The sequence below is a fragment of the Cryobacterium sinapicolor genome (assembly GCF_004403465.1).
Taxonomy (GTDB): Bacteria; Actinomycetota; Actinomycetes; order Actinomycetales; family Microbacteriaceae; genus Cryobacterium; species Cryobacterium sinapicolor.
In genome coordinates this window covers 56,931-104,550 of sequence record NZ_SOGQ01000026.1, presented here as the reverse complement: position 1 = coordinate 104,550, position 47,620 = coordinate 56,931, and the positions used below count along the sequence as shown (strand labels likewise).

At 69.2% G+C, this 47,620-nt stretch carries 42 protein-coding genes and 1 tRNA gene (1 of these 43 running past the window's edge); 13 read left to right on the top strand and 30 right to left on the bottom strand.

The window, feature by feature from the left end; genetic code table 11:
• Positions 1-165 precede the first annotated feature (165 nt).
• Positions 166-1,740: a signal recognition particle protein gene (ffh, locus tag E3T28_RS05985; RefSeq protein WP_134428849.1), complete on the bottom strand. Its 1,575-nt coding sequence runs from the start codon at positions 1,738-1,740 to the stop codon at positions 166-168.
• Between the two features lie 76 nt (positions 1,741-1,816).
• Here ffh and E3T28_RS05980 point away from each other — a divergent pair, with 76 nt between their 5' ends.
• A complete protein-coding gene (locus E3T28_RS05980; RefSeq protein ID WP_134428847.1) occupies positions 1,817-2,128 on the top strand; it encodes a putative quinol monooxygenase in 312 nt (103 codons plus the stop codon).
• Between the two features lie 55 nt (positions 2,129-2,183).
• Here the strand turns inward: E3T28_RS05980 and E3T28_RS05975 are convergent, their stop codons facing one another.
• Together E3T28_RS05975 and ftsY are read right to left on the bottom strand one after the other, a co-directional pair.
• Positions 2,184-2,687: a DUF2004 domain-containing protein gene (locus tag E3T28_RS05975; protein ID WP_134428845.1), complete on the bottom strand. Its 504-nt coding sequence runs from the start codon at positions 2,685-2,687 to the stop codon at positions 2,184-2,186.
• Positions 2,688-2,694: 7 nt separating this feature from the next.
• A complete protein-coding gene (ftsY, locus tag E3T28_RS05970) occupies positions 2,695-3,570 on the bottom strand; it encodes a signal recognition particle-docking protein FtsY (RefSeq protein WP_134428843.1) in 876 nt (291 codons plus the stop codon).
• 395 nt (positions 3,571-3,965) lie between these two features.
• Between ftsY and E3T28_RS05965 the strand changes: the two genes are divergently transcribed.
• On the top strand, positions 3,966-4,346 hold the full coding sequence (locus E3T28_RS05965) for a four-helix bundle copper-binding protein (protein WP_134428841.1): 381 nt from the start codon (positions 3,966-3,968) through the stop codon (positions 4,344-4,346).
• Between the two features lie 34 nt (positions 4,347-4,380).
• On the opposite strand, the gene smc is transcribed toward E3T28_RS05965, so the two are convergent.
• The gene (gene smc, locus E3T28_RS05960) at positions 4,381-7,965 is read right to left on the bottom strand and encodes a chromosome segregation protein SMC (protein WP_134428839.1); all 3,585 of its coding nucleotides are present in this window, start codon (positions 7,963-7,965) and stop codon (positions 4,381-4,383) included.
• A gap of 384 nt (positions 7,966-8,349) precedes the next feature.
• Between smc and E3T28_RS05955 the strand changes: the two genes are divergently transcribed.
• Positions 8,350-9,432 carry a GNAT family N-acetyltransferase gene (locus E3T28_RS05955; RefSeq protein ID WP_134428837.1) on the top strand — a complete coding sequence of 361 codons (1,083 nt, stop codon included), beginning with the start codon at positions 8,350-8,352 and terminating at the stop codon, positions 9,430-9,432.
• A gap of 540 nt (positions 9,433-9,972) precedes the next feature.
• Here E3T28_RS05955 and E3T28_RS16785 read toward each other — a convergent pair.
• The 10 genes from E3T28_RS16785 to E3T28_RS05905 all read right to left on the bottom strand — a co-directional run bounded on the left by E3T28_RS16785 (position 9,973) and on the right by E3T28_RS05905 (position 20,549).
• Positions 9,973-10,128 (bottom strand): hypothetical protein, encoded by a 156-nt coding sequence (locus tag E3T28_RS16785; RefSeq protein ID WP_166786937.1) that lies wholly within the window; start codon positions 10,126-10,128, stop codon positions 9,973-9,975.
• Positions 10,129-10,174: 46 nt separating this feature from the next.
• On the bottom strand, positions 10,175-11,134 hold the full coding sequence (locus E3T28_RS05945) for an Fpg/Nei family DNA glycosylase (protein WP_134428836.1): 960 nt from the start codon (positions 11,132-11,134) through the stop codon (positions 10,175-10,177).
• 81 nt (positions 11,135-11,215) lie between these two features.
• A complete protein-coding gene (gene rnc / locus E3T28_RS05940; RefSeq protein WP_134428834.1) occupies positions 11,216-11,902 on the bottom strand; it encodes a ribonuclease III in 687 nt (228 codons plus the stop codon).
• Between the two features lie 105 nt (positions 11,903-12,007).
• Positions 12,008-12,211: a 50S ribosomal protein L32 gene (gene rpmF, locus E3T28_RS05935; protein WP_066596228.1), complete on the bottom strand. Its 204-nt coding sequence runs from the start codon at positions 12,209-12,211 to the stop codon at positions 12,008-12,010.
• Between the two features lie 2 nt (positions 12,212-12,213).
• On the bottom strand, positions 12,214-12,786 hold the full coding sequence (locus E3T28_RS05930; RefSeq protein ID WP_134428832.1) for a YceD family protein: 573 nt from the start codon (positions 12,784-12,786) through the stop codon (positions 12,214-12,216).
• A gap of 11 nt (positions 12,787-12,797) precedes the next feature.
• Positions 12,798-15,254 carry a transglutaminase TgpA family protein gene (locus E3T28_RS05925; RefSeq protein ID WP_134428830.1) on the bottom strand — a complete coding sequence of 819 codons (2,457 nt, stop codon included), beginning with the start codon at positions 15,252-15,254 and terminating at the stop codon, positions 12,798-12,800.
• Positions 15,241-16,746 carry a DUF58 domain-containing protein gene (locus E3T28_RS05920; protein ID WP_134428828.1) on the bottom strand — a complete coding sequence of 502 codons (1,506 nt, stop codon included), beginning with the start codon at positions 16,744-16,746 and terminating at the stop codon, positions 15,241-15,243. The genes E3T28_RS05925 and E3T28_RS05920 overlap by 14 nt, the downstream gene beginning before the upstream one ends.
• 4 nt (positions 16,747-16,750) lie before the next feature.
• Complete coding sequence (locus E3T28_RS05915; RefSeq protein WP_241979189.1) at positions 16,751-17,722, bottom strand: AAA family ATPase; 972 nt, start codon at positions 17,720-17,722, stop codon at positions 16,751-16,753.
• Between the two features lie 86 nt (positions 17,723-17,808).
• Positions 17,809-18,297: a pantetheine-phosphate adenylyltransferase gene (gene coaD / locus E3T28_RS05910; RefSeq protein WP_134428826.1), complete on the bottom strand. Its 489-nt coding sequence runs from the start codon at positions 18,295-18,297 to the stop codon at positions 17,809-17,811.
• Between the two features lie 56 nt (positions 18,298-18,353).
• Positions 18,354-20,549 (bottom strand): ATP-dependent DNA helicase RecG, encoded by a 2,196-nt coding sequence (locus tag E3T28_RS05905; RefSeq protein WP_134428823.1) that lies wholly within the window; start codon positions 20,547-20,549, stop codon positions 18,354-18,356.
• 109 nt (positions 20,550-20,658) lie between these two features.
• Here E3T28_RS05905 and rsmD point away from each other — a divergent pair, with 109 nt between their 5' ends.
• A complete protein-coding gene (gene rsmD / locus E3T28_RS05900) occupies positions 20,659-21,237 on the top strand; it encodes a 16S rRNA (guanine(966)-N(2))-methyltransferase RsmD (protein WP_134428822.1) in 579 nt (192 codons plus the stop codon).
• Positions 21,238-21,244: 7 nt separating this feature from the next.
• Here rsmD and thiL read toward each other — a convergent pair whose 3' ends face one another.
• Positions 21,245-22,252: a thiamine-phosphate kinase gene (gene thiL / locus E3T28_RS05895; protein ID WP_241979186.1), complete on the bottom strand. Its 1,008-nt coding sequence runs from the start codon at positions 22,250-22,252 to the stop codon at positions 21,245-21,247.
• 24 nt (positions 22,253-22,276) lie between these two features.
• Between thiL and E3T28_RS05890 the strand changes: the two genes are divergently transcribed.
• The 3 genes from E3T28_RS05890 (at position 22,277) to E3T28_RS05880 (ending at position 24,420) form a co-directional block, all read left to right on the top strand.
• Positions 22,277-22,792: a DUF3515 family protein gene (locus tag E3T28_RS05890; RefSeq protein WP_134428820.1), complete on the top strand. Its 516-nt coding sequence runs from the start codon at positions 22,277-22,279 to the stop codon at positions 22,790-22,792.
• A 297-nt stretch (positions 22,793-23,089) separates the two neighbouring features.
• On the top strand, positions 23,090-24,148 hold the full coding sequence (locus tag E3T28_RS05885) for a YeeE/YedE family protein (RefSeq protein WP_134428818.1): 1,059 nt from the start codon (positions 23,090-23,092) through the stop codon (positions 24,146-24,148).
• Between the two features lie 44 nt (positions 24,149-24,192).
• Positions 24,193-24,420, top strand: coding sequence for a sulfurtransferase TusA family protein (locus E3T28_RS05880; RefSeq protein WP_134428816.1), 228 nt, complete (start codon positions 24,193-24,195; stop codon positions 24,418-24,420).
• A gap of 139 nt (positions 24,421-24,559) precedes the next feature.
• Here the strand turns inward: E3T28_RS05880 and E3T28_RS05875 are convergent, their stop codons facing one another.
• From E3T28_RS05875 to E3T28_RS05830, 10 genes are all read right to left on the bottom strand, one after another.
• Positions 24,560-25,678, bottom strand: a complete 1,119-nt coding sequence (locus E3T28_RS05875) for a D-alanine--D-alanine ligase family protein (protein ID WP_134428814.1) — start codon at positions 25,676-25,678, stop codon at positions 24,560-24,562.
• Positions 25,581-26,708, bottom strand: coding sequence for an NAD(P)H-dependent glycerol-3-phosphate dehydrogenase (locus tag E3T28_RS05870; RefSeq protein WP_134428812.1), 1,128 nt, complete (start codon positions 26,706-26,708; stop codon positions 25,581-25,583). The genes E3T28_RS05875 and E3T28_RS05870 overlap by 98 nt, the downstream gene beginning before the upstream one ends.
• Positions 26,698-27,519, bottom strand: coding sequence for a lysophospholipid acyltransferase family protein (locus tag E3T28_RS05865; RefSeq protein WP_241979185.1), 822 nt, complete (start codon positions 27,517-27,519; stop codon positions 26,698-26,700). Before E3T28_RS05865 ends, E3T28_RS05870 begins: the two co-directional genes overlap by 11 nt.
• Before the next feature lie 7 nt (positions 27,520-27,526).
• Positions 27,527-28,855: a UDP-N-acetylglucosamine 1-carboxyvinyltransferase gene (gene murA / locus E3T28_RS05860; RefSeq protein WP_134428870.1), complete on the bottom strand. Its 1,329-nt coding sequence runs from the start codon at positions 28,853-28,855 to the stop codon at positions 27,527-27,529.
• A 92-nt stretch (positions 28,856-28,947) separates the two neighbouring features.
• On the bottom strand, positions 28,948-29,556 hold the full coding sequence (gene leuD / locus E3T28_RS05855) for a 3-isopropylmalate dehydratase small subunit (RefSeq protein WP_134428810.1): 609 nt from the start codon (positions 29,554-29,556) through the stop codon (positions 28,948-28,950).
• Between the two features lie 3 nt (positions 29,557-29,559).
• Positions 29,560-31,005 (bottom strand): 3-isopropylmalate dehydratase large subunit, encoded by a 1,446-nt coding sequence (gene leuC, locus E3T28_RS05850; protein WP_134428808.1) that lies wholly within the window; start codon positions 31,003-31,005, stop codon positions 29,560-29,562.
• A 417-nt stretch (positions 31,006-31,422) separates the two neighbouring features.
• The gene (locus E3T28_RS05845) at positions 31,423-32,352 is read right to left on the bottom strand and encodes a PP2C family protein-serine/threonine phosphatase (RefSeq protein ID WP_241979184.1); all 930 of its coding nucleotides are present in this window, start codon (positions 32,350-32,352) and stop codon (positions 31,423-31,425) included.
• Positions 32,349-33,374 (bottom strand): TerC family protein, encoded by a 1,026-nt coding sequence (locus E3T28_RS05840; RefSeq protein ID WP_134428806.1) that lies wholly within the window; start codon positions 33,372-33,374, stop codon positions 32,349-32,351. Before E3T28_RS05840 ends, E3T28_RS05845 begins: the two co-directional genes overlap by 4 nt.
• Before the next feature lie 241 nt (positions 33,375-33,615).
• Positions 33,616-33,688 (bottom strand) — tRNA-Glu (locus E3T28_RS05835).
• Between the two features lie 56 nt (positions 33,689-33,744).
• Positions 33,745-34,644 carry a diacylglycerol/lipid kinase family protein gene (locus E3T28_RS05830; RefSeq protein ID WP_134428804.1) on the bottom strand — a complete coding sequence of 300 codons (900 nt, stop codon included), beginning with the start codon at positions 34,642-34,644 and terminating at the stop codon, positions 33,745-33,747.
• Positions 34,645-34,699: 55 nt separating this feature from the next.
• On the opposite strand from E3T28_RS05830, the gene E3T28_RS05825 reads away from it, so the two are divergent.
• From E3T28_RS05825 to E3T28_RS05805, 5 genes are all read left to right on the top strand, one after another.
• A complete protein-coding gene (locus E3T28_RS05825) occupies positions 34,700-35,338 on the top strand; it encodes an MBL fold metallo-hydrolase (protein WP_134428803.1) in 639 nt (212 codons plus the stop codon).
• A 260-nt stretch (positions 35,339-35,598) separates the two neighbouring features.
• Positions 35,599-37,269, top strand: a complete 1,671-nt coding sequence (locus E3T28_RS05820; protein WP_166786936.1) for a YhgE/Pip domain-containing protein — start codon at positions 35,599-35,601, stop codon at positions 37,267-37,269.
• A gap of 193 nt (positions 37,270-37,462) precedes the next feature.
• Positions 37,463-38,185, top strand: a complete 723-nt coding sequence (locus tag E3T28_RS05815; RefSeq protein WP_134428799.1) for an ABC transporter ATP-binding protein — start codon at positions 37,463-37,465, stop codon at positions 38,183-38,185.
• Positions 38,182-39,483 carry an ABC transporter permease gene (locus E3T28_RS05810; protein WP_134428797.1) on the top strand — a complete coding sequence of 434 codons (1,302 nt, stop codon included), beginning with the start codon at positions 38,182-38,184 and terminating at the stop codon, positions 39,481-39,483. Before E3T28_RS05815 ends, E3T28_RS05810 begins: the two co-directional genes overlap by 4 nt.
• The gene (locus E3T28_RS05805) at positions 39,476-40,162 is read left to right on the top strand and encodes a TetR/AcrR family transcriptional regulator (protein ID WP_134428795.1); all 687 of its coding nucleotides are present in this window, start codon (positions 39,476-39,478) and stop codon (positions 40,160-40,162) included. Before E3T28_RS05810 ends, E3T28_RS05805 begins: the two co-directional genes overlap by 8 nt.
• Here E3T28_RS05805 and ald read toward each other — a convergent pair.
• Positions 40,159-41,277 (bottom strand): alanine dehydrogenase, encoded by a 1,119-nt coding sequence (ald, locus tag E3T28_RS05800; RefSeq protein ID WP_134428793.1) that lies wholly within the window; start codon positions 41,275-41,277, stop codon positions 40,159-40,161. The genes E3T28_RS05805 and ald overlap by 4 nt on opposite strands.
• A gap of 357 nt (positions 41,278-41,634) precedes the next feature.
• On the opposite strand from ald, the gene E3T28_RS05795 reads away from it, so the two are divergent.
• The gene (locus E3T28_RS05795) at positions 41,635-42,861 is read left to right on the top strand and encodes a PucR family transcriptional regulator (protein WP_134428791.1); all 1,227 of its coding nucleotides are present in this window, start codon (positions 41,635-41,637) and stop codon (positions 42,859-42,861) included.
• A gap of 17 nt (positions 42,862-42,878) precedes the next feature.
• Here E3T28_RS05795 and E3T28_RS05790 read toward each other — a convergent pair whose 3' ends face one another.
• From E3T28_RS05790 to E3T28_RS05775, 4 genes are all read right to left on the bottom strand, one after another.
• Positions 42,879-44,363, bottom strand: coding sequence for an amino acid permease (locus E3T28_RS05790; RefSeq protein ID WP_134428789.1), 1,485 nt, complete (start codon positions 44,361-44,363; stop codon positions 42,879-42,881).
• A gap of 284 nt (positions 44,364-44,647) precedes the next feature.
• Positions 44,648-45,571 (bottom strand): ABC transporter permease, encoded by a 924-nt coding sequence (locus E3T28_RS05785; protein ID WP_134428787.1) that lies wholly within the window; start codon positions 45,569-45,571, stop codon positions 44,648-44,650.
• On the bottom strand, positions 45,558-46,541 hold the full coding sequence (locus E3T28_RS05780; protein ID WP_134428785.1) for an ABC transporter ATP-binding protein: 984 nt from the start codon (positions 46,539-46,541) through the stop codon (positions 45,558-45,560). The genes E3T28_RS05785 and E3T28_RS05780 overlap by 14 nt, the downstream gene beginning before the upstream one ends.
• 10 nt (positions 46,542-46,551) lie before the next feature.
• Positions 46,552-47,620, bottom strand: partial view of a LolA family protein gene (locus tag E3T28_RS05775; protein ID WP_134428783.1) — the 3' portion only. The gene runs 107 nt beyond the window's last position; the window shows 1,069 of its 1,176 coding nt (coding positions 108-1,176); its start codon lies beyond the right edge, outside the window; it ends in the stop codon at positions 46,552-46,554.

The window sequence follows — 47,620 nt, the reverse complement described above, 5'->3', positions numbered from 1 at the left end:
GGAAAGGCCCCGCAGGCCCCGCAGGCCGGAAAGGCCCCGCAGGCCGCGCAGGCCGCGCAGGCCGCGCAGGCCGCGCAGGCCGGCCGGCCTGCCGCGCAGCATGACCGGCCAAGCAGCATGGCCGGCCGAGCCGGCCGGCCGAGCAGCATGGCCGGCCGCGCAGTGTTAGCGGCCGAGCATCTTCTGCAGGGCGGCCATCTCGTCTTCGGTGGGACCGCCGGCCTTCTTGGCGCCGCCGAGGCCGAAGCCCGTGCCGCCGCCCGCAGCGGGGCCCGCACCGGCAGGCTTCTCACCGGACGCGAGCGCCAGGTTTTCCGCCGCGCGCTTGGCCGGGTTGCCCGACTTCGAGCCCTTCTTCTTGGGCTGCGGCTTGCCGCGGCCGCCCCCGCCCATTCCGCCGGGGACCGGGCCCATGCCGGGGATGTTGGGCATGCCGCCCTTGGCGACCGTTTTCATCATCTTGGCGGCCTGCTCGAACCGGGACACGAGCTGGTTCACCTCGGTCACAGTCGATCCGGCGCCGCGGGCGATGCGCAGCCGACGGGATCCGTTCAACAGTTTCGGGGTGGTGCGCTCAGCCTTGGTCATCGACTGGATGATGGCCTCGGTGCGCACGATCTCGCGCTCGTCGAAGTTCTCGAGCTGCTGCTTCATGGCGCCGGCGCCCGGGAGCATGCTCATCATCTTCTTGATCGAGCCCATGTTACGCAGCTGCTGCATCTGCCCGAGGAAGTCGTCGAGCGTGAAGCTGTCGGTGGAGAACTTCTCCGCCATCTTGCGCGCTTCGTCTTCGTCGAAGGCACCCTGCGCCTGCTCGATCAGGGTGAGGATGTCACCGAGGTCGAGGATGCGGCTGGCCATGCGGTCGGGGTGGAACGGCTCGAAGTCGTCGAGGCTCTCACCGGTGGACGCGAACATGATGGGACGGCCGGTGATCGAGGCCACGGACAGGGCCGCACCGCCTCGCGCGTCACCGTCGAGCTTGGAGAGCACCACGCCGGTGAAGTCGACGCCGTCCTGGAACGCCTTAGCGGTGGCCACGGCGTCCTGGCCGATCATGGCGTCGATCACGAACAGCACTTCGTCGGGGTCGATGGCCTTACGGATGTCCGCGGCCTGCTTCATCATCTCCGCGTCGACGCCGAGGCGTCCGGCGGTGTCGACGATGACCACGTCGTGCATCTTCTGTTGGGCGTACGTGACGCCGTCACGGGCGACCTTGACCGGGTTGCCGACGCCGTTGCCGGGTTCGGGCGCGTAGACGGGCACACCCGCCTGGGCGCCGACGACCTCGAGCTGGGTGACCGCGTTCGGGCGCTGCAAGTCGGCCGCGACCAGGATCGGCGTGTGGCCGTCTTTCGCGAGCCACTTCGCGAGCTTGCCGGCGAGGGTGGTCTTTCCGGCCCCCTGGAGGCCGGCGAGCATGATGATGGTCGGCGGCTTCTTGGCGAATTCGAGTCGGCGCTGCTGGCCGCCGAGGATCTCGACGAGCTCCTCGTTGACGATCTTGACGACCTGCTGCGCCGGGTTCAGCGCTTTGCTGACCTCGTCGCCGAGTGCGCGCTCGCGCACCTTGCCGGTGAAGTCCTTGACCACCTCGAGGGCGACGTCGGCGTCGAGCAGCGCGCGCCGAATCTCGCGAACGGTGCCGTCGACATCCGCCGCGCTGAGCTTGCCCTTGGTGCGGAGATTCTTGAACGTCTCGGCCAGGCGATCTGAGAGGTTTCCAAAAGTAGCCATGATGCGTTCAGTTTAACCGGTTGCGGAGCCTACGGTTGTTCGGGTGCGCAAACCGCATCCGAAGTCAGGAGTCACCATGTCCGTTGTCGTCGTCGCCGTTCTCACCCCGAAGCCCGGTCGCAGCCAGGAGCTCCTCGACGCGTTCGCCGTGGTCTCCCCCACGGTGCACGCGGAACCCGGCTGTGAACTGTATGCCGCCCACACCGACGGAGACCTCGTGGTCATGGTCGAACGCTGGGCCAGCGCCGCCGACCTCGCGGTGCACGCGACCGGCGCGGGCATCGCCGAGCTCGGTGCGCTCACCGATGACGCTCTGGCCGTCCCCACCGACGTCAAGGTGCTGCAGAACGTACCGTTCGGCGACCCGGCCAAGGGCACCATCCAGTAGCGAGCGCCGCCGCCCGCCCGGCCCGGCCCGGCGCCTGCTACTGCTACTGCTACTGCTACTGCTCGACGGCAATCAGCACGGGGTCGCCGTGCACGTCGATCGTGACCACGAGCAGGGCATCGGTGTCATCGGGGCTGATCGAGTACTCGAGCACCGCGAAGTGCTCCTCGCTGCGGAAGTGGTGCGGGTGGAATCCGATCCGCTGCAGCTGGATGGAGCGCAGGAAATCGATCTGCTTGTCGCCGGAGTCCCAGATCAAGGCGTCGTCGAGAACCTCGGGATCCATCTCGTCGAGTTCGGTCGTGATGTAGGCGCCGGTCACCGAGCCCTCTTTGCTGAGGTCGGCCACGAGTGATTCTCGGGCCTGGGAGTCGAGTTCCTCGATGTCGTTGACCATGGCCGCGGCGATGTCGAGCGCTTCCGCCGAGACGGACTCCTCGTCGGGTGAGCTCAGGTCGATCTGCACGTCCTGGTCGCCCAGTTCGGCCGAATCCGACCAATAGACCTCGCCAGCGTCGTCGCTGCCGAGGATTCCGAAGAAATCGTGTTCGATGGTCATGGCTGTCCTATCCGACGAGTTTTTGTGCGAAAACGTGCGGCGTGAAGCCGGTGAGGTCGTTGATGCCCTCGCCCTGGCCCACGAGCTTGATGGGGATGCCGGTCTTCTCCTGCACGGCCAGCACGAAGCCGCCCTTCGCGGATCCGTCCAGCTTGGTGAGCACAAGCCCGGTCACGCCGGCGTGCTGGATGAAGGCTTCGGCCTGGGCGAGACCGTTCTGGCCGGTCGTCGCGTCGAGAACGAGGAGTACCTCGGCGATCGGGGTCTGCTTCTCGATCACCTTGCGGATCTTGGTGAGCTCGTCCATCAGACCGCCCTTGGTCTGCAGCCGCCCGGCGGTATCGATGATGACGATCTCGGTGCCGTCCTTCATGGCCCGCTCGACGGTCTGGAAAGCGACGGATGCCGGGTCCTGGCCGTGGGCCTGCGGCCGCACGATGTCGGCGCCGGCACGTTCGGCCCAGGTAGCCAGCTGTTCCACAGCGGCCGCGCGGAACGTGTCGGCCGCCCCGATCAGCACACTGCGGTTGTAGGTGCGTAGGAACTTCGCGAATTTGCCGATCGTGGTGGTCTTGCCGACACCGTTGACGCCGACGACGAGCACGACGGCGGGCCGGGCGCTGAGATTGAGGGTGGAATCGAGCTTGGAGAGCCGCTCCTCGAGGCCTTCGCGCAGCATCCGTTGCAGGTCGGCCGGGTCGGTCGTGTTGTACCTGGCGACCTTGGCCCGCAGGTCGGCCACGACCGCCTCGGTGATGCTGGGACCGAAGTCGGCCTGGATGAGCGCGTCTTCGAGGTCTTCCCACGTCTCGGCGTCGATGAGCTTCTTCGCGAACATGCCGCGCAGTGCGCCGGAGAGAGACCAGGGGGTGCGTTCTGCCATGACTACAGCCTATGGCTCGCGAGGTGACTGCGCCGCTGCGCCGGTGGCGTGCCACGCGCGGAGCGGCGCAGCCGGCGCGCACGCCGCGCGATACCGTGGCTCATACCGTCACACGAGCAGTCCGACCCGGCAGGATGGTGGGGTGACGGCTCAGACCTCGCGCACACTTGTCGGATGCCGTGCGCGCCGAAAGCGGGCGCCCGGTCGTGGTGCGGCCATCGGCATCGTCGCGCAGGTGGTTGTTCTGGTCCGCAGCCTGCTCGGTTCGGGTGGGCCGAACCGGTCGCGCCCGACGCCTTGAGCGCCGGGGGTCTGCGTTCCGATTCGGGTATCGGTAGCCGAGCCGGAACACGCCACCCCCCGACAGTCACCAGGTCCAGGACTACTGTGTCGGCATGGCAGCCAGCACAGGACCCGACAGTGCTCGCACCGGGATCAACCGGTGCGTCGCCGCGTGCGACGCCCTGGTGGCGGTGAGCGAGGACTGCGCGGACGCCTGCCTCCGCATCGATGGCAACGGTGACGTCACCCGCTGTTTCCTCGCCGACCTGGACTGCATCGAGGTGTGCTCGTCGACGATCCGGCTCTTGTCCTGGCACGTCCGCAAGGACGGCCCGACGACCATAGCCCTGCTGGAGACCTGCCGCGAAGCCGCCCGGGCGTCCCTCGCGGCCTGCGAGTACATGGCCGAGCTGCATCCGGGCTGGCACACCTGCAGCATGGCCTGCCGCCGAGTCGAGGAGGCGTGCGCGCGGCTCCTGGCCGTGCTGCGCTAGTCAGCCGCGATCACCGGCGATCAGCGTCGACTTTTCAGGACGCCTGCTCGTCGTCCTTGGCGATGCGTTGGCCGACCACGGCCGAGACCCCGTCGAGGCGCATCGAAACGCCGTACAGGGCATCCGCGATCTCCATCGTGCGTTTCTGGTGGGTGATGACGATGAGCTGGCTGGTGGTGCGCAGGTCCTCGAAGATGGTCAGCAGCCGGCCGAGGTTGGCGTCGTCGAGGGCGGCCTCCACCTCGTCCATGATGTAGAACGGGCTCGGGCGGGCCTTGAAGATGGCGATCAGCAGGGCCACGGCGGCGAGCGAGCGCTCCCCGCCGGACAGCAGCGAGAGCCGCTCGATCTTCTTGCCGGCCGGCTTGACGGAAACCTCGATGCCGGTCATGAGCAGGTTGTCGGGATCGGTGAGACGGATGCTGCCGCTCCCGCCCGGGAACAGCACCGGGAACACCTCGGCGAATGCCGCCTGGGTGTCGTCGAAGGCGCTGCCGAAGATGACGCCCATCTTCTCGTCGATCTCCTCGATGATGGTGAGCAGGTCGCGGCGCGTGTTGGTGAGGTCGGTGAGCTGCTCGGTCAGGAACCGGTGCCGCTGCTCGAGCGCCGCGAACTCCTCGAGGGCCAGGGGGTTCACCCGGCCGAGCTGGGCGTAGCGGCGTTCGGCGACGGCGAGGCGGCGCTTCTGATCGTCCCGGTCGAAGCGGTCGGGTTCGGCGTGCGAGTCGGGGCCCGGAACCGACCTCGGGATCGGCTGGTCGGGACCGTACTCGGCCACGAGCACGTCCTCGGTCAGGCCGAGGTCGCTGACGGCGCGTTCGAGCAGCCCGGACAAGTGCAGCTTCTTCTCGTAGATGGCCAGTTCCAGGCCGTGAACGGTCTCGGTGACGGCCTGCAACCGCGCGCGCAGGGCACCGTCTTCACGGCGCAGCGCGGCGAGTTCTTCGTTCTGGCTGCTGCGCTCCGCCTCGGCAGCGGCCAGGCGAATCCGGGCCTCGCTGACGGAGGCGTCGACCGAGGTGAGCACCAGAGGGAGCGCCTCGGCCACCCGGCTGGCGGCATCCACCTGACGTCGACGGATGACCGCACGCCGGGCTGCCGCCTCGGCCGCCGCCCGTTCGGCGCTCTGCTGTTGCGCGAGAGCGTCGGCCCGGACCTGACCGGCTCGCACGCGTTCGCGGGCGGTTTCGGCCTGCAGCCGGGCCTCGACCTCGGCTTCACGCGCGGCCTCGAGAGCGGCGTAGAGCGCGTCCCGGGATCCGGTGTCTAGCACCGGGCGCGGCCGGGCTCGCTGCTCGTCGCGCGCGGCGCGGGACGTCTCGCTCGCAGTCTCCGCGTCGGCGACCGTCTCGGCCGCGAGCAGCAGTGCGGCGGAGAGCCGGTTCAGTTCGGCGGTGGCCGCCTCGAGCCGCACGGTGGCCCGACTGGCCTTCTCGGCCTGCACGGAGGTGCGGGACTCGAATTCCCGCACCCGGGCGGCAGCTTCCCGGGACGCGTCCTGCTGGGCGGACAAGAGCGTGCGGGCCTCGGCGAGGTCGGCGACGACCTGCTCGAGCCGGGAGTGCACCGCGGCGAGGGAGTGGGCGGCCGCGTCACGGTCCGCGACGAGTTCGAGCCGGCTGCGGCGGGCACCGGAGCCGCCGCGCAACACGGTGTCGCTGAGCACGTCGCCGGCCCGGGTGATGACGGTGAGCGGCACGGCAGCGGGGTCCGCGGGCCCGAATCGGTCCACGGCTGCGCGGGCGGCGTCGAGGTCGTCGGCGATCACCGTGCGCCGGAGCAGGCCGAGCACCCCGGGGGGCGCGTCGATCACCGCGTCCGCCCAGAGCAGCCCGGGCGAGGCTGCAAGGTCGGGCAGCGCGTCGGCGGGTGTGATCTCGACCCTGCCGTCTTCGACGGTCGCGCCCGCCACGATCAGCTCGACCCGCCCGAGATCGTCGGTACGGGCGCGCACGATGGCGTCGACGGCCGCATTCCGGGTGTCGGCGAGCACGGCGTCGGCGAGGGAGCCGAGGGCGGCCGCGATGGCGGTCTCGTAGCCGGGACGCACGCGCACATGCTCGGCCACGAGACCCCGGATGCCCGCGGGCGCCGAGGCGAGCAGGGCCGCCGAGCCGTCCTTCTGGTCCAGGGCGAGGGACAGGGCCCCCGCGCGAGCAGCGAGGGCGTCCCTTTCCCGTTCCCCAAGGTGCAGTTCGTCGCGCAGGCGTTCGACCTCGCCCTGCGACTCGGCGACGGCGGCTCGGGCCTCGGCGGCGGCCTGGTCGGGGGGACTCTCGCCGGCGTCCACGACGGCCGCCTCGAGGGCCGCGGCGGCCGCGGCGAGCCCCGCGAGGTGTTCCGCAGCCGTGTCGACCCGGCTACGCGCGGCGTCGAGGGCGTTCTGCTGCCGGAGCACCTCGCCCCGCACGGAGGCCAGCCTGCCCGCGGCGGTCTCGGCCTGACCGGTCAGCTGCGAAAGGTGCAGGTCGTGCTGGGCGACCAGAACGGCCTGGGCGGCAATCTGTTCGTCGAGGATGTCGAGGCGGCCGCGGGCCTCCTCGGTGGCCGCGCGTGCGGCAGCCCAGGCGGAGTCGGCCATGTCGATGCGGCTCCGCAGGGTGTCGATCTCGGCCGCGGCATCCGTCAGCATGGCCGTGGTCACGCCGGGGCCCGCGTCGACGGACTCGGCCTGCGATCCGAGCAGTGCCAGCCGCTGGTTGGCGAGGGTGTAGAGGCCGCGCAGCCGTTCCTGCACGGATTCGAGGCCGAAGCTGGTGCGTCGGGCCAGGTCGACGGCATCGCCGACCTGCTCCTGTTCGAGCCCGTGCAGGCGCCGCCGCCGGGTCTCGAGCTGCTCGGTCAACACCAGGCGTTCGGCGTGCCGCTCGCTCTCGGTGCGACCGAGCGCGTCGAGGGCGGTGCGCAGCGTGACCACGTCGTCGGCGAGCAGCCGGGCCCGGGCGTCGCGGGCGACGGCGGCGATGGTCTGCGCCTCCCGGGCGATGTCCGCCTGGCGCCCGAGAGGTTTGAGCTGCCGGCGGATCTCCCCCGCCAGATCGCTGAGGCGGGTGAGGTTGGCCTGCATGCCGTCGAGCTTGCGGAGGGTTTTCTCCTTGCGTCGGCGGTGCTTGAGAATGCCGGCGGCCTCCTCGATGAACCCGCGCCGCTCCTCGGGGCTGGCGCGCAGCACGGCGTCGAGCTGCCCCTGCCCCACGATCACGTGCATCTCCCGGCCGAGTCCGGAGTCGCTGAGCAGTTCCTGCACGTCGAGCAGTCGGCAGGTGCGCCCGTTGATCGCATACTCACTCGCACCGTTGCGGAAGAGGGTGCGGGAGATGGTGACCTCGGTGTAGTCGATCGGCAGCGCGCCATCCGTGTTGTCGATGGTCAGCGTCACAGCCGCCCGGCCGAGCGGGCCCTTGGTGGACGTGCCGGCGAAGATCACGTCTTCCATCTTGCCGCCGCGGAGGGTTTTCGCGCCCTGCTCACCCATCACCCAGGCGAGGGCGTCGACGACGTTGGACTTGCCCGAACCGTTGGGGCCGACCACGCAGGTGACGCCGGGTTCGAAGGCGAACGTGGTGGGGTGGGCGAAGGACTTGAAGCCCCTCAGGGTGAGGCTTTTCAGATACACGGTTTCGCCCCCCTTCGTTGCTTGCCGTTGCCTGCCGTCGCTTGCCGTTGCTTGCCGTTGCTTGCGGTTGCTTGCGGTTGCTTGCCTTTGCCCATCCGAGCCGCGGCCGCCCGACGCGCCGCCTCCGACAACGGTACCGGACACCACCGACACCGCCCGGTAGGCGCGGGCCCTGACAAATTCGACGGAGATTCTGCCGAATCCGCCCTGAAACAGAGCCATTGTTTCCGATTTTGGCAAAAACTCCGTCGAATTCGTTCAGGCGGGACTCGGCGGGGGATCCGCACGGACTCGGCACGGGCTCAGCACGGACTCAGCACGGACTCGGCACGGCGACGGCGGGGGCTGGTCCCAGGCGGCGGGGCGGAGCTACTCTGGCCGATCATGGCTATTCTCCGCTTCGACATCGACGAGCTCGTCATCCCCGCCGCCCCGGGGGCAGCCGGCTGGCCCGACTTCGCGGCCGCGAACAAGGTGCGCACCGAGGTCGAGTCCGAGGCATACGGCACCTCCGATCTGGCGCTGACCGCCGAGGAGACCCTGCCCGGCTGGCTCAACCAGGGCTGGGAGCGCCGACGCCTGTTCGTGGCCCGCGATGCCGGCCGCATCGTCGGGTGCGGCGACTACGAAACACTGCCGGAGGATTCCGCCGACCACGCCTGGCTGGCCGTACAGGTGCTCCCGGCCTACCGCCGGCGCGGCATCGGCTCCGCCCTCGTCGATCGGTTCGAGGCGATCGCGCGCGCCGAGTGCCGCCGCGTGCAGATCGTCTACACCCCGTCACCGGATGCACCGGGTGAGCGCCTGCCCTCCCCCACCGGCTTCGGCTCGGTTCCGCTCGGCAACCCCGAGGTGCGGTTTCTGCGGGGCCGCGGCTACCACCTGGAACAGGTCGTGCGCGCCAGCCGGCTGGCCCTGCCCGTCGACCCCGTTGAGCGCCGCCGGCTCCGCGAGGCGGCCGCCGCCCACGCCGGTCCCGACTATTCCGTGCTGCAGTGGGTCGACCGCACACCGCCGGAATGGCTGCCCGATCTGGCCCTGCTCTACACGCGCATGAGCACGGATGCCCCGAGCGCCGGCCTCGCCGAGCCCGAGCAGCTCTGGACGCCCGAGCGCATCCTCCAGGAGGAGCGTAAGGCCGCGGCCGGCCCGCGTACCTCCCTGACCTCGGCGGTGCTGCATGGCCCGAGCGGCCACCTCGTGGGGTTCACCGAGCTTGAGGTGCCGGCGGACTCCCGCCGCGCGGTCAGCCAGGACGACACCCTCGTGCTGAGGGAGCATCGCGGCCGCCGCCTCGGCATGCTGCTGAAGATGGCGAACCTGGAGCTGCTCGCGGCGGAGCGCCCGGGGCATCCGTCGGTGACGACCTTCAACGCCGAGGAGAACCGGCACATGCTCACCGTCAACGAGGCCATCGGCTTCGCGCCGATGGGCTACGAGGGAGCCTGGCGCCGCGACGCCCACTGACCCGCGCCCGCCTGCCCTGTGAACCGGGCCACCGTCATCTCGTCACTCACTGCGGAGATTTAGGCCGTACGCCGTTCACCCCAGCCTGGGACGACCTATTTCCAGATTTGCGTGCACACGGATGCCGCACGCCGGCTGGGCTCGCGTGGGTCACCCGTCCCGGTGGTCGAGCCCGACGAGACCGTCGAGACCACAGACCGAACTTCCAGTTTCAGTTCCTCTTGCTCGGCAGTGGGATCAGCGTCTGTTCCGGGTCGACCTGGACCGGTGGCCGCATCCAATACTGCGTCCCGGTGCGGATGATCGTCCACATTCTGATTGTGGAGCATCAGGTGGTGCGGATGGCAGAGCAGTATCCCGTCCCGGCCTGACCTGACCTGACCTGACCTGACCTGACAGCCAAATGATCCTTTGGTGGTAGGGGCACCGGTCCCGCCACAGGCCGGCGAGCCCCTAACGAATTCGACGGAGATTCTGCCTAAAACGAGCCAAAACGGATGCTGTTAGCCCGGTTCCAAGCAAAATCTCCGTCGAATTCGTTCAGCCCGACGGCCGAAGCAACAACAGCAGCAGCGGCAGCAGCGGCAGCAAGCACGGCAGCAGCGGCAGCAAGCACGGCAGCAGCGGCAGCAAGCACGGCAGCAGCGGCAGCAAGCACGGCAGCAGCGGCAGCAAGCACGGCAGCAGCGGCAGCAAGCACGGCAGCAGCGGCGGCGCCGGCGGGCGGCAGTCGTGGCGGGAGTCAGCGGAGCCGCTGGCAGCGCGGGCAGAGGTGTGAGCTGCGGTTCATGAACTGGCGGCGCACGAGCAGCGTGCCGCAGCGCGGGCAGGGCGATCCCTGCCGGCCGTAGGCGGACAGGCTGTGCGAGAAATACCCGGACTGCCCGTTGACGTTCACGTATTGCGCGTCGAAGCTGGTGCCGCCCTCGGCCAGCGCCCGGTTCAGGATGCTGCGCACCGCAGCCAGCAGCGCCCGCGCCTTCGCGGGGGACAGGGAGTCGGCCGGCTGCTCGTAGTGCAGGCGGGCAGCGAAGAGGGCCTCGTCGGCGTAGATGTTGCCGATCCCGCTGATCAGGGTCTGATCGAGCAGCGCCCGCTTGATGCCGGTCTTCTTGCGGGCCAGCGCCGCCAGGAACAGCGGAGCCGAGAAGCCCGGATCGAGCGGGTCCCGGGCGATGTGCGCCACCTGCGACGGGATCAATGCCGACCAGGCGCAATCAGCGCTGGACATCCCGACAGCACCGGATCCACCGGACCCACCGACCGCGCCACCGAAACGGCCGGAGTACCCAGCCGCCAGGCCGTCGGGGGTGGGCTGCATCGAGTCGACGGCCATGCTGCCGAAGATGCGCTGGTCGACGAAGTTGACCCACAGCTCCCCGTGTTCCGGATGCTCGAGCGCCAGACGGATGCGCAGCTGCCGGTCCGGCTCGGAGCCGGGGCTGCGCAGCAGCACCTGCCCGCTCATCCCGAGGTGCGCGACCAGGGCCTGTCCGGAGTCCAGCGGCAGCCAAAGGAATTTGCCCCGGCGCACGGCTGCGTGGATGCCTCGGCCCGTCAGCAGTTCGGCGAACGGCCCGCGAGCGCGATCATGGCGGCGCAGCGAACGTTCCTCGAAGACCTCGACGCCGGCGATCACGGCTCCGGTCACGGCCGGTGCGAGTCCGGCGCGAACGACCTCCACCTCGGGCAGTTCGGGCATTCGAGCCTTTCAGGGGCCGGGCCTCGGCGACTCACGCGACAGAGCAGCCCTCGCCAGAATCGGAGGCCGCGCTGCGGCGACTCAGGGAGAGGTGAGCCGCGTCCAGGCGTCGAGTGCGGCGGCCATTTCGGCGTGCTTCTTGCTGGTGCCCTCGCCGACCGCGATGACGAGTCCCACCGTGACGGTGGCGATGAAGACCTTGGAGTGGTCGGGGCCGCTCTCGGCGATGGAGTACACCGGAACCCCGGTGCCGAGTCGCGCCGCGGCTTCCTGCAGGCTCGTCTTGGGGTCCATGGAGACTCCGAAGTGCCCAGGATCGCGGAGAAGCGGCTCGATCAGGCGCAGCACGAGCGCGGTCGCGGTCTCACCGCCGGAGTCGAGGTAGACCGCACCGATGAGCGCCTCGACGGTGTCGGCGAGGATCGACGACTTGTCCCGACCGCCGGTGAGGATTTCGCCGCGGCCGAGGCGCACGTACGCGCCCAGCCCGATGCCGCGCGCGATGCCCGAGAGGGCGACACTCGACACCAGACTGGCCCGGCGCTTAGCGAGGTCACCCTCGTCGAGTTGCGGGTACTCCCGGAAGAGCATGACCGTCACCGCCTGCCCGAGAATCGAGTCGCCGAGGAATTCGAGGCGCTCGTTCGTGGGCATGCCCCCGTGCTCGTACGCGTAGGAGCGGTGGGTGAGAGCAAGTTCCAGCAGGGCCGGGTCGACCTGCACGCCGAGGGTCGCCAGCAGGGAGGAGACCTCGGGCGCCCCGCTCACGAGCGTCCCCGGAGCGCACTGATGCCGCGACGGTGCGGGGCGGGACCCTGAATCGGGACTCCCGGCATCCGTCGGCGCGGCATCAGACGTTCGAGCATGACGGGATTAGACGTCGGCGACCTTGCGGCCCTTGTATTCCATGAACAGCGCCGTGCCGGCGGCGTCGGTGACGACCTTGGCGCGGTGCGGCAGGCTGTAGACGACTTTGCCGTTTTCCATGGTCTTGACCAGGGTGGGGGCCTCGGCCTTCCAGCAGGAACGACGTGAACGGGTGTTGGAGCGTGATTGCTTGCGCTTCGGGACTGCCATGACTACTTCTCTTCTCTATCCGTTTCAGCCTGGATGTCTTCATCCGTGCCGCTGCTTTCGGAAGCTTGGAATTTCATGAGCGCGGCCCACCGGGGATCGCGCTTTTCTTCGGGTACGAACTCAGGGGCCTCGGCAAGCCGTTCACCGGTCTCGGGGTCGAGACCTGGGCAATCCGGCCGGCAAACCGGCTGGAACGGCAGTGACAACACCACCGCATCCCTGATCAGAGGTTCAAGATCCACATGGTCATCCTGAACTTCACTTTCATAAGCTTCGTCTAGAGAGTACGCGAAAAGCTCGTGAAACTCGACTTGGACCGGCAATTCGACGTCGATGAGGCATCGACCGCACTCTCCGGCGGCGATTCCGGACACCTGGGCCGACACCAGGATGCCCTCGTGCAGGGTTTCCAGGCGCAGGTTCGCGATCACGGTGGAGCCGGCCTTCACGGCGACGAGGCTCTCGCCGAGGTCTTCCGGCACGACGATTTCGAGGTGGCGCTCGTGCATGGTGCCCGGGCGGTTGATCAGGTCGCGCACATCAACCTTGTACGGGGTCTTCTTGAACTTACTCACGAGGGAAGATTCTACGCGTTCGCGGCTGGGCGTCCGATTCGTCGCTCGCCGGACCGCCACAGAGACGCCGGCAGCAGCGTCGCCCGCATCCGCACGCGCCGGCCCGACCCCGAATGGATGCCGCGGAGCACCAGGTCGAGGTCGGCCAGGAGGAGCGCCGCCTGAGAGTTCTGCGCGTCGCCGCCCGGGCGACCGTAGCGGCTGCGCTCCGCCCTGACGAGGAGCCGGTCGAGGGCCTCGGCCACGGTTCCCCCGCCCGCACCGGAACCCTCCTCGCCGCTCACCGTGCCACGCTCGGATCCGATCAACGCCCGCAGCCGGGCGGCGAGCTCCCGCGGTGTCTCGGTCTCCCGCACGAAGAGGCCGTGGTCTATGGCCGTGTCCGTGACCTCCCGCCACGCCCCCACGGCACCGGTCCGGCCCGACCGGATGTCCCGCCGCCGCAGCGTCCGCCGCGTCACCCGGAATACGGCCGGCAGGAGGAGCAGCGCGAGAGTCCCGACGAGGAGTAGGCCGAGGCGGAGGAAGCCGGCTTGGGTGTCGGCGGGCGAGGCCGCGTCGGCCTGGGCATCGGCGGTGTTCTGGTCGAGGAGATTCTCGGGGCGCAGCGAATTCGTGGGGGCGGTCTGGCCGGACTCGCCGAGCGGCACGGCGGCGGCATCGTCCCGCGTATACGCGGGAACGGCGCCGCGGCCGGGCGTGGGCTCGAAGGGCACCCAGCCGACGCCCGCGAAGTAGAGTTCCGTCCACGCATGCAGGTCGTGGGTGTCCACGCTGTAGCGGCCGATCCCGGCAATGGAACTCGACGCGGACAGCGTCCCGGGCTGATAACCGATCGCGATCCGGGACGGGATGCCGATCGAGCGGGCCATCGCCGCCATCGCCGAGGAGAAGTGCACGCAGTACCCGCTCTTGACCTCGAGGAAGGTGCTGACGACATCGATGGCACCGCCGTCGTAGCCGTCACCGACGGGAGCCTCGATGTCATAGGAGAACGCACTGCCGCGCAGGTATTTTTGCAGGGCGAGCGCGGCGTCGTAGGCGGTCGCGGTGCCGGCGGTGACCTCGCGAGCGGTGTCACCGATCAAGGCCGGAGTCTCGGCCGGCAATCGCAGGCTGCGCCGAACCTCCGCCGGATACTCGACCTCGGCCTGCCGAAGCTGCTCGGCGGTCGGCTCGAGTGTGAGTGCGGTGACGGTGTATTCCTGGCCGCGGGTCGTGTCGCCGGCGCTCGTGATGGACCCGGTCGACTCGTTCCAGGACCAGGTGCCGAGCAGTCCGGTCACCGAACGGGCCGGCGCAGGGGCGGGCAACCACCGGGCCGCCAGGTCGTCGATGCCGATGTTCGTGATCGTCTCCCGCGTCTCGATGTCGGCGGAGAGCGCCGGCGGAAGACCGATGTCGTCGACGGCGCTCGCGCGGCTGCCGGGCTCCTCGCCGGCGGTCCAGTTGCGGCCGGAGAATTCGGCCAGCGTGAGAAGCCGAAGATAGGGCGGCCGGGTCGCCGTGGTGCGGTAGTGCAACACCGGTTCGGCGTCAGGGCGGCGCAGGTCCTGGCCGAGGTTGATCATGGGGCTGACGCCGTTGGAGAACAGCAGGCTGCTGCCGGGGCCCCCACCGGTGAGACCACCCCCGGGCAGAACGGGCGTAGCGACGCTGACGACGATCGCGGCCACGATCGCGACGCTGCCCACGACGACCGCTCCCCCGAGGGCGCCGGGCACGCGGCGCCGGGCGGGAGCGACGGTGCCGGGCGGCGCCGCGCCCGGCAGGCCGGACAGGATGTCGGCCCGGCGCATCCGGATCTCGACATGGAGCAGCAGGAGGTAGGCGGCGGCCGTGAGCACGAGGGCCTGCAGGTTCGCCTCGCCGCCGAGAGCGAGCCCCGGCACGAGCAGCGGAACCAGCACGGGCAGTCCGGCGAGCGCGGGCACCCGCAGAATGATCGCGAGCGTGTCGAGCAGGATCGCGATCACGCCGGCGCCGATGCAGAGCAGGAACAGGATGCCGGCGGTCGCCTCGGCCGGCGTCGACTGCTGCTCGATGGAGACCGCCCCGGAGAGCGCCAGGTCACGGAAGCGGTCGATCGTCTCCCCATTCGGGATCACCCAGAGCCAGCCGCTTCCCGCGCCGAAGAGGAGCGTCAGGAAGGCCACGAGCACCCCGAAGCCGGCAAGGGGCCCGAGGAACACGGGCAGCCCGGCGCGGCGGAGGCCGGCGCACCCGAGCAGCACCCCGGCGGCCGCGAGGGTCATCAGCCACCACCAGCCCGTGCCCTCGAGCAGCGGCCCGAGGCCGCCGATGGCCACGACCAGCAACAGCAGGAGTGCGAACGTGAGGGGCCACTCGGCCCGCTGGAGTCGGGCCGCCCGGGTGGACGGGCCGCGCCGGGCCGGGCGAGAGGCCCGGTCCGGGGAGGCCACGTCAGGGGTGGGCACGTCAGGGGTGGCCGGCTCAGACGGCGTCATGCTCGGGCCTCCTCTCACCGATGAAGTCCTCCCAGGCGCGGGGGATGTCCCGGGCCTGGCGCACGGGGATGCAGCGCCAACCGGCCTCGCCCAGCCGGCGCACGGCATCCGTATCGACCGTGTCAGTCAGAAACGCCACGGCCGGCCGAGTCTGGGACACGAGTTCGGCGAGCTCGGTCAGGTCCCGGTCGTCGACCGCGACGAGCACCGCGAAGGTCGGCAGCAGCCCGCCGGGCGCCAGGAGCGTGCGGCGTTGAGCGGCGGTGCCGGGCTCGGGCGAACCCGGCACGACGGATGCCGCGGGTCCGGCCACGCGGGCGCCGACGGCCGTGTACGCCTGGTCTACTGTGTTCTCCGCCGACTCCCCCGGCTCGGGCAGGTCGGTCGGCACGAGCCCGGCCAACCCCTCGAGCAGCACCGCGACGCCGCCCGGCGGCAGGAAGACGGCGGGCGGTTCGCCGCGCAGTCCGCCACCTCCGGGTCTCGCCGGGGTGGTGTTCGGTCGGCTCGGGCCGAGAACGATCAGGTCGAGCCGATAGCCGGCCGCCAGCAGGTGAACGCCCACGGATGCCGCGACCTCGACGGCCACTTCGAAGGCCTGCTCGAGGCGGAGGCGACCGATCCCGCCAGCGGCGCCGGCACCCACACTCGCGGCGCCCGAATGGCCCGCGGCACCGCTGGGGCGCCCGTGGCGCCCGCGCAGCGCGGTGTCGAGCACGAGGCGGGCGCCGGGGTTGCTCTGCTCCTCCTCCTGCCGAACCATGATCTCGCCCCGGCGCGCGGTGGCCGGCCAGTTCACCCGCCGCAACGGGTCCCCCGGCCGGTACTCGCGCGCGATCAGCGGGTCCGCGTTGTGCTGCAGCCGGCGGAGTCGCTCCGGCACGTCGCCGTCGTTCAGCGCGCCGGTGAGGCCGCCACCGGCCAGTGCGGTCACCCGGGGCGTCGCCACCAGATCGTTCGGCTCCCCCACGGCCCACTCCCCCGAGGCCAGGCCGAAGGGGTCCGAACGCCCGATCAGCACCGGGCCCGACGCGTAGAGCCCGCGCCGGGGCGGACTGAACCGGTACTCGAACCGCACGCTGTCGGCGCCGGTGTCCGGGCCGCCCTCGTAGCGTTCGAGGGCCGGCAGCGGCGTTCCGGTCAGCACGGTCGGTCCGAGGTCGGCGGCGTCCCGCAGGCGCACGGTGTCCCGCAGGTGCAGGCCGGCCACGGGCCGGGAGGAGAGGTTCCGCAGACCGAGCCTCACAACCATCTCGCCGCCGGCCGGCACGACCGGCGGGCGCAGTATCCGGGTGACGCGCAGGCGCACCGGACGGAAGGAGACGTACCCGAGGGCGGCGACGGGGAGCCCCAGAAGCAAACCGGCGACGAACAGGAGGTCGCGCTGGTCGGTCAGCACGGCGAGCACCAGCAGGCCGGCGCCTGCCGCGAGGAACATCCCGCCGCGGAAGGTGAGCCGGGGAAACCGGGCGCGCCGCTGCTTCGAAGGCATGGCGTCAGGGATGCCCGGAGGCGCCGACGGGAACAGGAGTGGCAGCCACGATCCGGCGAACGATGTCGTCGACCACCGGGCCGCTGTCCTGATGGTGGCCGAGCACCCGGCTGCTCGCCACGAGCCTGTGCCCGAGCACGGCGACGGCTAGGGAATCGATGTCATCGGGCAGCACATAGGCCCGGCCGTGCAGCGCCGCCCGGGCCTTGGCCGCCCGGATCAGCTGCAGTGTGGCGCGGGGGCTGGCGCCGAGTCGCAGGTCGCGGTCGTCCCGGGTGGCCCGAACCAGGCTGACCGTGTACTCCTTGACCGCGGCGGAGGCGAACACCGAGCGCGCCATGGTGATCATGCCACGCAGCTGGGCGCCGGAGACGACCGCCTCGATGCCGGCCAGAGGGCTCTTCGTGTCACGGGCATCCAGCATCATCAGCTCGGACTCGGTGTCGGGGTATCCCATCGAGATGCGCGCCATGAACCGGTCCCGCTGGGCCTCGGGCAGCGCGTAGGTGCCCTCCATCTCGATCGGGTTCTGGGTGGCCACGACAGTGAAGGGCAGCGGCAGCAGATAGGTGGCGCCGTCGACGGTGACCTGGCGCTCCTCCATGCATTCCAGCAGCGCGGACTGGGTCTTCGGGCTCGCCCGGTTGATCTCGTCGCCGATCACGATGTTCGCGAAGATGGCGCCCGGCTTGAACTCGAATCGCCGGTCCACCTGGTTGAACACCGACACCCCCGTCACGTCGGAGGGCAGCAGGTCCGGGGTGAACTGGATGCGGCTGACCGAGCAGTGCACGGACTTGGCCAGCGCCTTGGCCAGCATGGTCTTTCCGACGCCGGGTACGTCCTCGATCAGGAGGTGCCCCTGGGCCAGCAGCACCGTGAGGGCGGTGAAGACGGCCGCGTGCTTGCCGTCGATCACGGTTTCCACGTTACGGATGATGGCGCGCGCCGCCGCCTCGACCGCCGGAAGATCCATCAGGACCTCGTCGTCCAGGGCTTCGGCAGGGCCGCCCGCCTGCCCAGCCAGCATCGGAACGGAGACCGAGCGCACGCGCGACGCATTCACACGGGAGCCTTCTGAAGGAACGCCGCCACGGCCGGCGGGACGTAGGGGGTGATGTCGCCGCCGAGCGCGGCCACCTGGCGCACCAGGGAACTGGACACGTGGGCGTTGGCCGGGTCCGGCAGCAGGAAGATCGTCTCCACCGCGGCGAGGTTGCGGTTCACGATGGCCATCGGGGTCTCGTAGGCCACGTCTACCTGCGAGCGGATGCCCTTGATCAGCACGCTGGCGCCGACTTCCAGGCAGTAGTCGACGAGCAGTCCCATGCTCCAGGACGCCACCACGATGTTGCCCGGCAGCCCGGCGTCCAGGATGGACCGCTGCAGCAGGAAGACCCGCTGGCTGATCGGAAGCAGAGCCGTCTTGCCGGGGTTGTGCACGACGAGCACATGCAGTTCGTCGAAGAGACCGGCCGCCCTCCCAATCACATCGAGGTGACCCCGCGTGACGGGGTCGAATGAACCGGGGACGACGGCGATCCTGCGCATAGCGATCACCCTAGCCCCAGTGCGTGAACGGTGCCTGAGCGTGGGTTGATCCCGAGTCAGGACTTGGTGAGCGAGGCCCGCTCCGCATCGTCGAGGCGCCGCAGCACCGCCTCCCGCAGCGCCGGGACGGTGTCGAGGTGCGGGTCGTGCTCGCTCAGACGCTGCGCGTGGCCCCGGGCCTCCCCGATCAGGTCGCCGTCGGTCGCCACCCGCAGCAGGCGCAGCGAGGAGCGCCCCCCGGACTGGCTGCTGCCGAGCACATCGCCCTCCCGGCGCAGCTCCAGGTCGACCTGGGCCAGTTCGAACCCGTCGAGGGTGGCCGCGACGGCCTCGACCCGCTCGCGAGCGATGGTCTCGGCCTCCGCGCTGGTGACCAGGAGGCAGAGCCCCGGAACGCCGCCTCGACCCACCCGTCCGCGCAGCTGGTGCAACTGCGAGACGCCGAACCGGTCGGCGTCGAGCACCACCATGGCGGAGGCGTTGGGCACGTCGACGCCGACCTCGATCACGGTCGTCGCCACGAGCACGTCGATCTTCCCGGCCGCGAAGGCTCTCATGGCCTGGTCTTTCTCCTCGCTGGTCATGCGCCCGTGCAGCGGTTCGATGCGGGCGGAGGCCAGGGCCGGGTTGCGGCGCAGATCGGCGAGGACCGTTTCGACGGATGCCGGCGCGGCCGCCTCGGGATCGACCTCCGCCCCCTCCTCGAGCTGTTTCGGGGCGATGGCCGGGCACACCACGAAGCCTTGGCGGCCCAGCGCGAGCTCTTCGGCCAACCGGGTCCACACCCGGGTGACCCAGCCGGGCTTCTCGAACAAGGGCACGACGAACGTCTCGATGCCCTGCCGCCCTTCGGGCAGCTCCGCGATCGTGCTCACGTCGAGGTCGCCGAACACGGTCATGGCCACGGTGCGCGGGATCGGGGTGGCGGTGAGCACCAGCACATGCGGCGGCACGGCCCCCTTCTGCCGCAGGGCCTCGCGCTGGTCGACGCCGAACCTGTGCTGCTCGTCGACGACGACCAGGCCGAGGTCGAAGAACGTGACCTTGTCGCCGAGCAGCGCGTGCGTGCCGATCACGATCTTCGCCTGCCCGGACACCACCCGCAGCAGCGCCTTGCGACGCTCCGCCACCGGCAGTTGCCCGGTGAGCAGGGTGGGCATCAGGCTGCTCGCCAGTTCGGGGCCGAGCGAACGCGCGATCGAACGCAGGTGCTGTCCGGCCAGGACCTCGGTGGGGGCGAGCAAGGCCGATTGGCCGCCCGTGTCGGCGACGGCGAGCATGGCCCGCAGGGCCACGACAGTCTTGCCGGAGCCCACCTCACCCTGCACGAGCCGGTTCATCGGATGGGTCTGCGCGATGTCGGTCGAGATCTCGGCGGCCACACCCTGCTGGTCCGCGGTGAGGGTGAAAGGCAAGCCGGCGTCGAAGCGTTCGAGCAGCCCGCCGGGGGTCGGCAGACGCGGGGTCGACTGCTGCTGCCGGGCGGTGAGCCGCTGCTGCACCAGGGCGCTCTGCAGCACGAAGGCCTCGGTGAACCGCAGCGTGTCTCTGGCCCGCCGCCAGTCCGAATCGGTTTCCGGGCGGTGAATGAGTTCGAAGGCGCGACCCTGCGGCAGCAGCCCGCGCTCGCCGCGCAACTCCGGCGGGATCGGGTCGGGCACTGGGCCCACACTGTCGAGCAGAATCGCGATGGTCTGCGCGACCTGCCAGCTGGCCACGGTGTTGGTGGCCGGGTAGATCGCGACCGGCTGCTCGATCCAGAGTTTGGCGGCCGCGGCATCCGTGGGCATCTCGGGCTCGTCGTCGGCGCCCGGGCCGAAAAGCTTGTACGTGGGGTGGGTGAGCTGCAGGTGGCCCCGGTAGTCGGTGACCTTGCCCGCGAACATGCCACGCATGCCGGGCTGAAGCTGCTTGGCCCGCCAGGCTTGGTTGAACCAGGTGAGGCTGAGGATGCCACGGCCGTCGGAGATCTTCACCTCGACGATCGATCCCTTGCGGGCCTTCATCGGGCGCTCGTCGACCGAGCGGATCTCCGCCACGATGGTCACGTTCTCGTCGAGCGGCAGCAGGCTGATCGACGACAGCTCGCCGCGACGGGCGTAGCGGCGCGGGTAGTGGCTGAGCAGATCGCCGACGGTAAGGACGCCGAAGGCCTTTCCCAGGGCGACGGCCGTCTTGCCGCCGACCACGGTGGCCAGCTTGCTGTCGAGGGTCACCGGGGCGAGAGTCTCCACAGCCTCCGAATCGGTCATGCTTCGATCGTAGGCGGCACGTGCGACCTGCGCCGCCGGGTCGGCCCGGGTGCGCCGCGCCCTGGGCCGGCGGCGGGCGATGAACGGCGGGCGATAAACTCGACGGGTTATGACGCGAATCGTCGCCGGGTTTGCCGGTTCCCTGCCCCTGGCGGTGCCCAAGACCGGTACCCGCCCCACCAGCGACCGGGTGCGGGAGGCGATCTTCTCCGCTCTCGACGCGCGCGACATCATCCGTGGCGCCCGCGTGCTCGACCTGTACGCCGGATCGGGCGGGCTCGGCCTGGAGGCCGCCAGCCGGGGGGCGCGCATCGTGACCCTGGTCGAGAACAACTTCGGCGCCGCGCAGATGTGCCGCAAGAACACGGAGGCCGTGCTGCGGGCGGCCCCGAAGCAGGGTGCCCCGAAGATCAAGGTGAGCAGCCAAGCCGTGCAGTCGTTCCTCGCGGCCACCGGCGAGGGGTTCGACCTGGTCTTCATCGACCCGCCCTACGACCTTGCCGAAAGCGAACTGGGCCACAACCTGACCGCCCTGACACCGCTGCTCGACCCGGACGCCCTCATCATCGTGGAGCGCAGTTCGCGCTCCCCCGAACCGGACTGGGGTGTCGGCCTCGAGTCCGACCGGCGCAAGGACTACGGCGACACCACGGTCTGGTACGCCTCCCCCGTGCTGCCCGACGCCTGATCCGAGTTCAGGCGACGGCTCCGTCCCAGCCGCGGTAGGGGTCCCAGCCGGCCTGGTCGTGGGGGCGGCCGTCCACCAGGATCGAACCGGCCGCATCCGTGACCACGCCGAGGACGCGGAAGCCGCCGGGCAGTGCGGCGTCCGGCGGGAACGTGGCCAACAGGCCGTGGTCCTCCCCGCCGCCGAGGGAGCGCTCGACATTCTCGCCGAGGGCGGACCGGGCGAAATCGATTCCCACGCCGCTGGCCCGGGCCAGGCGTCCGGCGTCGATGGCGAGTCCGTCGGACACGTCGAGCATCGCCGTCGCGCCGGCTCCCGCCGCGGCCGGGCCCCGGTCGATGGGCGGCACGGGGGCGAGCTGCGCGGCGACCGCCTCGGGATGCTGCGCCCGCAGCGAGTCCGCCAGCGCGGCATCCGGAACACCGTTTTCGTCCACGGCGAACCGGAAGAGCAGATCCAGGCCCTGCGCGGCCTCGCCGAGGCGCCCGGCCAGGGCCACAACGTCACCTGGCCGCGCCCCGGAGCGCAGCACGGGCTCGCGCCCTTCGAGGTCGCCGAACGCGGTCACGGCGAGCGTGAGGGCGTCGGAGGCGGACAGGTCGCCGCCGACGACGCCGCAGCCCGGGGCCAGCGCCTCGCAGCAGTCGCGGAGCCCGTCGGCGATGCCCTCGATCACGGAGATCGGCGTCGACGGCGGGGCCGCGATCGCCACCACCAGCGCGGTGGGCCGGGCGCCCATGGCGGCGACGTCGGACAGGTTCGTCGCGGCGGCCTTCCAGCCAAGGTCATGCGGGCTGGACCAGGCGAGCCGGAAGTCCGGGCCCTGGATCATCATGTCCGTGGTGACCACGTAGCGCCCGTCCGGAGCCCGCATCACGGCGGCGTCGTCGCCGGGGCCGAGGAGCTGGGCGGCGGAGCCCGGCAGCCGCGGGAAGATCCGGGCGAGAACCTGCCCTTCACTCAGGTCGGCCAGCGTTTCACTCGTGGGGAGCATCGCGCCCGCAGCATTCGTCATGCTTCAAACGGTAGCCTGAATGCAATGACTCCCCGCATCCGCTCCCTCCGTACCGGCCTCGCGCTCACGCTCGTCGCCGGCTCCGTGCTCCTCACCGGCTGCACGGCGATCGTGCCGCTGGAACCGGCCGCGGATGCCGTCAATCCCACCTGCGCCGACCTCATCGTTCGCCTGCCGACCTCGGTGGCCTCGCTGCCGGAACGCGAGACGAACGCCCAGGCCACTGGCGCGTGGGGCACCCCGAGCGCGGTCCTGCTGCACTGCGGCGTGGCCGTGCCCGCACCGACGACGCTCCCCTGCCTCACGGTCAACGGCATCGACTGGATCGAAGACGACTCGGATGCCCCGCTCTACCGGTACACCACCTACGGCCGCGACCCGGCGACCGAGCTGGTCATCGACTCAGGTCAGGTCAGCGGCTCCACGGTGCTCGTGGACCTGGCTCAGGCCGTGGGCAACATCCCCGCGACGGGCCAGTGCCTCGGCGCCGAGGACCTGCTGCTGCCGACTGAAGGCGAGACGCTGGCACCCGCCCCGTAGCCCCGGCCCGCGCCCGCACCCACGGCCACACCCATTCCCGCATCCACGCCCACGCCAACCCCCACCCCCCACGGTGAGTAGCCACCTCTGGGGCGTGGCGGCATCCGTCACCCCCTCAGAGTCCCGTTTCGGCGAGGATGCGACCCTGTCTCGGAGACGGCGGGCACGGGTGTGTCAAGTGTTACGTCTCGCCGCGTCATGCCGCGACGTCTGCGAGCAGCACCGCCGACCGGCACGTAACGTCGCCGAGGAGTCGCCGCCAACCGGCGTGCGGCCGCTGAGGGACGGGGACACGACATGCTTCTCACCGGACTCGGCCTGGGCATCGCCCTGGGCTTCGCCATGCAGCGGGGCAGGTTCTGCGTCACCGGCGCGTTCCGTGACCTCTGGCTCACCGGCAGCACGCGCTGGCTGACGGCCTTCCTGATCGTCATCGCCGTGCAGAGTGCGGGCGTCTTCGCCCTCGACGCGGCCGGGGTGATCACCCTCGACCCTCAGCCCTTCGCCTGGCTGGCCACGATCATCGGCGCGTTCATCTTCGGGTTCGCCATCGTGCTAGCCGGCGGATGCGCCACGGGCACCTACTACCGCGCCGGCGAGGGTCTGGTGGGCAGCTGGTTGGCCCTGATCTTCTACGCCCTCTTCTCCGCCATCTCCAAGACGGGTGCCCTGTCGACCCCGGTCGCGGCGTTGCGCGGCATCACCGTGGAGGCGTCCACCATCCACGGAGTGCTGGGCGTCTCACCGTGGGTGCTGGTCGTGGCGCTCGTCACCGGCGTCGGACTGCTCGCCCGGCATCACCGGCGGCGGCGGCCGTCGCTGCCGCTCGTGTCGCTTCCGGCCCGCACCGGCGGCATCCGGCATCTCCTGTTCGAGAAGAAATGGGGTGCCTTCACCACCGCCCTGATCATCGCGGCGCTCGCCATCCTCGCCTGGCCGCTCAGCTGGGCAACCGGGCGCGAGTCCGGGCTCGGCATCACCGGGCCGTCCTCGAACATCGTCAACTATCTCGTGCGCGGCGATCCAGAGCTGATCGACTGGGGGGTGTATCTGGTGATCGGCATCCTGCTCGGTTCGTTCGTCGCGGCCAAGGGCAGCGGCGAGTTCCGGGTGCGGCTTCCCGACGTCACCACCACCATCCGGAGCATCTTCGGCGGGGTGTTGATGGGCGTCGGGGCGAGCCTGGCCGGTGGCTGCACCATCGGCAACGGCATGGTCGACACCGCCACCTTCGGCCTCCAGGGCTGGGTGTCACTGGTCTTCATGATCATCGGCACCGGCGCGGCCACGCGGCTCTTCATCACCGGTTCCGCGCGCATCGCGGCCTCCCCCATTCGCGTCCCGGCCGACCGGTAACCACCCGGAAACCCCCCAGCAGAATCAACAGGAAGAAGCCCGACATGGCACAGTACACACTCGAGACCGACGGTCAGGTCTGCCCGTTCCCGCTCGTGGAGGCCGGAGCCGCGATCACGAAGCTGGACCTCGGCGACGAACTCACCATCAGCTTCGACTGCACCCAGGCGACGGATGCCCTGCCGCGCTGGGCTGCGGAGAACGGCTATCCGGTCACCCACTTCGACCGAGTCGGCGACGCCCAGTGGACCATCACGGTGCAGAAGGCGTAGCCCGCGCGGCCGCCGCTGCGGCGCGAGCGGATAGAGCGCCCCGTCGCCTGAACCAATTCGACGGAGATTCTGGGTCAAACACCCGTATTTCAGCTCAAACGCCCTGTTTAGAGCAAAATCTCCGTCGAATTCGTTCGTCCTAGACCGCCAGGCGGAGCGCGGCGGGCGCGCCGTGGTGGGCCAGCGCCACCTCGATCAGCTCGTCGATCAGCTGCGGGTAGCTGAAGCCGCTGGCCAGCCAGCAGCTCGGGAACATCGAGATGGGGGTGAACCCGGGCATGGTGTTGATCTCGTTGATCACCCAGCCGTCTCCGGTGAGGAAGAAGTCCACCCGCGCCAGGCCGGCGCCGTCGATCGCGTTGAAGGCGCGGATGGCCAGGGACTGCATCTCGGCCAGTTCCTCCGCGGTGAGGTCGGCCGGGCAGACCAGGTCGATGCCGGACGCGCCGAGGTATTTGGCAGCGAAATCGTAGAAGTCACGGCCGGTGACCCGCACCTCGCCGGCCACGGATGCCCGCGTCGCCTCCCCGGGACGCCCCTGCAGCACCGCGACCTCGAGTTCGCGCCCCGACAGGCCAGCCTCGATCAGAACCTTGCTGTCCTCCAGCAGCCCCACCCGCATCGCCTCGGCGAGCTGGTCCAGCTTCGACACCCGGCTCACCCCCACGCTCGACCCGGCCCGCGCAGGCTTCACGAACACGGGCAGCCCGAGCTCCTCGGCCGCAGCGAACGCCATTCCGGGAGCCTCGGCCCAGTCGGCCGCGGTGATGGTGCGCCACGGGGCCACCGGCAGGGCGGCCTGCTGGAAGACGGTCTTGGTGAAGTGCTTGTCCATGCCGAGCGCCGATGCGAGCACGCCAGAGCCCACGTAGGGCAGTCCGACGAGTTCGAGCAGGCCCTGCACGGTGCCGTCCTCGCCGAACGGGCCGTGCAGAATCGGGAGGACCACGTCGACGTTGCCGAGCGAACGGTAGCCGGCTCCGTCGCTGACCGTCAGCTGACGGCTGAGGCTGCTCTCCGGCCACCGGATGCGGGTCCCGTCGTCGAAGACCTCCGGCAGCGCGCCGGCGTCCAGCGCGAACCGAGCCGGGTCATCCGCTTCGAGCACAAAGGCTCCGTCGCGGGTGATGCCGATCGGAATGACGTTGTAGCGGTCGCGGTCAATCGCCGCGAGGACGCCCCCCGCTGTGGCGCAACTGATCGAATGTTCGCTTGAACGACCCCCAAAGAGCAGCGCCACCGTGAGCTTGTTCGTCATCAATCGTCCTTTCGCCCTGCGGCTCGGCTGAGTCCGTTGTCAGGTGCGGGGCGAGATCCCGCGGTTTCAGCGTACCGGCCAGCACCTGGCGAACCTGCTCGACGATGGGCATGTCGACCCCCTTGGCGCGGGCGAGATCGAGAATGGGGCCGACGGATGCGAGACCCTCGGTGGTCTGCTGCATCTGCTTGACGACGTCATTGATGCCGTAGCCCTGGCCGAGGAGCCGGCCGGCGGTGTTGTTGCGGGACAGCGGCGACTGGCAAGTCGCGATCAGGTCGCCCAGGCCGGCCAGACCGGCCAAGGTTTCCGGATGCGCGCCGTAGGCCACCGCGAAATCGGTCATCTCCACGAGACCGCGGGTGATGATCGACGCCTTCGTGTTCTCGCCGTAGCCGACGCCGTCGACGATGCCGATGGCCACGGCGATCAGGTTCTTGAGCACGCCGCCGAATTCGGTGCCGATGACATCCGTGTTGACGTAGGAACGGAAGTAGCGGTTGCGGGCCAGCATGGCCACGGCCTGCGCTGTCTCGAGGCTGTTCGAGGAGACCACGGCTGCCGTCGGTTGCTCTTTGGCGATCTCGAGGGCCAGGTTGGGTCCGGAGATCGCCGCGATGAGGTCCGGGTTGATCGGCAGGACCTCGGCGATGATCTGGCTCATGCGCAGGCCGGACCCGCGCTCGACGCCCTTCATCAGCGAGACCACGATCGCGCCAGGGGCCAGGAACGGCTCGGCCAGGATCAGGTTCTCGCGCAGCGACTGGCTCGGCACCGACACGTACACCTGCTCGGCGCCGGCGAGGGCCAGGTCGAGTCGCGAGGTGGCGCGGAGCCCCACCGGCAGGTTGATGCCGGGCAGGTAATCGCTGTTGCGCCGGCCCTCGGTGATCTCCCGGGCGAGCTCGGGGCGGCGGGCCCAGAGCACCACATCGGCCCCACCATCGGTCAGGATCTTGGCGAACGTGGTGCCCCAGCTGCCGGCGCCGAGAACGGCGACCCGCTTGCCTGGCTGAACCTTAGGCTTCAAAACGGCCGGTCTCTTTCTGATCGTGCTCGGTCGGGTTCCAGCGCTTGGTCGGCGCCGTCTCACCCCGAAGATCTTCGAGCAACTCGGTGATTGCGGCCATGACGAGGGTGGTGGCCTCGTTGAGCGTCGCCGGGTCGAGGTTGCGGCCCCGGAACTGCGTCAGGTCGAGCGGGTCGCCGATTTTGACCAGTACGGTCCTGCGCGGGAACAGGTTGAGTCGCTTCGAGTAGCGCGGCATGATCTCCTGCGCTCCCCAGTGGGCCACCGGCACGATCGGGATGCCACGTTCGAGGGCGATCCGCACGGCGCCGGTCTTGCCGCGCATCGGCCAGAGCCCGGGGTCGCGGGTGAGCGACCCCTCCGGGTAGACCACGACCATCTGGCCGCGTTCGACCAGGCGCTGGGCCGCCTTCACGGGCTCGCTGCCGCGCACGTTGCCGCCGCGCTGCACCGGGATCTGACCCGACATGTGCAGCAGCCGGCCGATCACCGGGATCGTGAAGACGGATGCCTTCGCCATGAACCGAGGCGCGCGCCCCAGCTTCCAGCTCAGCACCCCCATCAAGACGGGGTCGATCTCGCTGAAGTGATTGGGGGCCATCACGAATGCCCCCGAGCGCGGGAACTTCGCGGCGTCGGTGACCTTGAATCGCACGGCGAGGTTGATCACCGGGAGGATCATCACCGCCAACACCCAGAACACGGATGGCCGTCGCGTCTCCGAACGCTCCCGGCCGGGGTTCACGGCTTCAGTGGCGATGTGGGTCTGGGGCGCTGGATCGGAATCGGGCGCTGGATTTGATGCTGACACAGCCCCATTATCCTTCGAGATCGAAGTCAGCCCCCAACAGTTGAAGCTTGGTGATGAAGTTCTCGTAGCCGCGGCTGATGATTCCGACGTTGCTGACGGTGGAGGTTCCCTTCGCGGTCAGCGCCGCGATCAGGTGGCTGAAGCCACCGCGCAGGTCGGGGACCTCGATGTCGGCGCCGGTCAGTTTCGTCGGCCCGGTGATGACGGCCGAGTGGTTGAAGTTGCGCTGGCCGAACCGGCAGGGGTGCCCGCCGAGGCATTCGCGGTGGATCTGGATGGTGGCGCCCATCTCGACGAGAGCGTCGACGAAACCGAAACGCTGCTCGTAGACGGTCTCGTGCACGATCGAGACGCCGTGCGCGTGGGTCAGGGCGACCACGAGCGGCTGCTGCCAGTCCGTCATGAAGCCGGGGTGGACATCCGTCTCGATGATGACAGGCTTGAGGTCGCCGCCCGGGTGGTAGAAACGGATGCCGTCGTCTTCGATGTCGAACGCCCCGCCCACCTTGCGGAACACGTTGAGGAACGTCAGCATCTCGGGCTGGCGCGCGCCGCCGACGAAGATGTCGCCGTCGGTGGCCAGGGCCGCGGCGGCCCAGCTGGCGGCCTCGTTCCGGTCGAAGAGGGCGCGGTGGTTGTACCCCTCGAGGCGCTCGACACCCTCGATGCGGATCACGCGGTCGGTGTCGACCGTGATGATGGCGCCCATCTTCTGCAGGATGTTGATGAGATCCATGATCTCGGGCTCGATCGCCGCGCCCTTGAGCTCGGTGATGCCCTCCGCGCGCACGGCGGTGAGGAGCACCTGTTCGGTCGCGCCGACGCTCGGGTAGGGCAGGGACACCTTGGTGCCCTTGAGGCCGTTGGGTGCGGACATCCGGATGCCGTTGGGCTGCTTCTCGACGACGGCACCGAACTTGCGCAGCACGTCCAGGTGGTAGTCGATCGGGCGGTCGCCGATGCGGCAGCCGCCGAGGTCGGGGATGAACGCCTCCCCGAGGCGGTGCAGCAGCGGGCCGCAGAACAGGATCGGGATGCGCGAGGAGCCGGCGTGGGCGTCGATCGCGGCGAAGTGCGCGCTCTCGACGTCGACGGGGTCGAGCAGCAGTTCGCCGGGCTCGGCGCCGTCGGTGACCTTGACGCCGTGTACCTCGAGCAACTGGCGCACGATGCGCACGTCGCTGATGTTCGGCACGTTCTTGAGCGTGCTGGGGCTTTCGCCGAGGAGCGCCGCGACCATGGCCTTGGTGACCAGGTTCTTGGCGCCCTTCAACTCGATCCGGCCGACCAGGGGGATGCCGCCGCGGATGGTGATCCGGTCGCCCTGCAACCCCACGGCCGCCCCCCAATTCTGGGCGTTCTCGCGATTCTGCGCGTCTTCCCGGTTCTGGTCGTCTTCACGGTTCTGGGTGATCTCGCTGATTGTGCTCACAAACTTACCTGCCTTGCGGGGAGAGTGCGGGGCCGCCATGGCTCCCGGTGGGATTCGAATTCTGCGATCCGCGCTTCGTCGCGCAGGGTGAGGCCGATGTCGTCGAGACCTTCGAGGAGGCGCCACCGGGTGTAGTCGTCGATCTCGAACGGAACGGTGAGGGCCCCCACGCGGGCGGTTCTCGACACGAGGTCGACCGTCAGTTCGACTCCGGGGCAGGCCTCGATGACGTCCCACAGACGCTGCGCGTCGGCCTCGGAGATCTGGCCGGCGAGCAGACCCTGCTTGCCGGAGTTGCCGCGGAAGATGTCGCCGAAGCGGGGGCTGAGCACGACGTCGAAGCCGTAGTCGCGCAGCGCCCAGACGGCGTGCTCCCGCGAGGAGCCGGTGCCGAAGTCGGCGCCGGCTACGAGCACGCGGGCGCCCCGGTAGGCCGGATCGTTGAGGACGAAGTCCGGGTCGGCACGCCAGCGGGCGAAGAGGGCGTCTTCGAAGCCGGTCTTGGTGACGCGCTTGAGGTAGACGGCGGGGATGATCTGGTCGGTGTCGACGTTGGAGCGACGCAGCGGAAGCGCGATGCCCGTGACGGTCGTGAACTTTTGCATAACCTACTTGTCTCCATCCTGGGCCAGGTCCCACGGGCTCGATAGCGTACCGCGGATCGCGGTCGCCGCCGCAACCAGCGGGGAGACGAGGTGGGTGCGTCCGCCCTTACCCTGCCGGCCCTCGAAGTTGCGATTGCTCGTGGAGGCGCACCGTTCTCCGGGAGCCAGCTGGTCGGGGTTCATGCCGAGGCACATGGAGCAACCGGCGAAGCGCCATTCGGCGCCGAAGTCGGTGAAAATCTTGTCGAGGCCTTCCGCCTCGGCCTCGATGCGCACCCGTGCGGACCCGGGCACCACGAGCATTCGCACGCCTGGGGCCAGGGTGCGGCCGGCGATGATGGCGGCGGCGGCGCGCAGGTCTTCGACCCGGCTGTTGGTGCAGGAGCCGAGGAAGACGGTGTCCACCCGGATGTCCTTCATCGGGGTGCCGGCGGCGAGGTCCATGTATTCGAGGGCTCGTTCGGCGGCGGAGCGCTCGTTGGCGTCGCTGATCCCGGCAGGGTCAGGCACGGCCTCGCTCAGTGAGACGCCCTGGCCGGGGTTGGTTCCCCACGTGACGAAGGGTTCCAAGGTGTCGGCGTCGAGGATCACCTCGGCGTCGAACACGGCGCCGTCGTCGGTGGCGAGGGTGTCCCAGTAGGCGACTGCGTCGAGCCAGTCCTGGCCGTCCGGGGCGTGGGCGCGACCCTGGAGGTAGTCGTAGGTGATCGCATCCGGGGCCACCATGCCCGCCCGGGCGCCGGCCTCGATGGACATGTTGCAGATGGTCATGCGGCCCTCCATCGAGAGGGCTCGGATGGCGCTGCCGCGGTATTCGAGCACGTAGCCCTGGCCGCCGCCGGTGCCGATCTTCGCGATCACGGCGAGGATGAGGTCCTTGGCCGTCACGCCGGGGCGGAGGGTGCCGTCGACGGTGATCGCCATGGTTTTGAACGGCTTGAGGGGCAGCGTCTGGGTGGCCATCACGTGCTCCACCTCGCTCGTGCCGATGCCGAGCGCCATCGCTCCGAAGGCACCGTGGGTCGAGGTGTGCGAGTCGCCGCAGACGACGGTGATGCCCGGCTGGGTCAGGCCCAGCTGCGGCCCGACGACGTGCACGATGCCCTGCTCGATGTCGCCGAGCGAGTGCAGGCGGATGCCGAATTCCTCGCAGTTGCGTCGCAGCGTCTCGATCTGGGTGCGGCTGGTCAGGTCGGCGATGGGTTTGTCGATCGCCAGGGTCGGAGTGTTGTGGTCCTCCGTGGCAATGGTGAGGTCGGGGCGGCGCACGGGACGTCCGGCCAGGCGCAGCCCGTCGAAGGCCTGCGGGCTGGTGACCTCGTGCACGAGGTGCAGGTCGATGTAGATCAGGTCGGGGGTGCCGTTCTCGCCCTTGGCGACCAGATGTTTGTCCCAGACCTTCTCGGCCAGAGTGCGCGGCCGTTCTTCCAGCAGTGGTGCATCAGTCATGTGTGTGGGTCTTCCTCAACGATGGGTATGCAGCCAACAAGAAACTCCACGACGAGGGAGGCCTCAGATCTGGGACTCGTCGCGGCAGAGAAGAGGGAGTCGACGCAGCAGCACCCTGACAGGCTAACACTTTGCGTATGCCGGCTTGGCGGGCGACCCTCATTCGAGGGTGCTTTTGGCTGTGTCCACGTCGCCACTCTAGCCGCGGCGGCCTACTTCGAGAGGTCGACGCGACTCCCGTCCCGCCGTGTTCGGAGGCGGAATCGGCTGAAGAGGCGGCGCAGCGGATCTCTGCTGGCCCAGAAGCGAACGGACTCGTCCGTGGAACGGTCCGAGCGCACGACAACGAGCTGTCCGCCCAGTGTCGTTGCCAGCCAGACCCCCGAATCATCGTAGTGATACGGGAGCATCTGTCATCTACCCCTGGCTTCTTGGCCTCGTGTCTCCGAGATGCTCGTGCAGCCCGGTCGATCGATCTTCCGTGCTGTCGGCATCGTCCTGCTCGGGATTCCCGAGGAACGACTCCACAGACACGACCGTGACGTTATCGTGTCCGCCCCGAGCCAGGGCCGCGTCGACGAGCACGTCCGCGATGGACCGGCCGGGCTCCGCGACGCCGTCATACGATGCCAGCAGCTGTGCGATCTCGGCGGCGCCGAGTTCCTTGTTGAGCCCGTCGGAGCAGATCAGGAACGCGTGCCGTCCGGACGCCGGCAACAGCCACACGTCGGCGTCCACGGACTCGTCGGCGCCGATAGCGCGGGTGATCACATTGCGTTCCGGATGCTGCTCCGCCTCGTCACTGGAAATCAGACCGGCGTCGACCATCTCCTGCACCGCGGAGTGGTCGACGCTCAGTTGGGCCAGTGTGCGCCCGTCCCAGGTGTAGACCCGCGAGTCGCCGATGTTGAAGGCCATCCAGTGGAAGCCGACATCATCGCCGGCGTCGACGAACGCGATGCCGGCCAGTGTGGTGCCGGACACCGCGGTGCCGTAGTCGTCGACGGCGCTGAGGTCGCGCACCGCGTCGTTCGAGGAGTGGATGGCGTCGAGCACCCGTTCCGGGGTCGAGGGCGCATCCCGGGCGATGTGCTCCTCGAAGACCCGCACGACCGTCTGACTGGCCACGTCGCCGTGGGCGTGTCCGCCCATGCCGTCCGCGACCAGGAAGACCGGTGACTGCGCCAGGTAGCTGTCCTCGTTGACCTTGCGCTCACGGCCGACGTCGCTCCGGGCACTGAACACGAACCGCGCGCGGGCCGCAGGGAGCACCAGTTCGCTCTCACTCTGCGAGGCCACGACTGCTCCAGTGTTCGGGTGCGTGCGAAGCACGTCGGCGGATGTCACTCTTCGACGAGGTGGGGGATCTCCTCGGCGAGGGTGTGGCCCCGCCGGCGAGCATCCCGCCGCGCCTTGATCAGGCTGGCGATGGTGGCCACCGCCATGGACACCACGATCACCCCGAGGGAGGTCCAGGTGTCGATCTCCGGGGCCCAGGCCACGCCCTCGCCACCGTTGATGAAGAAGACCTCATTGGTGTGCAGGGCATGGAAGACGAGCTTGACGCCGATGAAGAACAGGATGAACGCGATCCCGTATTTGAGGTATTCGAGGCGTTCGAGCAGCCCACCCAGCAGGAAATACAGCTGGCGCAGGCCCATCAGGGCGAAAACGTTCGCGGTGAACACGATGAAGGGGCTCTGCGTGATGCCGAAGATCGCCGGGATGGAGTCGAGGGCGAAGACCAGGTCTGTGGTGCCGATCGCGAGGAGCACGATCAGCATCGGGGTGAAGACCTTCTTGCCGTCGACCAGTGTGCGCAACTTGGAACCGTCGAAGGTCGACGAGATGTTCATGTGCCGGCGCAGGTAGCGGATCAGGCCGTTGTCCGCCTCGTCCACGTCGGGCTCCTTCGCGACCGCCTGGTGAACGGCCGTGTAGAGCAGGAACGCGCCGAAGATGTAGAAGATCCAGCTGAAGTTCTCGATCAGCTGAGCGCCGAGCAGGATGAAGATGCCGCGCAGCACCAGCGCGATGATGATGCCGACGATCAGCACTTCCTGCTGGTATTTCCGGGGCACCGAGAACCTCGCCATGATGATGACGAAGACGAAGAGGTTGTCGATGCTGAGGCTGTACTCGGTGAGCCAGCCGGCGAGGAACTGGCCGGCGTGCTCGGCGTCACCCAGAACCAGCATCAGCAGGGCGAAAATCAGCGCCAGTCCCACGTAGAAGGCCACCCAGAGACTGGCTTCGCGCATCGAGGGCACGTGCGGCCGCTTGAAGACGATGGCCAGGTCGGCGAGCAGGATGAGCGTCAGGACGACGAGCGACCCGATCTCGAACCAGAGCGGGAGAGCAAGTTCCATGCGGGTGGAGCCTTTCATTGAAGAGGATGCTGGAGGCAGCAGGAAACCTGAAAGTCTCTCCCGTACCGATGAATCGATACCGCCGCGCCGGGGCCCCTGCAGTGCGGCCCGTGTTGACGTTCACGGCGAAGTGTCCGAATCGGGCACAGGGATACTCCCCTTCACTCGGTGGAGTCTACCGGGGGTCCCGCTTAAAAAAGACACCCGGCGCCCTTCCAGAAGAAGGGAACCGGGCTGTGTGTGACCCCAGCGGGATTCGAACCCGCGTTACCGCCGTGAGAGGGCGATGTCCTAGGCCGCTAAACGATGGGGCCGTTTTGCAACTCACCTAATATGCCACACGCCGACTGCTAAAACCAAACTGAGCGGGTCAGGCATGCACCAGCAGGGCCCCCGGTACCACGTCGATCTGCACCGGCAGTGCTCCGACCCGCTCCCCGTCGGCGTAGGCGGTGACCCGGTCCGCGTCGATCCGGATGCTCCGGCAGCGCGTGATCTCGACCTGCGGAAGAGTGGTATGCGTGCCGGAGAATACTTTCGGGAACACCCGGAGGAAGCCCACCCGGGACAGCGGGGTCACGATGAAGAGGTCCAGCATACCGTCGTCGATCACCGCGCCCGGAACGATGCGCATGCCGCCGCCGATCGAGACGTTGTTGGCAACGGAGATCAGCATGGCCCGCACTCGGCGGGGCCGGCCATCAACGGTCAGCCGGTACGAGAGCGGCCGGAACGTCGCCAGCACCAACAGCATGGCCAGGGTGTAGCGGCTCTTACCGCGGGGTCGGCGCAGCCGGTTGGCCCGTTCGTTCACCACGGCGTCGAACCCGGCCGAGAGCACGCCCGCGAACCAGGTCGTCGTGTCGGCGCACCGCACCTGCGCGGCGTCGATGGCCCGCGGCGGGCGGGTGAGGGCGTCGAGCAGGTGACGGATGGCGGCATCCGTGTCATCGACCGGGATCCCAAGCCCGCGCGCAAGGTCGTTGCCCGTGCCGCACGGCACGATGGCAAGGGGCCGGTCCGTGCCGGCCAGGAGGTTGGTGCCGAGACTCACCATCCCGTCGCCGCCGACGACCACGAGCGCATCGACCTGCGGCACCAGCGCGGCCCGAACGTCGCGCCGGAGTTCCTCGAAGCTGGGCGCGCTCAGGCTGCTCACCTGGTGACCGGCGGCCACCAGGGCCTCGCAGACCCGAGAGCCGACGTCGCTGCGGCGGCCGAAAGAGGCTGCGGCGTTGACGGCGACGACGAGGTGGAGACGGGGAGGCACCGCTCCAGTATGGCCTCAGCTTGCAGCGCGCTGGGATTCGGTATTAGCTCAATCCATGAAACTGACGAAGCTCGAGCACGCGGCACTGATTCTTGACAAGGCCGGCCAGAAGTTGTTCATCGATCCCGGCTCGTTCACGAGCCCGCTCACCGATACCGCTCGGGCCGTCGCCGTCGTGATCACCCACGAGCACCCCGACCACTGGACCCCGGAGCAGTTGGACCGCATCATCGCCCTGAACCCGGACGTGCCGATCTTCGCCCCGGCCGGGGTCGCGGCCGCCGCCGCCGACTATCCGGTCACCGTCGTCAGCGCCGGCGACACCGTGGAGGCCGGGCCGTTCCGACTGCGCTTCTTCGGCGGCACGCACGCCGTGATCCACGAAACGATCCCCGTGATCGACAACCTCGGCGTGCTCGTTGACGAGGAGCTTTTCTACGGCGGCGACTCGTTCACGATTCCGGAAGGCGTGAGCGTGCAGACCCTCGCCGTGCCGGCCGGCGCACCCTGGCTCAAGATCAGCGAGGTGATGGACTACGTTCTGGCCCTTAAGCCGCGCCGCACCTTCCCCACCCATGAGATGGGGCTCTCCCGGGGCGGCAAGGAAATGTCGAACGTGCGGATCAAGTGGGCCACCGAGCAGAACGGCGGCGAGTTCTTCCCACTCGCGCCGAACGAGTCCCTCGACCTGTGATGTTTGACACTCTTTTCGGGGGGTATCTTTGTAGATAGCCTACAAAGTATACGAGTTCAGCGCGTAATGTGTTGGCCTCAGCCCTGAACTTTTTCGAGCCTTCGATTCCACACCGGGCCCACTGCTACGGTCGTGTCACTTCGGCGCGACACCGCGCCGCGCGGCCTTCGACCAGTGGCCGCCACGCCGGAGTTAACCGCGCAACGCACCCACACCACGCGAGTTCCGGCATGCCCGCTCGCGTCTTTCGAGGAGCCTCAATGATGAGATCTGACCGTGCCCTGTCCCGCCGAAGCACTCTCGGCATCCGTTCTGCCGTGACCGGGCTCAGCCTGATGCTGGTCATGCTGCTCACCTTCTTCTTCCTGACCACAGGGCGGCTGGCAAGCGGTGCCGGAGAACTCTCCAACGGGGCAGTCCAACTGCACAACGGCTCTCTGAAAGTCGCCGGTGGCGCCGCAAAACTTGCCGAGGGCGCCGAGACCCTGTCGGTGGGAGCCGCCTCCGCAGCCTCCGGAGCGACCGACCTCCAGGCCGGGGCGACCCGGGCCAACACGGGCGCCGGCAGCCTGGCGACAGGCGCGGCGAGCGCCTCGGCCGGGGCAGGCACCCTTCTTGAGGGAGCGCTCACCAGCGTCACCGGCAGCACCAGGCTGGTGCTCGGAGCCGAGTCGGCCGCGCGGGGCGCGGAAACGTTGTCCGCCGGCGCCGCCACCGCCGCCACCGGAGCGAACGCTCTCGCCACGGGTGCCGGAGCTGCTGCGACCGGCGCGGCGACTCTCGCCGTCGGCGTCGCCACGGCAGGGAGCGGTGCCACGAAGGTTTTAGCCGGCGCGACGCAGGTTGCCGCGGGTGCGGTTACTCTGGCCGCCGGCGCCGGCCAGGTCACCCTCGGCGCAACGACGGCTCGCGACGGCTCGGTCCGGCTGGCCGCTGGGACAGCATCCGCCGCCCAAGGCGCTGACATGGCCCGGCGCGGCGCCGAGGCCCTCGCGCTGGGAGCAACAGGGCTCGCCGGCGGCGCCGGCAGCGTTGCTGCGGGCGCCACGAAGCTGGATGCCGCCCTCGCCACTCTCGTCGGCCAGGTCGAGGCAGACACGATCACCCCGGACGCCCTTCTGGCCACCCTCAAGGGACTGAGCTCCGCCGCCTCCACCCTGCACACGGGCACAACGGGAGTCGAGTCCGGGACCGTCGCCCTCCGGGACGGTTCCGCCGCCCTCCTCGACGGACTGACGCCGCTGAGCGCGGGCACGGCGGTGCTCCAGACCGCATCCGCGGAACTTCGCGACGGGCTCACCACCCTCGCCACCGGTACGGCCCGCGTGTCGGGCGGAGCGGTCGAGCTGGCCGCGGGCGCAGGTGCCCTCGCTACGGGCGCCTCGGAACTCCAGGTCGGCACGCAGGCACTCACCGCAGGTTCCGAACGTGTCGCGGTCGGCACCAGCGCGGTCTCCACCGGGGCGAGCTCCCTCCAGAGCGGCACCGGTCGAGTAGCGGCCGGCGCCTCGTCGTTGTCCACAGGAGCGACGACACTGGCGATGGGCGCTGTGAGTCTCGCCGATGGCGCAACCCGCATCTCGATCGGTGCAGGGTCGCTGGCAGAGGGCACGCAGACCCTTGCGGCGGGGGCGTCCACGCTGGCCCTCGGAACCACCGCCCTCGAATCCGGGTCCAGTTCACTGGCCGTGGGCACCGAGAAGGTGTCGGCCGGATCGGGCACTCTTCTGGACGGCGCGACCACACTCGCGGTTGGCACCGCCGAGCTGAGTGCGGGCAATACGAAGGTGGTCGAGGGTTCAGGTCGGCTGGCCGACGGCGCCGACACAGTGAGCTTCGGACGCGCGGCGCCCGGAATCATCGTCCTGGTCGGCCTGGCCCTGGCGGGGGCAGCCGTCTGGCTGCTCCGCCGCGTGAGGATGGAGCGCTGACCGACAACCGGTACGCTGCGGGGTCCGGATTGACTAATCCGGGCCCCGCTCTGTTCGGCCCGACAGTGAATCAGGGCATGCGCCGGCCCCGCACAGGGCGCTCCCAGCCGGGGAGGTATTGGTGCAGCTACCGTAATTTTATTGTCTCTGCATAAGTTATAACCGACCCTCACCCCCGAAGGATGCCGCCCCCATGACTGTTCCTGTTCTCTCGGCCCAGAACATAGGCAAGTCCTATGGGAGCGGGGCCAATCGCTTCGACGCGCTCAAGGGTGTCTCCGTCGACATCCGTGCCGGTGAATCCATCGCCATCGTCGGTAAGAGCGGGTCCGGCAAGTCCACGCTGATGCACCTGCTGGCCCTGCTGGACGACCCGGACAGCGGGGCACTGCTGGTCGAGGGAACGGATGCCAAGAAGCTCAAGGGCAAGGAGGTGAACCGGCTCCGCAACCAGGACTTCGGGTTCGTCTTCCAGCAGTTCTTCCTCACCGCCAATGCGAGCGTGCTGGACAACGTCGTGCTCCCCCTGAAGATCGCCGGGGTCGGCCCGAAGGAGCGCAGGGCACGCGGAATGAAGGCCCTGGAACAGCTGGAGCTTGCCGACAAGGCGAAGAACAAAGCCATGAACCTGTCCGGCGGGCAGAAGCAGCGCGCCGTCATCGCCCGGGCCCTGGTCAACAACCCGAAGGTGATCTTCGCGGACGAACCGACCGGCAACCTCGACACGACTACCGGGGCCGTCGTGGAGGACATCCTTTTCTCCCTGAACAGGGACAAGGGCATCACCCTGATCATCGTCACCCACGACATCGACCTCGCGGCCCGCTGCGACCGTCAGATCTTCATCCGGGACGGACTCGAGGACGTCACCAGGTCCCCGGAAGCCATCGAGAAGCCCGCAGGAGCACACGCATGAAGTTCGTCGACATCATCACGACCGCGATCGCGAACAGCTTCCGCAGCAAGCTCCGCACCGGCCTGACCGTCATCGCCATCTTCATCGGCGCATTCACCCTCACCATCACCAGCGGCATCGGCACCGGGGTGACGAGCTACATCAACAGCCAGGTGTCGGCGATCGGGGCGGCGGATGTGCTCACGGTCTCCAAGGCCGGCGACGCCACGGCAACAGCGGATGACGGACCGGCCCCCTACGACCCGGACAAGGCCACCGCGATCAGTCTGGGCAACGGCTCACGCCCCGGCAGCACCATCCAGGCGCTCACCGACGCCGATCTCGGCACGATCGAGGCCACCAGCGGCATCGTCGGCGTCGACCCGGCGGTGCAGGTGACGCCCGACTACATCGAATACGACGACAGCGGCAAGTTCGAGTTGACCGTGAACGCCGCCGCGACCCTGACCACGGCCGACCTGGCCGCCGGGGAGCAGCTGGACAACGAGAGCACCACCGACCAGATCCTGCTTCCGACCACCTACCTCGACACCCTGGGCTTCAGTACCCCGGAATCGGCCATCGGCGAAACCGTCACGATCGGCATCGCCGACTTCGCGGGCACCCAGCAGCAGGTTCCGGCCACCGTCGTCGGAGTGCAGAACGAGACCATCCTCGGCGCCGGGGCCGGACTCAACCAGCCGCTGACCGACCGGCTGCACGCCGTGGAACTCTCCGGCACCCCCGCCGGAGCGCCGCAGAGCTACGCCACCGCGACCGCCCGGTTCGACCTGGACGCCTCCGACGCGGAGATCACCGCGATCAAGGCCGACCTCGCCGACCAGGGCTACGCCGCGCAGACCGTCGCGGATCAGATCGGCTCGTTCGAGACCGTGATCAACGTCATCATCGGCGTGCTCAACGCCTTCGCCGTGATCGCCCTGATCGCTGCCGGTTTCGGCATCATCAACACCCTGCTGATGAGCGTGCAGGAACGCACCCGGGAAATCGGGCTGATGAAGGCCATGGGCATGAACGGCGGCCGCGTCTACGCCCTGTTCAGCACCGAGGCCGTCTTCATCGGGTTCCTGGGCAGCGCCCTGGGCGCGCTCGTGGCGGTGGGCGTCGGGTCGCTGGTCAGCAACATCCTGGCCACGACCGTGTTTGAAAACCTGCCCGGGCTGCAGGTCGTGCAGTTCGCGCCGAGTTCCATCGCCATCATCATCGGCGTCGTCATGTTGATCGCCTTCCTGGCCGGCACCCTCCCGGCCCGGGCGGCGGCACGACAGAACCCGATCGACGCGCTGCGATATGAGTAGCACGGGCCTGAGCGCTCCGGGCCTGAGCCCCGCCGCGGACGAGGGGTTGCGTGCCCGCAAGCGCGCGGCCACCCAGTCGGCGCTGGAGCGGGCGGCCATCTCCCTGGCCCTCGAGCACGGCTACGACAGCGTCACGGTCGACATGATCTGCGAGGCCGCCATGGTCTCACCGCGCACGTTCTTCAACTACTTCGGCACGAAGGAGGGTGCGTTCCTGGGCGGCACGCCACCCGCGCCGACGGATGCCGAGCACCGGGCCTTCGTGCACGGCACCGGCAGGGATGTACTCGGAGACCTCGTCGGAATGATCGCCGCCGCGCTGGCCGACCAATCCCCCGACACGGACCTTCTCCGAAAACGCCGGATGCTGATCGAGCGAATCCCGGAACTCCTCACCGGGGAGATGTCCCGCATCGCGGAGCTGGAGGAGCACCTGGTGCAGCTGGTGCTCGAGCGATTCCACACCCAGGGGCATGCCGAGTCCGACACCCTCGATCAGCAAGACGAGGCGAGAATGGTCGTCTTCGTCGCCGCCAGCGTGATGCGCTACTCGATGCAGAAATGGTTCTCCGGCGGCTTCACCGGCACCCCCGCCGAGTTGCTGCACCACTCCCTGACCCTGGTGCGGCGCGTCACGGGAGCGGCTGCTCCGGCCCCTCGCTCGAGCCCGCGAGGCTAGGCGGTGACGAGGTCGTGCCAGTCGGCCAGCGGCAGGCCGTGGGCCTCGGACACGGAACGGTTCGTGACCCGACCGGCGGCGACATTCAGGCCGAGGGCCAGGGCGTCGTCGCGCTCGAGCGCCGCCTTCACTCCCAGGTTCGCCAGCGAGAGGGCGTACCGCAGCGTGACGTTGGTCAGCGCGTAGGTCGACGTGTTCGGCACGGCGCCGGGCATGTTGGCGACGCAGTAGAAGATCGAGTTGTGCACCCGGTAGGTCGGGTCCTCGTGCGTGGTCGCGTGGGTGTCCTCGAAGCAGCCACCCTGGTCCACGGCGATGTCGACCAGCACGGAGCCGGACTTCATCCGTGCCACAAGGGCGTTGGTGACCAGTTTCGGGGCCTTGGCACCTGGGATCAGCACGGAACCGATGACCAGGTCGGCATCCGTCACCGCGATCTCGATCTCATAGGAGTTGGACGCGACCGTCTTCAGCCGGCCCTGGTACTGCGCGTCGAGCTGGCGGAGGCGGTCAATGTTGATGTCGAGGATCGTGACGTCGGCGCCGAGGCCCATCGCCATGGCGGCCGCGTTGGTGCCGGCCACGCCGGCGCCCAGCACGACAACCTTGGCGGGGCGCACCCCGGGCACGCCGCCGAGCAGCACGCCCTTCCCGCCGGCCGGGGCCATCAGGGACTGCGCGCCGACCTGCACGGCCAGTCGGCCGGCGACCTCGCTCATCGGGGCCAGAAGGGGCAGCGCACGGTTGGCGGTCTGCACCGTCTCGTAGGCGATGGCGGTGACGCCCGCCTCGGTCAGGGCGCGGGTGAGGTCGGGCTCGGCAGCCAGGTGCAAGTAAGTGAAGAGGATCAGCCCCTCGCGGAAGCGGTGGTACTCGGCCGCGACCGGCTCCTTGACCTTCATCACCATGTCGGCGCGGGCCCAGACCTCGTCGGCGGAGTCGACCAGCTCGGCACCGGCCACGTGGTATTCGTCGTCGTTGATGTGCGAGCCGAGGCCGGCGCCCTTCTCGACCAGCACGGTGTGGCCGGCGGACAGGAACTCGTGCACGCCTGAGGCGGTGATGGCGACGCGGAATTCGTTGTTCTTGATTTCGTTGGGTACACCGATGATCATGGCCGACTCCGTTGCTCAGTACTGCTCAGGTGAACTTGTGACAGGGGGCTGCGGTGCCACTTTCAACGGTGAACCGCAGCCGGACCAACACTAAATCCAGCAATTCGGCCCGGGCCGGGCGTCGCTGCCGGGCCCGCACTCATGCGGCGGAGGCCGAAGCCGGCCACGGCCCGAGCAGGGGCGGAATAATGATGTTGTTCAGGGGTTTTACTACCACGTCGGGCGGGCTTGACTCCGGGGGCCGCCGGTATTGGAGACGGGGAGGCGGTTTGTCACTCGACAGATGTCGAGTCTCACTGCGGCAAACGTCGCCTGATGTCCGCCTCTGGCACACTGCGGACCCCTAGCATTGAGCTGATGAGAAGCGCGGAAATCGAAGACCTGGTCGAACATCTCGCGGCCGGCCTGGACCGCGCCCTCTCCCTCGAGGACCTCGACGGCGGCCTGCTGGCGTACAGCAGGGACCAGCCGCTCGCGGACAGCGTGCGGGTCAACTTCCTGCTGAGCAAGAGGGTGCCCGCCGACGTCAGTGCCTGGCAACTGCAGCACGGCATCAGCACGGCGGTCCGTCCGATCGCCGTTCCCGCCAACGCCGCGCTCGGGATGCTCGGCCGGGTCTGCGTGCCGCTGATGGTGCGGGGCTTCCGGGTCGGATACCTGTGGGCGATGCAGGGCTCCCACGACGAATCCCCGGAGGAGATCCTCCGGGAGTTGCCCGCCGTGCGCGGCGAGCTGGACCGGTTGGCCGAGACCCTGCTCGACACCAACACCGCCGAATCCGCGCAGCGCCGGGAGAGGGAGGCCCTGTTCCTCGCGGCCTGCCACGCGGAGACGCCCGCAATCGAGGAGATCGCGGGCTGGCCGCAGATCCATGCGACGGGTCCCTGGCACCTCGCCACCCTGATGCCCCGCCCCGACGAGCACGCCGCCGGCCACGAGGCCACGCCCGACCCCGAGGCCGGCGTTCTGCTGCAGCGCATTTCGGCGCTACACGCCACGGTCGGCATCGACGCCGCCCGGTTCAGCGCCGGCACCGAGACCCACGCGGTCGTTCTCCTGCGCGATTCGCCGGGCAAGGTGGCCCACATCGAGATGCTGCACCGCTACCGAGCCGAACTCGCCCGCCGCGGCGGCACCCCCGAACGCCCCGACCTAATGGGCTTCAGTGAGGTGTTCACCGACCTCCGACGGGTCCCGGATGCCTACATCCAGTCCCGCAAGGCGGTGCAGGCCGCCGCGGTCGACGCCCGCCTGGGCACCATCGCCGACTTCCGCCAGATCGGCGTCTACCAGTTCCTCGCGGCCAGCAGCCGCAACCTCTCCCCCGTGGAGTCGGTCTACTTCGCCGAGCTGCGGGACTTCGACGCCAACCACGAGCTGCTGCCGATGCTGGAACTGCTCTACGACACCGACGGATCGGTGCAGGATGTCGCCGCCGCCCTGCACCTGCACCGCAGCAGCATCTACAACCGGCTCGCGAAGATCCGTACACTGATCGGCGCCGACCCGCTGGGCGGCCAGGTGCGGCTGGAACTGCACCTGGCCATGAAAGCCGACCGCTGGTCGCGCCGGCCCCGAATCTAGCTGGACCCGGGGCCGCGTCAACGAGCGAGCGCGGCCTTCTCGGCGCGGGCGTCGGCCTTCCACTCCTCGATCCGGGCCTGCTGCAGCGGAGCCTTGCGGTTGACGTACCAGGCGGCACCGAGCCCGAAGAACCAGACCGGGGCCACGACGAGCGCGAGGCGGGTGTCATCGGCCTGGCCGAGGGCCCAGAGCATGAAGGCGAAGAACGCCAGCACCACCCAGGGCATGAACCGGGCACCCGGCATCTTGTACTCCGAAACCGCGTGCCGGTGCGGACGGCGGCGGAGGAAGACCAGGTAGCTGACCATGATGATGGACCAGACGAACATCGTCAGCACCGATGCCACCGAGGTGACGAGGGTGAACGCGCCCATGAAGGAGTCCCCCGTGTAGAGCAGCACCAGACCGGCCAGCAGGAAGATGCAGGAGAACAGCAGGGCGTTCTGCGGCACCTTGCGGATGCTCAGTCGACCGAACGCCTGCGGGGCGTTGCCGTCCTGGGCGAGGCCGTAGACCATCCGTGAGGTCGAGTAGATGCCGGAGTTGGCGCTTGAGGCGGCCGAGGTGAGCACGACCAGGTTGACGACGATGGCTGCTACCCCGAGCCCGGCGAGGGCGAACATACCGATGAACGGGCTGCTGCCGGGGTCGATGGTGCGCCACGGGTTGACCGACATGATGATCACCAGGGCACCCACATAGAACAGCAGCAGTCGCAGCGGAATCGTGTTGATGGCCCGGGGCAGGTTCTTCTCCGGGTCTTTCGTCTCCGCGGCCGCGGTGCCGACGAGCTCGATGCCGGCGAAGGCGAAGATGGCGATCTGGAAGCCGAGCACGAAGCCGGCGACGCCATGCGGGAACATCCCGCCGTCGTTCCAGATGTTCTCGAAGCCGGCCACGGCGCCGGAGGGTGAGGTGAAGTGCGTCATGATCATCACGAGGCCGGTGCCGATCAGGGCGAGGATGGCAATGACCTTGACCAGGGCGAACCAGAACTCGGCCTCGCCGAAGGCCTTGACGCTCGGCAGGTTGAGCACGATCAGCACGACCGGGGTGACTAGTGCCGGGATCCACAGCGGCGTGCCCGGGGCCAGCACGTCGACGTAGCCGGAGATGGCCACGATGTCGGCGACGCCGGTGACCACCCAGAACGCCCAGTAGGACCAGCCGGTGAAGAAGCTCGCCCACGGGCCGAGCAGGTCCCCGGCGAAGTCGCTGAACGACTTGTAGTCAAGGTTGGACAGCAGGATCTCGCCCATGGCCCGCATCACGAAGAAGAGCATGAAGCCGATGATCATGTAGACGAAGATCACGGATGGCCCGGCGAGAGAGATGGTTTTGCCGGCACCCATGAACAGGCCGGTTCCGATCGTGCCGCCGATGGCGAGCATCTGGATGTGCCGCCGGCTCAGCGACCGGGCCAGGCTCTGATCCGGGTGGGAGTCTCGTGCTGCGGCCCCGGTACGTGTGGTTCCGGATACCGCGGTGGTGCGTTCAGGCATGTGGCTACTTCCTCATAACGGCACAGACGCAGCCACCCAGAGGACGACCGTGTCACCCGGTCGGGTCCCCACGGTTGTGAGGCGGACCGGCTCGGGTTCTGAGGTAGCCACGCTACGACCTCGACCGGGGGACCCCGAACCCGCACGGCGCCTCGGCTGCTCCCCCGCCCGCGCCACCGTGGCCGCGGACCCGCCGTGATCGACAGGTGTCGCGCATCCGTGCACCAAAGGTCGTCGACTGTTCGGGGGCGGCGACCCTGAACCGGAGCCAGGTCAGGATCGGGTCAGGACAGGATGTCTTTCGTGGAGAACCGGCCGTAGGCCAGCGCACCGAAGACGGCGATGTAGCCCAGCTGCAGGAGCGCGTTATCGCCGAACGATCCGAGGTCCATGGGTTGCCGCAACAGGTCGGCGAAGCCCAGCCAGTAGTGGCTGAAGAGCCACGGATGCAGCCACTCCAGTTGCGGGAGCACGTCGAGGATCTGCGCCACCACCGACACGACGACCGTGGCGGCCATGGCACCCACCGGGACGTCGGTGAGCGTGGAGATGAACAGTCCGATCGCCGCGAAGCCGAGCAGGGAGACCGTCACATAGAGCGAGATCAGTGCAGAGCGCAGCAGGGATTCCGGCACGCTGATCACGTCGCCCGAAAGCAGCGTTACCGGGCCGACCGGGAACAGCGCGGCCCCGATCAGGGTTCCGGCCACCGCCAGGGTCAGGGTCGCGGCCAGGCAGAACACGGCGACGCCGGCGTACTTGACGAGCAGCAGGCGCACCCGGCCGGCCGGGGCCACCAGCAGGTAGCGCAGGGTTCCGAGGCCGGCCTCCCCAGCGATGGTGTCTCCGGCGACGACACCGATCGTGAGCGGGAGGAACAGCGGGATGGCCACGATCATGGCGGTGAACGCCACGAAGAGTCCGTTCTGGGTGACGCGGTCGAGGAAAGGCGGTCCCTCGCCCGGGGCCAGGGTCTCCGAGGACAGCCGTACGGCGACGGCGAGCAGGATCGGGATCAGTGCGACGGCGACGAGCATGGCCCAAGTGCGGCGGCGGCGGAACAGCACCGTCAACTCGGAGCCGAGCAGGGCCAGTCCGGCCGATCGGCGCCTGCTCGGGCTCGGGCTCGGGCCCGTGTTCGTGCTCGTGTTCGTGTTCGTGTTCGTGTTCGTGTTCGTGTTCGTAAGGGGCACGCTATTGGAGGACATCGAAACCTTCTCCGGTCAGTGCCACGAAGCGTTCTTCCAGGCTGGACTCCTCGATCAGGAAACCGCGCACGCGCACACCGCCGGCCACGAGGGCCGCGACGATGGTCTCCGGCCGGCCGGTCAGGCCGGTCGACAGGTCTCGGGGCAGCGGAGCCGCGACCCACGGGTCCTGATCGGGCACGTCGCTTCGCACCGGGGTGAGGCCGAGTCGGGTCAGCACGGCGGATGCCGCGGCGGCATCCGGTGTGCGCACGCGCACCCGCGTCTGGCCGACGTGACGCAGCTCGGCCAGCGTGCCCTGGGCCACGAGGTTGCCGCCGCTCATCACCGCGGCGTGGGTGCACATCTGCTCCACCTCGGCGAGCAGGTGGCTCGAGACGAAGACCGTGGTGCCCTCGGCCGCAAGCGACCGCACCAGGCTGCGCACCTCGCGGGTGCCCTGCGGGTCGAGCCCGTTGGTGGGCTCGTCGAGCACGAGCAGTTCCCGCGGCTGCAGCAGCGCGTTGGCGATGCCGAGTCGCTGTTTCATTCCGAGTGAGTAGGCGGCCACCTTTTTGCCGGCGGCGTGGGTGAGACCCACTCGCGCCAAAGCCTGCTCGACCCGCGCGACGCGCGTGCGGGACGGGGCATTGCGGTCGGCCGTGTCGAGCCGGCGCAGGTTGGCGGCGCCGGAGAGGAACGGGTAGAACGCGGGCCCCTCCACGAGTGCCCCGACGCGGGGCAGCACGTCGTGAAGACTGTCGGGCATGCTCTGGCCCAGAAGGCGAATCTGCCCGCCGCTGGCCTGGGTCAGGCCGAGCAGCATGCGAATGCTGGTGGTCTTGCCGGAGCCGTTGGGGCCGAGAAACCCGAAAACCGACCCGCGCGGAACGGCCAGGTTGATTTCATTCACGGCGATCTGCCCGCCAAAGCGCTTGGTGAGACCCCGGCTCTCGATCGCAAGATCGGAAGCCGGGGTGACGGAGGTCACTGTGTCGTGATCATTGGGCGTCGGCGGCGGCCTGGAGCAACTCCACGGGAACGGACCCGGCGAAGACACGACCGTCGTCGGCCAGGAAAACGTTGACGAGGGCGGTAGAGAACAGCTGCCCGCCGTCGACTGCAGTCGCAAGTTCCGACAGCATCGGGTTGGCACTGAGTTCGGATGGAACGGATGCCGCGGGCACCTCCACGATGGCGTCCCAGCCGGTTCCCGTCACGACGGGAACGTTCTCGGCCGGGATCTCGGGCTTGGGCTCGTCGGCAGGCATCTCAGGCATGACCGGCAGGGCGACCTCTTCAACGGTGGCGCCGGCCGGCGGGGTGAAGTCGAACAGGTCGGCAGACGGTGTGCTGAAGTCGACCTCGGTGAAGCCGACCTGGAAGGCCGGGTCTTCCTGACCGGCGGCACGCACGGTGACCTGCAGCGGCACGCCCGTCTCGGAGTCGACCGAGATGGACACCGATTCGATCAGGGTCTGGGTGGCCTTGGGAGTGAGAACCAGCTCGTAGGCGGTGCGACCGGCCACGGTGCCGTCGGTGCCGACCGAGACGGTCGTGCTCGGGTCGATCTCGCTCAGGAAGCGGTCGGCGACCTGCGAGGGCGTCGACAGGTCGGCTGGGGCGGTGGCGGCCATCTCGGCGATCTTCGCCTGCGCGGTGGCCCGGGCGTCGGCGGGGATGGCCAGGTGGCTGGCGGTGTTCGTCTCGGAGTCGTAGGCCCAGACATCCGTGCCGTTGCTCACCACGTTGCGCTCCGCCATGCGGTCCTGGATCTGCACGCGCGCCTTCGCAGGGCCGCCGGCATCGCTGCCGTCGACGTAGACCCGGGCCGTGTGGGATCCGCTGAAAAGTTCCATGACGGATGCGAGCGCGCCTGTAGCCGCAGCCCCGGGCTCAGCCGTGCCCTCCGGCGCGGACTCGGACGTCGACTCGCCCATGGACCCGGCCATGCCGGCGCCGAGGTCGATGTCGGGCAGGCCCAGCTCGGCGGTCTTCTCGACGGTTCCGGAGAAGGCGTTCACGGTGCTGTCGCTGAACATCAGGAGGACCTGCTCGGGCGTCTTGTCG

Coding starts and splice junctions, on each gene's coding strand:
- ffh (WP_134428849.1), bottom strand. CDS start 1,740: ATGGCTACTTTTGGAAACCTCTCAGATCGCCTGGCCGAGACGTTCAAG.
- E3T28_RS05980 (WP_134428847.1), top strand. CDS start 1,817: ATGTCCGTTGTCGTCGTCGCCGTTCTCACCCCGAAGCCCGGTCGCAGC.
- E3T28_RS05975 (WP_134428845.1), bottom strand. CDS start 2,687: ATGACCATCGAACACGATTTCTTCGGAATCCTCGGCAGCGACGACGCT.
- ftsY (WP_134428843.1), bottom strand. CDS start 3,570: ATGGCAGAACGCACCCCCTGGTCTCTCTCCGGCGCACTGCGCGGCATG.
- E3T28_RS05965 (WP_134428841.1), top strand. CDS start 3,966: ATGGCAGCCAGCACAGGACCCGACAGTGCTCGCACCGGGATCAACCGG.
- E3T28_RS05955 (WP_134428837.1), top strand. CDS start 8,350: ATGGCTATTCTCCGCTTCGACATCGACGAGCTCGTCATCCCCGCCGCC.
- E3T28_RS05945 (WP_134428836.1), bottom strand. CDS start 11,134: ATGCCCGAACTGCCCGAGGTGGAGGTCGTTCGCGCCGGACTCGCACCG.
- rpmF (WP_066596228.1), bottom strand. CDS start 12,211: ATGGCAGTCCCGAAGCGCAAGCAATCACGCTCCAACACCCGTTCACGT.
- E3T28_RS05925 (WP_134428830.1), bottom strand. CDS start 15,254: ATGACGCCGTCTGAGCCGGCCACCCCTGACGTGCCCACCCCTGACGTG.
- E3T28_RS05920 (WP_134428828.1), bottom strand. CDS start 16,746: ATGCCTTCGAAGCAGCGGCGCGCCCGGTTTCCCCGGCTCACCTTCCGC.
- E3T28_RS05915 (WP_241979189.1), bottom strand. CDS start 17,722: ATGGATCTTCCGGCGGTCGAGGCGGCGGCGCGCGCCATCATCCGTAAC.
- coaD (WP_134428826.1), bottom strand. CDS start 18,297: ATGCGCAGGATCGCCGTCGTCCCCGGTTCATTCGACCCCGTCACGCGG.
- E3T28_RS05905 (WP_134428823.1), bottom strand. CDS start 20,549: ATGACCGATTCGGAGGCTGTGGAGACTCTCGCCCCGGTGACCCTCGAC.
- rsmD (WP_134428822.1), top strand. CDS start 20,659: ATGACGCGAATCGTCGCCGGGTTTGCCGGTTCCCTGCCCCTGGCGGTG.
- thiL (WP_241979186.1), bottom strand. CDS start 22,252: ATGACGAATGCTGCGGGCGCGATGCTCCCCACGAGTGAAACGCTGGCC.
- E3T28_RS05890 (WP_134428820.1), top strand. CDS start 22,277: ATGACTCCCCGCATCCGCTCCCTCCGTACCGGCCTCGCGCTCACGCTC.
- E3T28_RS05885 (WP_134428818.1), top strand. CDS start 23,090: ATGCTTCTCACCGGACTCGGCCTGGGCATCGCCCTGGGCTTCGCCATG.
- E3T28_RS05880 (WP_134428816.1), top strand. CDS start 24,193: ATGGCACAGTACACACTCGAGACCGACGGTCAGGTCTGCCCGTTCCCG.
- E3T28_RS05875 (WP_134428814.1), bottom strand. CDS start 25,678: ATGACGAACAAGCTCACGGTGGCGCTGCTCTTTGGGGGTCGTTCAAGC.
- leuD (WP_134428810.1), bottom strand. CDS start 29,556: ATGCAAAAGTTCACGACCGTCACGGGCATCGCGCTTCCGCTGCGTCGC.
- leuC (WP_134428808.1), bottom strand. CDS start 31,005: ATGACTGATGCACCACTGCTGGAAGAACGGCCGCGCACTCTGGCCGAG.
- E3T28_RS05840 (WP_134428806.1), bottom strand. CDS start 33,374: ATGGAACTTGCTCTCCCGCTCTGGTTCGAGATCGGGTCGCTCGTCGTC.
- E3T28_RS05825 (WP_134428803.1), top strand. CDS start 34,700: ATGAAACTGACGAAGCTCGAGCACGCGGCACTGATTCTTGACAAGGCC.
- E3T28_RS05820 (WP_166786936.1), top strand. CDS start 35,599: ATGATGAGATCTGACCGTGCCCTGTCCCGCCGAAGCACTCTCGGCATC.
- E3T28_RS05815 (WP_134428799.1), top strand. CDS start 37,463: ATGACTGTTCCTGTTCTCTCGGCCCAGAACATAGGCAAGTCCTATGGG.
- E3T28_RS05810 (WP_134428797.1), top strand. CDS start 38,182: ATGAAGTTCGTCGACATCATCACGACCGCGATCGCGAACAGCTTCCGC.
- E3T28_RS05805 (WP_134428795.1), top strand. CDS start 39,476: ATGAGTAGCACGGGCCTGAGCGCTCCGGGCCTGAGCCCCGCCGCGGAC.
- ald (WP_134428793.1), bottom strand. CDS start 41,277: ATGATCATCGGTGTACCCAACGAAATCAAGAACAACGAATTCCGCGTC.
- E3T28_RS05795 (WP_134428791.1), top strand. CDS start 41,635: ATGAGAAGCGCGGAAATCGAAGACCTGGTCGAACATCTCGCGGCCGGC.
- E3T28_RS05790 (WP_134428789.1), bottom strand. CDS start 44,363: ATGCCTGAACGCACCACCGCGGTATCCGGAACCACACGTACCGGGGCC.
- E3T28_RS05785 (WP_134428787.1), bottom strand. CDS start 45,571: ATGTCCTCCAATAGCGTGCCCCTTACGAACACGAACACGAACACGAAC.